Here is a 57,671-nt window from a genome sequence, read left to right as displayed (position 1 = left end):
ACGACATCCAGCCTGAGACAGAGAAATTCGATCGAACGCATGATGAAGCTGATATGACAGCTGACCATATTGAACTGCGACTGGACATCGACCGTGACTATTCGACGGCCTGGCATTTCGTGGTTGACAGTGCGGGCCGGACGTCCGATCGCTGCTGGCAGTTTGATAACTGGAATCCCCGGTGGTACGTGGCAACTCAGCGTGACCGGACCGGCTGGCGCTTCGAGGTTGCCATTCCGGTTCAGGAACTGCAGTCTCATCCACTGGAAGCCGGTGCCGGATGGGCCGTAAGCGTTCGTCGTGTTGTCCCCGGCTATGCCGATCAGCGCGTCGAAGTTTCTGACGAGGCGAAGCAGCTGAAGACTCGATACAGTCTGATCCGTTTTATACGAAACAGACGTCCGAAGTCATGATCATCAATATATGACATTCTTCATCGGAACCGACGAAGCCGGCTACGGTCCGAACCTGGGGCCATTACTGATTACAGCGACGGCCTGGCGATTTCCGCAGGGGACAACCAGTCCTCTGTGCTGGCAGCTGCTGAGTCGCGCCGTGGGTACCGCTGCGCCGGAGCAGCCGGAACAGCTGCAGGTTGCTGATTCGAAAAAAATATACTCGTCTGGTGGTTCCATGGTTCCGCTGGAGAAATCGGTATTGGCGTTTCTGAATCTGTTGAATCAGATGCCGCATGATTTTGATTCGCTGGGGACCGCGGTAGCCGGTGCTGAATTTCAGCGTGCTTTGGATCGTCAAAGATGTCGGCCTTCGGTTCGTGAGGGTGTACCGGTGCAGACAGATGCCGGGTTGATCGAACGGTCGTCACTGCAACTGCGTCAGACGCTCCGTGAGGCAGATGCGGAAATGGTAACCGTGCGATCTCGCATCATTTTCCCTGATGAATTCAACGATCTTGTCGCAGCGGCGGGATCCAAAGGCCGTGTTCTGTCAGTGGAGACGCTGCAACTGGTGTCAGAAATTGTCCGCGAGGAACGACCAAACACCGCTCAGATTATCTGTGACAAACACGGGGGAAGAAATCGCTACGCCGAGCTGATTTCGGCAGCGTTTGATGATGAGTTCGTGTTTGGCCTGGAAGAAGGACGAGAGCTGTCGCGGTATCGCCTGAATAACTTAGAGTTTCGTTTTCAAACGAAAGCCGAAGAACACCTTCCGGTTGCGGTAGCCTCTATGATATCAAAATACGTGCGTGAAGTTGCAATGCTCGAATTCAACGCGTTTTGGAGGCAGATGATTCCTGAGTTGAAGCCCACGCAGGGGTATCCGGTGGACGCGGCGCGATTTGTTAAAGAAATTGAACAGGAGCTGGATCGACAGAACATACCCAGGAATACGGTCTGGCGTTTCCGGTAGCAGTAGTGGATGAGTCGGCAGTTTCGGCTTCGCAGGGACGGTGATTTCAAACAAAACGGAACTTCATCATTTCAGGCAATGTCCGTGTTGATCCGGGGGGACCTGAAGGTCATGTATGGACAGGCTTAAACTGTTCCGCAACGATTGATGCTATGGTAGACAGTCTAAATTTTCCTGATTCTGAGCTGAAAACATTCGCGTTTCGCGTTGTGCGCAAACTGGATGCTGCCGGATTTGAAGCTGTGTGGGCCGGTGGGTGTGTGCGCGATGCCTTACGCGGGTTTGTTCCCAAAGATTACGACGTTGCCACTTCAGCCCGACCGGAGGAGGTGATTCAGCTGTTTGGCCGGGAAAAGACAGTCGGTGTCGGTGCCAGTTTCGGTGTGATAGTTGTTTTGGGAAAGTGTAAATCGGACGGTCAGGTTGAAGTTGCGACATTTCGTTCTGACGGAAAATACACTGACGGACGTCGTCCGAACCACGTTGAATTTTGTTCTGCCGAAAAAGACGCACAGCGACGTGATTTTACCATCAACGGTATGTTTTATGATCCGCTTGCTGAAAAAATGGTCGACTATGTTGGCGGGAGGCAGGACCTTGAACGATCAATCATCCGTGCCATTGGTAATCCGGTAGAACGATTTGAAGAAGACAAACTCAGAATGCTGCGTGCGGTCCGCTTTGCCGCTCGTTTTGAATTTGCACTGGACGATCGCACAGCGGAAGCCGTTAGGCGGCGAGCCGCAGACCTTACTCAGGTCAGCGAGGAACGAATCAGTCAGGAACTGAGGCAAATGCTGGCGCATTCTTCCAGACATTTGGCGCTGGAACTTCTGCGGAATCTGAATTTGTTTTCCGTTGTTTTTCCTGAAGTTTCAGATGAAGCCGAAAATACCGTTCTTCGGCTTGTGCCCTTTCTGCGTCTGCCGGTATTCGAACCGACTTTGGCAATGCTGCTGCAGGAACGACTTGATACGGACTTCGACCGGCATCGGGAGAGGATAAAACGTATTGCGTCAGTGTTGCGTCAACTCAGATTTTCTAACGAGGAAGTGTCTACGATCTGCTGGCTGTGTGACGCCTGCGATCGCTGTCAAAGCCCGACAGACCTGCCGCTGCACCGACTTAAGCCAATTCTGGCTGACCATCGGCACCCGCTGTTGCTGGATCTGATTGAGGCCCAGGTTCGGGCTGGTTTGCGGCCGCAATCTGATGCAGATTTTCTAAACAGGTATCTGAGTCAGACCACATCGGAAAGCCTGGACCCGCCACCGCTGATCTCAGGAGCTGATCTGAAACTGCTGGGAATGAAAGATGGCCCGGAATTCAGTGCCGTTCTTCGGACCATTCGCAATGAGCAACTGGACGAACTGATCTCAACGTGGCAAGAAGCGGTGGATCGGGTGATCTCGCTTCGTGAGAAGTGATCCACCGGGGCAGTATCCTGGCTGGTCCGGACAGTGCTCCGGAAAAAGGGACCGTGACTGAGGGTACCGATGTTACCAGTCAGGCATCCGGCACGAACGACTGATAAAAAATTTGTCTGTTCTCTGTGAAACCTGAATAATTCCGGGTGGAAAGCCAGGAGTGGGATCATCTGCGTGATCACGATAAACTTGTGCCTTTCGTCCCCCCTCTCCTGCAGTATGTATTGCTTCGATTTGTGATTCGATCATCCAGCCTCACCGGCATTATCCTGCTTGTTTCGGTCGCGCACGCCACTGTTCATCTGCTCGAACAGTCGATCGCAAGTGCAGAACTGGCTGTTTCAGCAGACTTCGACCTGACTGTGGCACAGTCAGGATGGCTGGGGTTTGCGTTACGATTGCCGTATGGCATCGGTGCGATTCTGGCCGGCCTGCTGGCGGATCGGTTTGGAGAGAAAAGAATCCTTGTGATTTATCTTTTGGGGGCAGCCGCGGCTTGTTTTGGGTTTTCCGCGGCAACCCATGTCGGAATGGTCTACATCCTGCTTGTTGGTCTGGGAACGAGCGCCAGCATGTATCATCCCGCTGGTTTGTCGATGCTGGCCAACGCCACAACCCCTGCCACACGACCCCGGGCTCTGGGAATACACGGCATCTTTGGGTCGCTTGGCATTGCATTCTCACCTTTCCTTGCGGGTCTGGTTCTGCGAATCGGAGACGGTGGATGGCGGGATTATTATTTACTGCTGGGGGCCGCGAGCGCCGTGCTCGGAGTGGTATTGCTGTACCGCCTCAAACCGACCCAGCGACCGGTCGTCAAATCGACACCGTCTGATCCTGTCGATCATCCTCATCGATTTCAGATAATTCCCTATTTACTGCTGGTGTTTTCCGGAGCCGTTGGCGGGTTGATCTATGGAGGGGTACTGCATTTCCTTCCACGTTATCTTTCAGAATCAGGTGCGCTGCAGATGCTTTCGGAAAGTTCGGCGGCGTCAGCCGGCAATTTTGCGGCCGCTGTTGCTTTGGTGTTTGGAGCGGTTGGACAATGGACGGCTGGCCGTCTGGCTGTTGCCCGCATGCTTCCCTTACAGCTGGCAGTCGTGTTTTTCTCCAACGCTCCGGCACTGATCTGGATGGCCCGGGCGGAAGGAGGCTCTCGACTTGCTGCCGCCGGAGTGTGGGCGTTTTTTCATTTCATGAGTCAACCGCTGTACAATGCGTTGCTGGCAGAGTTTATGTCTGTCGGACGCCGAAGTTTCGCGTACGGATTTAGCAATCTGATGGGATTTGGAATTGGAGCGATCGGACCGATCTTCGTGGCGGCATACGCCGACGCACCGCTGGGTTACACGGAGAGCTATCAGGCGTTGGCAGCTATTGCTGTGATCGCCGGTACGATTCCTCTGACCCTCCTGTCATCACGAATTGCCGTCCGGGAACAGGAAAGGCCGATGTGAAAATCCGTTCTTTGACAGCATTTCAGGTGCCGATTGCGCTGCGCAGGCCTGTGCGTCATGCGTCTCACGAGCGGTTTCACAACGACACGCTCATCGTCCGCTGTGAACTCTCCTGCGGACATGTGGGCTGGGGCGAAGGCCTGCCGCGCACGTATGTCACGGGAGAATCGATCGAATCTGTCTGGCGGCACCTTCAACACTCGTCATTTGAATCTCTGCGGGCCAACTTTCAGGATGTTCGTGAAGCTTCGGATCTCTTCGATCGATTCACTCTGGCGAGTGTCCCGGCTCCCGACGGTGTCATTCCTCGTGAGTGCTTCGGAAATTCTGTCCGATGTGCGCTGGAAATGGCGTTGCTGGACGCTGCCTGCAGGGCTGATGGTCAGAGTCTGGGAGACTTTATTGCCTCGCTACCGGAAGCTGGCGAGGTGACCGGGCAGCAGGACGAAGTTTTTTATAGCGGTGTTGTTACCTCCATGACAGCTCGCAGCCAGTGGCTGTCCGCGTGGAAGATGAAACTATTTGGATTCGGCAGCGTTAAGGTGAAAGTGGGACCAGACCCGAATGCGGATTACGACTGCCTTCGTCGGATCCGCAGCATTCTTGGGACCGAGGTCGACATTCGCCTTGACGCCAATGAGGCCTGGACGATTGAGGACACGGTTTCCCGTGTGGAACGACTGTTGCCGTTTCACCCGACAAGTGTGGAACAGCCAGTCCCTCACGCACTGGTTGCAGACCTTGCAAAGGTCCGGGCCCGGATCCCGGTCCCTGTTATGCTTGATGAGTCGTTGTGTTGTGAGGAAGACGGCCGGCGTGCGATTGAACAGCAAAGCTGCGATTTATTCAACATTCGACTTTCCAAGTGCGGTGGAATTCGCAGCTCGATTCGTCTGGTTGCTATGGCGGTTTCGAACGGTCTGGGATACCAGCTGGGTTGCCAGGTCGGTGAAACCGGAATTCTGTCGGCAGCCGGTCGACACTTCGCGTGCAATGTGAGCGGGATTCGATATCTGGAAGGTAGCTACGACAGGTTCCTGGTTCGAGAGGCTTTGACTCGCGAGAATCTGACATTTTCCCGCAGAGGTCGTGCTCCTCGGCTTCTTGGCTCTGGATTGGGAATCAACGTTAACGAAGAACGGATTCGATTGATCGCAGAACGTAAGATGGAGTTGATTTGCAGTCAGACGGATTGACGTCAAGCTGCATAACACTCACGCATATTTATTAAACACGAAATATCAGTATCCCATGAAAATTTTCTCTCCGTGGGATTCAATTCCCTGGGAGGATAACCTCCCTCGATCCGAGACCCTTCTTTAAACGCTCAAAGCTGCGTCCTATGCCCATTAACTCAAGACTCCCCTCCATCGAACATCTTCGGGACAAGGCCCGGCGTCGTATGCCGGGTTTCGCCTTCGACTATCTTGAGGGTGGCTGTAATTCCAATATCAACCTGCAACGCAACACGGATGAGATCCGCGATATTCGTCTGCAGCCCTACTATATCCGGGATTATGCAGGGTCTGATCTTCGTACCGAGCTCTTTGGTCAGACCTACGATGCACCATTCGGCATCGCTCCTATCGGCCTCCAGGGCCTGATGTGGCCTCGCTCCACCGAAATCCTGGCCAAGGCCGCGACGGAACATAACATTCCATTTATCCTGAGTACCGTTGGAACTGCCAGTATCGAGGAAGTCTCTGAAATCACCGGGGGTAAAGCGTGGTTTCAGCTTTATCACCCGGCCGAAGACGAGCTGAGGGATAAAATCCTTGCCAGGGCCAGTGCCGCGGCCTGTCCCGTTCTGGTTATTCTCGCTGACACTCCGACCTTCGGTTATCGGCCCAAAGAAATCCTCAACGGGCTTTCTATTCCTCCTCGGATGACTCCCCGGAATATTATCCAGATGATTACGCACCCCACCTGGTCTTTCTCACAGCTTGCAGCAGGAGTGCCTCAGTTCAAAACAATGACCCCCTACATTCCAAAGGGCCTCAGCATGAAGCATCTCGGCCTCTTTATGAACAAGACTTTCTCGGGAAGATTGAACGAGGACCGCATCAAGGCCATTCGGGATCGCTGGAAGGCCAAACTCGTCGTTAAGGGAATCGTGAACGAAGAGGACTGTGAAAAAGTCCTCCGCCTCGGGGTAGACGGAATCATTGCCTCGAATCACGGCGGACGACAACTCGACGCAGGACAATCGACGATCAGACCAATCCCTTCGCTGGCCGAATCCTACGGAGATAAACTCACTGTCATGATTGACAGTGGGTTGCGAGGAGGGCCGGATATCGCATGCGCGCTGGCCAGCGGAGCCCGCTTCACTTTTCTTGGACGCTCCTTCATGTATGGTGTCGGCGCTCTCGGTCGCGAAGGTGGCGATCACACTATCTCCATGCTCAAGCGTCAGCTGCAGCAGGTCATGGAGCAGCTGGCATGCGAGCGCGTCACCGATTTCCCCAATCATCTAGTCTGAGAGGACACGCCGGGCGCCCATTCCATCCTCACAAAATAGTGGAGAGATCTAAATCTCCATTCGAGATGCCCGGCCAGAGATTTCCGGTTGTCAAAGCCGGCTTCGAGAGTCAGTTACACATTATCGGAAAACCTGTATGGAAAACTGACCAGGGTGTTCGAGTCCCCTTCGTTCAGTGCTGTGATTTGTTGAGTACCGCCGGCGGACAATGTGTGCGTGTTCGCGTTCGATGAACTGTCATAGAAACCCGGATCGGTATTTACGGAGTCGGGATTGTGACGTTTTAGTTTTCCAGTTCCAGATTCCAGTACGCGTCGCTGATGAATTTTGACCAGCTCTCCAGACGAATCGTGTGGCGGGCATAAGCCGGACTCCAGATCGGTCGGCGGGGATGACGCTGCAGCGGCATTGAGGCCTTTTCCGGAGTTCGGTTTCCTTTGCGATGATTGCAGTTCACACAGGCCAGAACACAGTTGGACCAGGAGGACGTTCCACCCTGGGCACGAGGCAGGACGTGGTCAATCGTGAGTTCTTCACTGCCTGGACGGCAGCCGCAGTACTGACACATATAGGCATCGCGTTTGAAAACATTGCGACGACTGAACGCAACAACATTATGCGGCATTTTGTTGTAATGGGTTAATGTGACCACTTCCGGAACTCTTAGTCGTAGCCACTGAGCCTGGATCACGCGTTCGTCGTTTTCGGGCTTTAACCGGGCCCATTCGTCCCAGCTATGCTGCATGAAATTTTCGGGATCCACAATGCGGGCTGATTCGTTCCACACCTTGACCAGAGTTCGGGCAACCGTGGAAACACCCACCGGCTGCCAGCTCCGGTTGAGAACCAGAGTGGGGCGATTGAGTGACGAAGTGGACACGCACGTCCTTCCTGTTCCCGCGGCCGGCAATCCCGGCAACCTCGGCGAAACGCTGCCACGTTCCCGTCGGCATCGACTACATGCAGTCAAATAGACTCTCAATGCCAAGTGGCCGGAGAGTGCAGCCCAAAGAGTAATACCGTATCGGTTGCCGCGATGAGTTACGAGGCTAAATCAAAATGAATCTGTCAGCCGTGATCAGGAAATTGACTGAGGGGACGGTCCTGTACGAGCGAATGTTCCTCCTCAGATGAATCAGACAACCGGATTCGATCTATCCATGATCAGTGAAATAAAATTGTAACGATGGTTCATCGGGCTGGATTCAGTCGCTACACACACACACACACACACACACACACAACGGAATCAGAGCTTGTTCATCAGGCTGACAGCAGCGACGCCCGTTCAGCGGCACTCGTGCAGTCACACCGGCTCACAGGAGTAAAAATAAATAACCACCGTTCTTTCGCTTACTGCCGGCAGAATCCATTCACTGACACCCGCTGCAACTGAGACTGCACGCACCTGTCGCATAAGTCTGCGAGCGATAAGCCTGCCGCAGCGGCTGATAAGGGAACGAGGCTGTGAGATGTCATGCCGGGAATCGTATTGATCTCAAGAACGTAAGGACGATTGCTGTGATCAATCCGGAAATCAACCCGCAGGATTCCTTTGACGTTACATGCTTCGCAGACCTCAAGGGCGAGTGAAGACAAATTCGGCGGCAGATCGGCCGGCGAAACCTGGAAGTCGGTGGCGCTGCTTTCGTATTTGTTGTAGTAATCGTACCAACCGTTCTGAACATTGATTTCCACCGCCGGAAAGACATCGCCGTCAATCACCGGGATGCTGATTTCCCGTCCCGGTATGTACGACTCCACGACAACCTCGGAACAAAACGAAAATGCTGTATTGAGTGCTTCGTTCCAGTCTCCGGGATCTTTCACGATCGAGATTCCGATGCTCGATCCCTGCCTTGCCGGTTTCACTACCAGTGGAAATTCAAAAGGTGGCAAAGTGTCCGGTGAGTTGAGCGTGGTTCCGCGGGCCATTGGAACGCGGTATTTTTTGAGCCTGGTTCGCGTCCGCGATTTATCGAACGTCAGCGAGCTGCCGTCGATCGAACACCCGACCCAGGACAACCCCACTGCACGCAGCTGACGATGCAAAACGCCGTCTTCCCCACCCGTACCGTGCAGCATCGGAAAGGCAATATCCCACTGGCCCGGTGTGGGTTCCAGGACGGATGTCTGTGCAGGATCCCATTCTCCAACCGTATACCCGGCGGTTCGCAGTGCGTCCACGACTGTCCGACCGCTGTTCAGACTGACCTCTCGTTCAGCCGAACGACCTCCGGAGATGACCAGTACACGACATTTAGGCTGATGCAGCGTTGTTGGTGTCATGTGCAGTCGCGCCTCCTTACGACCAGCGACAAATCTCCAGTTCCAGTTCGACGCCGAATTTCTCTGACACGGCGGAACGGATTCGTGAGATTAACTGATCGACATCATGACAGGTTGCTCCTTTCTCCGTAACAATGAAGTTGGCATGCCGATCGCTGATGCGAGCCTGGCCGGACGTCATTCCCTTCAGTCCGCACTGTTCAATCAATGCTCCGGCACTCAGACCGCGAGGATTACGGAAGATGCACCCTGCGGACTGATCAGCCAGCGGCTGGGTCGCTCGCTTCATGATCCAGTTTTTTCTCATCCGGAGTGTCAGGTCATCTGACGGGTCGGACTTTAGCTGAAGTGTGGCCGACAGGACCAGAACGTCATCCAGACTGCATTGCCGATAAGAAAATACCAGCTCATCTCCCGTTCGTTCAACGACATCTCCCTGGCGGTTCAGTACCGACACTGACCGGATGAGTTTTCCAATATCGCCGTGTCGGCTTCCGGAGTTACCCAGTAATGCGCCACCAATGGTTCCTGGTATTCCTACCAGTGTTTCCAGTCCGGTCAGTTGTGCGCGAACGGCTTCTGAGACCGCGTTGGAAAGCAATGCTCCGCCGCCGGCTGTAACACTCTCACCAGTGACCGACACGTCACTCAACAGCGGTTCCGCAATGCGAATCACAGCTCCCCGTACTCCGTCATCCGATACCAGGACATTGGACCCACCGCCAAGAATCCTGACGGGAATCTCATTTTCGAGGCAGCAGCGAGCTACCTGCAGTAACTGGTCTTCAGTTTCAGGTGTCAGGAGATACTCAGCCCGACCACCCAGTCGCAACCAGGTGTAGGGCGCCAGCGATTCGTCACGCTGCAGAATCTCGCCGAAATCGTCGATGGACTTCGTCATGAATCTGATGCACTGTTCCGGCCCCCATTGTGAGGAAAACGTCCTCTGACCGGCCGGTCTGTTCTATGATTGAAACGACTGAATTCACTCCATCTGCGAACACAGCAGGAGTTCCTAAGTCACAAATTGTAGCAGCAAGGTCCCGGCTGGTTCGATGGCAGTTGGCCACAGAAATCGTTTCCCGTGCCGGAAACACGGGAAGCACCACCACTTGATCTGCCAGCGATAACGCCTGAGTAAACTGTTTCCGGCTGCGCTGCAGACGAACCATCTGGTGAGGCTCAAATACAACTCGAATTCGCCGTTCCGGAAACTGCTGACGAACCGTACTGAGTGTCGTTTTAACAGCAGTGGGGTGATGTGCATAGTCGTCCAGCATGCTCATTCCCCGGCAGGACCCGCGGTTATGCAGACGTCGCTTCACTCCGGGGAATCCGTTCAGTGCTGTTTGGCACTGAACGGCCGTCATTCCCATGTGAACGGCGGCCACGGTTGCCCCCAGCAGATTGCGGGCATTGTGTCGGCCGGACAGAGGGATTTTCAGGCTTCCGAAGCACTGTTGTCCGTGGCGGATCCTGACCGTCATGTGACCCGGTCCGGTGTGTGTGATACGTCCGGACCAGTCACCAGGAACGTCGTCCAGTGTCCAGCTGACGGTGTTCACACCAGCTGCAGCCGACAGGGACATACTTCGAGGACACGCGGCATTCACAAACGCACATCCATCGCCTGGTACTTTCCGGAGGAATTGAAGGTAAGCACTGTCTTCGGCATCCACTGAATCGAAATGATCGCAATCAATCCCGTTAAGAATAATGTGACCCGGTTGAAGCTGAAGGAACGAACAATCAAATTCACAGGCTTCAATGACGGCTACCGGACCGCGTCCGTAATGTCCGCCGTGTTGGGCGAATCCGGCCGGGGCAGAACTGTTCAGCTGAGCACCCACAAAAACACCGGGATCTGCGCCACTGCAGTGAAGCATCCAGGCGAGCAGACTGGATGTTGTACTCTTGCCGTGTGTTCCGGCGATGCAGATCTGAGAGCGTTCGGCGAACGCAGCACTCACAGCCGCATGCAGTGAGATTTCGGGGATCGACCGCTGCTGAATCCACGTTCGCAGCACAGCCGATTCGGGAATTGCCGGGGAACAGACACAGGAATCGATTGTTACGGCCGGATTCGGATCCATCCACGGGAGGAGGTGAACGTTATTTGTCAGCGGTGCCGTTCCCGTCGAGTCTGGACCGGCTACTTTCGGGCCATCGTTGTAAGTGATATCTGCCCCGAAGACGGTATGTCCGGCCTGATACAGAATTTCGGCAAGGGCCCGCATGCCGGATCCGGCCACGCCCAGTAAAAGACAGCGCTGTGGAACCGACCAATCGATTTGTCGATGTTTTAGCACTGACATACCCGCTTCCGGTTCGGTGATCAGGGCAGGAATAACAAGAGATCTGAAGTCGGAACTTAGCCGGAAGGTTAAGTCAGCCTCCGGTATCTGACAAGCACGGTCTCGCTCTTAGCATACGGCAGCTGAGAATTTACCTCGTGAACGGGAACGCAAGCTTTCTGTCCTGCGTTAACTGCCATTTCGGGAGTTCACACTTCCGGTTCCCTTACCCTCACTTCTGATCTTCGAGAGTTCGCGCACTTGGCCGACGAAAGCTCAGTGGTGTGAAACGCCGCTGCGGTGGACCAAAGCGATCGGTCTCCCCGGCAAGTTCCAGCAGAAGGACCTCGCAGGTTTCATTGGTGATCGGCGAGTTATGTGCAACGCGAATCACCAGCCAGCAAACGACAAGCGGGAGCGCGCAAATCGCGCCGAACCCCACGTTTTCGATGGCAGTGGCAATGATGGGGTCTCGATGTCTTTGCGCGGCAATGACTCGCTGGTCCTGAACAACCTCGGCGCGCATATCATCAATCGCACTTCTCTCCTCGCCGACTTGCTGCTGCAGTTCGCCATGCGTGGCGATCATTTGCTGACGGGCCAGGGCATCAGCCGCCACCAGTTCTTTGGAGGCCTGTGTGAGCTCGGCGGACTGGTCGGTGATGGAGCGGGTCAGCTCGGATTGTTGCCGGGCCGTCTGTCGCGCAAACTCGGCCAATTGACGATTGGCGTCATCATTCACAAGCAACGCTCGTTTGCAGACGACGACTAATGCTCGACCCTGATGACCTCATCAGCTACGAACTCTTCTTCCCGGGATCCATCACCGGTTCCACGGAAGTGGTATGCTGCTGATTCGAGTGTTACGATGAACCACGGGGACGATCACGGTTTTTTGAGACTTCTGGCCTGAGAATTGGATGCCCATTCACGTAATTTGTGATTCATGCAGCGCGGAGTACGATCTGAAGGACGAACTTGGTGGAAAGGACGTCAAGTGTCCAAAGTGCCAAGGGATCATTGATGTCCCCCCAGCCAAGGCCAAAGACGATGAAGCGGCGACTCGACGAGACGCTCCATCTGCCGGACATCCGGCATTTCACCGTGACAAATTCCTGTTGCGGCAGAAGCACCTGTCAATCTCCGAAAAGTACTTCGTGTGGGATGAAGCGGGCAATGAACTTCTGTTTGTTAAACGTCCTGCACACCTGATGCGCAATCTTCTGTCATTTTTTGTCGGGATCTTTATCCTAATAGGCGGTCTGATTCTGCTGGGTGGCGGTGCGGTTGCTTTACTGCCGGAGGGCGTAGCACAGGAAATCGGCACAGGCATCGGCGGTCTTGTCGCGGTCGTTGCGTCGATTGCTGCTTTCATCGCGATCCGACCAAAACGGCACATAGATTTTTATGCGGATTCGAATATGTCGGAATTGGTGTTAAAGACATTTCAGGACCAGAAATTGGCTCTATTCAATGCCACGTACACAGTGACGGATGCGGAAAATCAGTTACTGGGGACCTTTCGCAAGAATTATCTGTACAACATCATTCGAAAACGCTGGTATGGCTACGACGCAGACGGTTCGCTGCTTGTTGTCGCCAAAGAGGACTCGCTGATTCTTGCGTTGCTGAGGCGTTTTCTCGGCAACCTGTTCGGAATTCTGCGCCGCAATTACATATTTCTGAGACCCGATCAAGAATCAGCGCTGTACGATCCGACCGACGCTGCGGACTACGATCGTAAGGTAATTGGTGAATTTAATCGCAAATTCACCCTGCTGGATCGGTACGTCCTCGACATGAGCCAGGACCAGGGTCATGTGTTGGACCGTCGTCTGGCTGTAGCCCTTGGCGTACTGTTGGACACCGGCGAGAGACGATAGTGAGCGGCACAGTGGAAGACCCTTTCGACAACTCCATCGATAAGTCCGGTTCGTCTCCGACTTCCCTGTTCGTTGCTTTCTGTTGACGGCCTCGCCAGGCAGTAGACCAGGATCGCCGATTTGTGTTTAAAAGAGAAAAGGCGTTCGGCTTCTACTGTACGCATCGCCATGCCGGGACTGAGCAGATTTATCTAGAATGGCCAGAGCTTGGTTCGTTTATCGTCATCCAACTGAGTAGCGTATTCGCTGACCTCAAAGGCTTCGCAACAGGTGACGGCTCTGCCTTTTTCTTCGCCATAGGTGGCTATCAGAGCTTCCCGAAAGCGGTTGGCTCGCTCGGCGATTTCATCCTCAAACCATGTCCGAAGCCAGGCCAGTCTTTGTTCCGGCTCCTGGGGCACTTGGTCGAGGATGCCTTGTTCATAGGCCAGCCACTCGAAGACCTGCGTACGATGACAAGCCAGCATATCTATGACAGAGTCGAGCTGAGGTTCGACGTCCAGGACTAAATCCGGACGCAGGGGAGCCGGTCGAGTGAAAAGATCCGTCATGTAGAGGATGACGGGATTCTTGAAAAGCGGAGGCACGTCTGGCACCACCTTGGGCACCGTGACCAGATAGGATGCGTCTTGGGTGAGTTGACCGACGGCCCGGTGATCCGGGTGGTAATCACAGGTTCTGTGGGTCAGTACGACGTCGGGACGAAAAGAGCGAATTTCCCTGATCACGCGGTTGCGGTTCTCGATGGTCGGTTCCAAATGAGCGTCGGGCAAGCCCCAGTTCAGGTATTCGGCGCCAATCACCGCGCCTGCATCGGCTGATTCTTTTTGTCGCAATGCTTTTAATTCTTCGGATGATCGTTCGTGGTGTCCAGCTGCTCCATCGGTCAGAGAAATCAGTTTGACTGTGGCGTCGAGTTCCTTGCGGTAGCACGTGAGCAATCCGCCTGCATGGTATTCGGCGTCATCGGGATGAGCCCCGAGGAGAAGGATACGTGGAGGTTCGGACATTGGATTGAAACTGGTTTTGTCTTGCGTTTATCGAACAGGCGAAGTGAATCTCTTTGTTCATCATTATCGTTGCGGTTTGGGATTCAGTCGACGAACCCGGAACTCATTACCTCAGCAATTGATAATAACCAAATACAATATTGGAATCACTGGCATCGATGCCAGGAGGGATGTTCTTTACTCTCTCCGACCTCCGGACAAAGACGAATTCAAACAACGCTGAGGGATTGATATCACGCCTTATCGAGACATCAGGCAGTCTGTTGCGCACCAGTGTTCAGTGTTGTTGTGCCGCCCGTGTCGGGTACATAAAACCGAATCGTTGCTTTCAGTTGTTTTTGTAGTCGCGGTGACAGGCCTGGCAGACGCCTGCCAGACGTGACACACTGAGCTGAAAACTGCTGAAATCTTCTGTTTCCACCGCCTCCCGCATCGCCTGTCCTGAATCGGCGATCTGAGCAGCGTATTCAATAAATTCCGAATCATCAGCGAAGCCGTATGATTCGGTGGTCACGGCCCGAACGAGTCCGGACAGAATGGCGGCTTCGTGTCTGACAAGGTCCTGATGCCCGGCAAACGACGATTCACTGACTTCTGTCCGCAGACGTTGTTCGGCCTGCTCCATTCTCTGCATGACCAGTCGCATCTCAGCGACATCTGACAGTGGCCGTTCCGGATCCGGTTCGGACAGCCCGGACGGTCGGGACCGATCCAGCGTGTCGGCCAGATTCTCGAAGTGTCGTCGCAGTCTGCGCTGGTCCCCGGAACCACGCTTCAAAGGACTGTTGTTCATAGCTGCAGCAAGGTCACGGATGTAGCCGGCGTCCTGCTTCCATGACAGGTTTCCGGAATGTTCGATCGCCATCCCGGCCAGTACGGCCAGTGTGGCTGCCTGGGCGGGAATCATCGTGACGGCTGAATTATAGTTTCCCACTGACTGAAGTTTCTGATTCAGAAAATTGCGAATCGATTTGACCTCGGACTGAAGGTTTTCGGCGGGCAATACCGACGCCCAGTCCTTTGTCAGCGGTGATTCGGAAGGTGATCTCCCGACGGTTGCATCAACTGCAGCGGTCGTTGCTGAGTCGTCAGCCGGATTCCCATCAGACAACGGAGTGTCCGCCGGTTCAGTCGGCCGAGGATCGGAGGCCACCTCCAGAGGGTGATCGAAAAAGACATCGTAGGGAATCTTGCCAAGATACCGACGCCCGTCTGCATCCTCCCAGACTTCGTCCGGTCGCCGCGTTGCCGCAACTGTCGTTTGAGCGGCAGGCTGAGAGATCTGCGATTCAGTGACTTTTGAATTCACCAGCGGAGTTACGGTTGGCGGGGTGGCTGAGTTCGCTGCTTTGGTTTGGTCGGGATTACCTGAATCTCTTGTTCCACAACCCGTAAGGTTGATCAGAACAATCCAGCCCCACACGTAAAGAAGTCGCTTTCGGCAATTCAGATCCACGCCTCCTCCTTTCCTGACGTGGCAAGGCCTACGCAAGAAAATCGTCTGCGAGTGGAGCATCATACGCGTCGTGCAGCGCCTGGGACACTGTGGTGACCAGTTCCTGACGTCGCACCGGCTTCTGCAGCACCGTGTGAGCATTCACTTCTGAGGCATCACGCCGCAATTCGTCGCTGTCGTCAGACGTGATCAGAATACAGGGTCGCAGTTCATTCATATCTTTAAGAACGCGAATTGTGTCGAGTCCCGTCATGTGCTGCATGTGCATGTCAAGCAGTACGATGTCGATCTGGTACTCCTGCACGCAGTCCACTGCTTCTTCACCACAGCTGACTTCACAGATCTCAAAGCGGAAACGTCGCTCCAGTACTTCGCGCATGATTTTGCGGAAGGAGGAGTTGTCATCTGCGATGAGAAGTCGAAATTCTGCGAAAAACTCGGTCATCATGATCTAATGTACCTCACCTTGAGGTATTTGATGGTATCCGTCCCCACAAAGTTCATCCGTAATTCTGCTGAATCTGCAGACCGGATACCAGCCTAATTCGCACGAGAATCCGTTGTGGGGGCAAGTGCCGCCCGGCTCTGCTCAATGAAACCGCTTCATTGCCCCCCCCGCGATGTCAGCAGACTGACGGAAGAAATAAAATTCGACCGTCTGGAGCCTGTTGCGACGTCCGGGCCAGCGGCAGTTGATGAATGGCGCCCATCGTCCATGGTGGGGGTGATGGTGGATGATATGATGTCCTCGAGGCGACAACGTCAGACTACAGTATGAGGGCCGCCCGAAACCATCCGTGAATGACTTCGATGCTGGTCACTGGCGCAGTTGCTGTCACCAGACGCAGGTCATTCAGCTGTCCGTTGTCGCTGTAACGATTGGATCAGGGTTGCGGCCTAAGTCGCCCGCAGGGACACATGACAGGACTATTCGTGTCGCGTAGAATTACGATTGTCCGTGCCCCTGCTGTGGATTGATCCAGCACGAGTCGGTTGTCGCGTTGGAAAACAGAAGAATTCAACGCATGATCTGTAAGTCCGCATCCCAGTGGCCGCACAGATCGTACTTCGACAGGTCATCGTCCCAATGAACAGCCGGCTCCGAAATTTGAATCTGCGTCCCAGCACGGCCGGTGGGATTGTCTTCCTGGCCACCATTGTCATCCTGCTAAGCCATTATGCGATTAAATACGGCCTTAACGATCCACCTTCGCTACGTGGCGACGAACTGTCGTATGACATGGTCAGCTGGAATTTGGCTAAAGGAAACGGCTTCTCTGAACAGGTCAACGAACCGGTATTCTGGGAGCCATATGTTGTTGAGGGCAAGATAACTCCAGCACAGGCACGCCGGGAACAGCTCAAGCCAGTGCTGGTGACACATGAGAGGCCTCCTTTGTTTCCGTACCTGCTGTCGCTGTTCAATCGACAATTTGGCCGTCAGTTCTGGAGCGTCCGTATCATCAACGTCCTGGCAACTTCCGGCACCGCCGGGGTGCTGGTCTGGTATCTGCTGAGGACGGGCAATTTCGCATCAGCATTAACCGGATTTGTGTGTTTTCTGATCGTCGATACCCGTACACGGGTTTACGGGCGCGCTGTCCTGACTGAGGCTACGGCCACCTTTCTGCTGACAATTGTGACGATACTGCTGTTGCTGCTGCTGCGACACTGGCGACCTCGGACACTGATCCAGCTCGGAATTACGGCGGGTCTGCTTGTTCTGGACCGCACAATTTTTGCATTGTGGCTACCCGGCCTGGCGTTAATTGTGGGTCGACTAAGCTACCACACACCGACGAAAAATACGGATGTACATCTGCCACCTTCCTGGAAACGAGCTCTGGCGTCAGCTTCCTTTTTTCTGGCGATTTCCGGACTGGTAGTGCTGCCGTGGGGCGTCCGCAACATTCTGCAGTTGAAGGCTCCGATGCCATTCGGAACACAGGGAATGTCCCAGTTGCCGGCTGGCTTCAGCGATCTTGCACTGGAACGGAGGGGACTCTGGAGCGCCGAACCCACACATCGTCTGAAACGCGAGGTGGCACACTTTCCCACTCGTCAGGAACGCGACGTCGCACGGGCGCGGCTGGGACGTCAGGAAGCGATCGACTGGATTTGGTCCCACCCAACGGATTCTGTGCGGTTGGCCGGGATGAAAATCTGGCAGGAATATCGGCCTCGCCTGCCAGGAGAATGGCTCATCTGTGTGATGGCGGTCGTCGGGTTTCTTTTGACTGTGCGCAGACCGGACACGTGCGTCTTTATTGGGCTGCACTTGATCAGCTGTCTTGTGATCGCCGTGACCTGGTCCGTCGAAGGACGATTCGTTATGCCCCTGATGTTCACGACGCACGTCTTCGTTGCCCGATCGGTTGCGATCCTGTTTGACGGCGGTCGTGGACCAGCCAACTGAATTGCGACCAGTTGTGACGACAACTGCAGACTCAAAACTCCAGTTCTCTCCGCTCCATGATCACGTCCATCACGGCACCCATCGACAATCCACTACTTCAAATTGCGCGCGGCTTCCAGAATGCCGTCTGCATCAATGCCCTGATAGCCCATTTGCTGCCACAGTCCCCCCGAGCCCTCTTTGTTGGTCCCGATGTTGTTGTAGCTCCCTTTGAAGCCCCGACGCAGCAGTTCTGTCCCAAATCTGGAACCCAATCCTGTGTTTACGTTAAACGACTCAGCCACAAGGACTGCCGGTGAATTCACCAGACGTTCCATCACAGACTCGTCATACACATTCAGTGTCGCTTTGCAGACAAGTCCCACATCCACCCCCTCGTTTTTGAGCCGTGTTACCGCATCCAGTGCACGGTAAGTCGTTTCACCGAATGTAACGATATAACCGGCGGTACCTTCACGGATGATTTCATCCTGCCCCGGTACGAATTCGTAATCGTCACCAAAGAAGCGGGTGCCGTCTTCGTTCAACAGATCGGGAACACCCGAACGTGTGGAAAAGATAAAGCGAAGTCCGGGATGAGGAAAAATCGTCTTCAGACAGGCGCGAAACTGATGCTGATCGGCGGGAAAATACAATCGGGTATTGTCTTTGCCGCCATCCGGTAATCCGTTGGCCGCAAACATGTTGTTGAGTCCAAAGTGACAGGTGTTGTCCGCCATGTCGTCACAGCCGGCGTGGCTGAAGTGGGCCAGCACACTGGCTTGGTTTAATCTTGCCATGGTGATCTCTGAAACCACCATTTCCAAAAAAGCACTGAATGTTCCGTAGATTCCCTGACAGCCCTCCTGATAGCCGAAGCCGGCCGCTGCCGAAAAATTACCGCGTTCCATGATTCCGCCCCGAACAAAGACTTCCGGGTGAGTGGCCCGCACATGATTCAGCCCACAGCTGCCTTCGAGATCACAGTCGAACACGCGAACGGAGGCGACGCGACGTTTTTCCGGAATCTCATCCAGAATCTCATTGAGGATGCGCCCAAACAAATCCCTGTTTTTCCCTGTGCTGGCACCATCTGAGCCTGCATGGCTCGGTCCTCCCGGACCTTTCTCAACGGAATCCAGATAGTCAGCGGCATCTTTCCGACCACGGGAAACAAGATAGGTTTTGGCGACATCAGCCTTGATGACATCGTGCCCGTGGGCGCTCCCTTCCAGTCCCTCTATTCCGACACACATCCTGCGACGGTTCATCAGTGCAATAGGTCCCGGCGTTGTCACCGCCGCACACATTCTCGAATACAGGTCGTCCAGGTCCTCACCATCGCCAACACTCACGTTCAGGCCATGACCCTCAAGTGTCTGCGAAACATCGAAGCCCGGCAGATACTCGGACGGATGTCCTGCGATTGTGACATCGTTGTCGTCGATGAGCAATTTAATGTTCAAATTCTGAGCGACTGCCAGACGAGCGGCCTCTGCGTCATTGCCTTCCATCTGTGAACCGTCTGAGCCCAGCATGAATACCGTTTTTTGAGGGTTGGCCAGTGCGACCCCGTTCACAAACGGCCACATGTGCCCGAGTCGGCCCGAAGAAAATTTTACGCCGGGGGTGAATCCACGCTCGGGGTGACCTGGCAGTTGGGACAGATATTCGCGATAGTGCAGCAGGCGTTCAATTTCCAGATCCCCTTCCAGCGCGGCCATAAGATATTGAGTTGCCACGCGATGACCGGCCTCATCAAAGAAGATCGGCAGGACATCGTAAGTTCCGCCGGCTTCAGCGTGCTTCATGAAGCCGTGCATAATCAGTGTTTCGGGGACAGTATCGTATGCCCCGCCGGTGTGCCCGCCAAGCCCCCTGGCTCCGGCAACAGCTGTGAAGAAAACGATCGCGTCCCGACAAAGCTGAATATTGGTTCGCAGCGTCTTGTTTTGCTCAGCTGTCAGCGTCGGGTTCGCAGGATCCAGGGCAACAGGCTTGTATTCGCGCAAAGGAACAGGAAACTGGGGGGCGACAGACATTCATTATTTTCCAATTTATCCGGTGCCGATGCGGCGACCGAAATATTGTGAGCACCGCTTACCGGGGCGAATTTGTTTTCTTTTATTTAGGGCCAGATTACTGACGTTGACTCAGGCTGTCGCAGAGACCGACGGAGTCCCGGAAAATCGGGAAGCGTCAGCTGGTATGATGCCAGGGACTGCGTCATCAGAGTCTGTATTTTCAGTTCAGACACCAGCCGGACACTATGTCATTACGGCCTTGTTTTCAACGGCGGCCGGATGAATACTCCGATTAGGAGAGTCAACCGGTATGGAATGAAGAATCAGCCCGGCCGGTTGACTGAAGCCGGTGAATAGGCTTTCACGACCCGCTTAACTCCTCTTACAATGTATCAATGTCCGATTCTCAGCTCAGCGTTGTCATTTGTCAGGCTCAGGGACGTCATCCGGTTCGCCGGGCGCTTGAACACGAGATCACAGAGACGCTGATTCGTGAACCGGGTGTCCATGTGACCATGGTGCCGCACCTGTATGATATGGCACAAAATCACTCAGGACTGGAGTTTCTACGTTCCGTACCTGGAACACTGATCGTTCTTGGCTGGCTGTATGAACGTGCATCACGCTGGACACTGGACAGAGCGGGAATCAGAGGCGTCGTTGGTGAAACTCTGCTGAAGGCAGATGAGGATCAGGAAGACGAATCGTCTGAATCACCGGAGTTCAGCGGTATCGGCAGCGTGGATGTTCCTGATCGTCAGTTGTTCTGCATTGATCTGCGGGCATCTGAAGACTGTCAGGATTTTGTTGAGGAAATCCGTCGGATTAAATCCGAGTGCGATCGGCAGCCGTTCGATTTGATGCGGTGGATTGAAGGAACGCCCAAGCCTGATCAGTTGCAGCGATATCTGCAGCCCGTTGAAATGCTGGCCGCCGTGCAGTCCCAGGATGCCGGTGACACCACTGTTAATCGGGATCTCCTGCCGGAAGACACGCGGCGTCGCTGGTATCCTGTTATTGACTACAGTCGTTGTACGAACTGCATGGAATGCATTGACTTCTGTTTGTTCGGCGTTTACGGCATCGATGCGCTTGATCGAATACTTGTTGAGGAACAGGACAACTGTAAAAAGGGATGTCCGGCCTGCAGTCGCGTTTGTCCGGAGCACGCCATTGTGTTTCCTCAGCACAAAACACCGGCAATTGCCGGTGCCGACGGAGATGTTGCCGGCGTGAAAATCGATCTATCCAGACTGTTCGGTGGAGAAACCGGTCTGTCTGCGGTCGATCAGGCAGTCCGCGAACGCGATGCAGAACTGATTCTGGACGGTCGTCAGGCGGTTGGAACGTCCGTGGGTTTGAAAAACCGCGAGCACGATGAATTCGACGATCTAATGAACGAATTCGATGCACTGGAATTCTAGGTGCGTTTTATCGGGCAGCCGCAGGAATATGCCGCGGACTGTTTCAGTTCTGACTGCTGTATCTGTTGCCACCGTACGAACCAACCACTGTTAACGGTCGTGCTCGCTGAATGGGGATCAACTGTCTTTATGTGGTTATGGTCGACAAAACCGCTGCCGCGATCAGGATGATTACCGGATGTGATTCGGTTTCAGGCGGGAAATTTGTGGGTTTGATCATTGATGACCGGCGAGCGACAATACGTCATCGGGTTTGGCTCTGTGTAAAACAACGCCATGTTTTACCTTGGGCTGTATCACAAACTGTTCTATGACCTATGGAAGAATGTTCGATCTGATGTCTCGCTTCGCCTTCTGTTCATTTCGATTTGTACTGCTGCCGGTCCTGTTCGTCTGGTCAGGAGATCCGTACCAGACGTCTCGAGTCGCAGCCGAAGACAGTCCGTCGGAAGTCACCGTTGCCGAAAATGACGGAGCCCCATTGCCCGAAGGACATTCAGGTCACGGGGAAGTCTTCAACGAAGGACCACGTCAGGCGGCTTATCTGATGGACGGTGTCGGCAGAATCAGATTTGACGTCACGTCGGATATCCCGGAAGCGGTCGCGTTTGTCCATCAGGGCATTGGTCAGCTTCACGGGTTTTGGTTTTTCGAATCGGAACGATCGTTTCGACAGGCGGCTATGATTGATCCCCGGTGCGCTATTACCTACTGGGGCATGGCCATGTCAAATCGGGAAAATCCTGATCGAGCCAGAGGTTTTATCAAAGAGGCCATGGAACGCCGCGACAATGCGTCGCCACGGGAACAGCTATACATTGAAGCACTTGACCGATATTTCCATGCGCCAGATACCGACGAATCAGAGAAGGAAGCACGATCCGTAAAATACATCGAGGATCTTGAATCGCTGCTGTTTGAATTTCCTGATGACATCGAGGCAAAAGCTTTCCTGTGTGAGTTTCAGTGGTCGTCACGCAATTCCGGAGTGATGCTGAACAGCTATCTGGCCGTCGACGCCCTTATCCAGCAAATACATGATTTGGAGCCTCTCCATCAGGCGCACCATTATCGCATTCATTTGTGGGACAAAAAGAAGGCTGACAAAGCACTGGCATCTGCCGCGCTTTGCGGACCCGCTGCACCGTCAATTGCCCATATGTGGCATATGCCGGGACATATTTATTCGAAACTGAATCGATACCACGATGCGGTCTATCACCAGGAAGCATCTGCCCGGGTGGATCATGCCCACATGATCAAAGACCGGGTCCTTCCTGATCAGATTCATAATTTCGCTCATAATAATGAATGGTGTATTCGTAACCTGATTCACATTGGGCGGGTCCACGATGCCGTAAAACTGGCGATGAACATGATCGAGCTGCCTCGACATCCGGAATACAATCAGATTGATAAATCGGGAAGCTACAAATACGGTCGTGAACGTCTGCTTGATGTCCTGCAAACTTTTCAGCTGTATGATCAACTCATCGAAGTTGCCGATTCAGTGTGGCTTCAGAAAACCGATGATGAAGCTGCGGACGTGTCCGTCCGTCGCGCTCTGGCCTGTGCTTACGCTGTGTGTGGTCGGGTGTCCGACGCCGAAACAATCCGGCAGCAGCTGAATTCAGATCTGACACAGGTCAAAATCGACCAGGAACAGTCAGTGTCGGACGTGGAAACTGAGGTCTGCGGTGAGGAGGAAGACGATGTGGCAGTCTCTGAGGCCGCACAGGACCTGGAAACAGAATATGAAACCCGTGTGACAGCACTTCGGTCTGCGATTGACGAGATCGACGGGCGTCTGGCGGCTCAGCGGGGCGACTACGACGCGGCCGTGCGCCTGCTGGAAAATGCAGAAAATGTTTTACCGGAAGATGTGGTCGATGTGTTGCTGGCGGCAGGCAGAACCGAACAAGCACTCACGAAGATCATTGAGCATGTGGAAAAGAGTTCCGGTGAGGTTCGCCCCCTCGCAGCTCTGTTGAAGACTCACCGGGCAGCCGGTAACAAAGACGAAGTCCGTCAGACATTTGAGTCGCTTCGTGAGATTTCTTCGGTGATCGATCTCGACGTTCCGCTGTTTGCTGAGCTGGCTTCAGTGGCTGCTGAGTTCGGATATCCCGGAGACTGGAGAGTTGCTCGCGAGTTGCCGGCCGATTTGGGAGTTCGACCAAGTCTGGATTCGCTCGGTCCTTTCCGCTGGCAGCCGACCGCCGCTCCGGAATGGACACTGCAGGATGTCGACGGCAAATCGGTTTCATCTGTCGAACTGGGGCAGTCTCCAAAGATTATGATTTTTTATCTGGGATCAGGATGTCTGCATTGTGCGGAACAGCTTCAGAAGTTTCATCCCCATGCTGATGAGTTTCGTGACGCCGGGTTCGATCTGTTGGCCATCAGCACCGATCCGCAGGAATCCTTAAGTACCGCCCGCGAGAGATATGATGATGACTTCGCCTTTTCACTGTTCGCCGATCCCGAGATGGACGTGTTCCGCCAATACCGCTGTTATGACGATTTCGAACAGCAGCCGCTTCACGGAACGTTTGTGATTGATGCCGACGGATTGATTCGGTGGCAGGACATCAGCTTCGAACCCTTCATGGACCCGGAGTTTGTACTACATGAGGCACAAAGGCTCATTCGGCTTTCTGAAAACCAGGTTGGTTCAGGCAAAGAGCCGGCCTGTGCCGTTGACTGATCAATGCATGCCGTCACAGGTGCCGGACACCGCGGGTATGACACATATATATTATTCGGTTGTGATGTGCTGACATCAGTTATGTGGCCAACAATGACCAGCCGGACAGAACGCGAAAGATTCTCGTGAGCAGCATCACCGAAATCCTGACTGATGATCGTCGTTTCGACCTCAAAGACGGAGCCGGCAGCGACGCGGTGCATACCAATCCGCAGTACGGTTACGCGGTGACCTGTTTGAACAGTGACCGACCGGGGCTCACCGGAACAGGTCTTGCGTATACTCTCGGGGGAGGAACAAATCTTGTTTGTGATGCCATTGAATTGCTGGCAGCTCCGCTGCTGGGACGCGACATCGAAGAGTTGATGTCGGAATTCGGGGTGGTCCAGCGAAGCATCGCAGAACATCAGCTGATTCGCTGGCTAGGCCCTCACAAAGGTGTCATTCATCTGGCATTGGCCTCGATCACCAATGCCTGCTTTGATCTGTGGGCCCGATCCCGTGATGTACCGCTCTGGCAACTGCTTCTGGATCTGTCTCCCGAGGAGATCACTCGGCTGATCGATTTTAGTTATCTGGACGAGGTGCTCACGGCGGAACAGGCGACGAATATCCTGCGTGATCGTCAGTCAACTCGACCCGATCGCGAAAGTGTTCTGCAGATCGGCTATCCAGGCTACGACACATCGGTTGGCTGGTTCGCTTACAGCGACGAGCAAATCAGGGATAATGCTCGCCGCGCAGCGGACTGTGGGTTTACGGCCATGAAACTGAAGGTTGGTTCTCAGAATCCTGCAGATGACATTCGACGCGTGAATCTGGTTCGGCGAACTGTCGGTGATGACGTGCGGCTGATGGTGGATGCCAATCAGGCCTGGTCACTGCCGGCCGCGCTGAATGTTTGTGCTGAATTGGCAGCGAATGACTTGTACTGGGTGGAGGAACCCACTCAGGCGGATGATGTTCTTGCCCACCGCAAAATTGCCAGGGCCATTGCTCCGATGCACGTTGCTGTCGGGGAAACGATTTCCAACCGTGTGATTTGGAAGAATTTCCTGGAGGCGGAAGCGGTGGGCGTGGTGCAGGCGGACTGTACGCGTCTGGCCGGAATCAGCGAATATCTGGCCGTATCCATCATGGCGACGCAATATCCTGTCAAAGTCATTCCCCATGTTGGTGACATGGGGCAGATTCATCAGCACCTGGTGCTCTTCAACCATATTGCACTCGGCCACCAGCGGCTGTTCTTGGAATATATACCGCATCTGCAGGAATATTTTCGATATCCGGCGGTCGTTGAGGACGGAGTCTATCAGGTACCCCGGACACCAGGCTGTTCTACCGAACTTCTTGATTCCGCCGACTGACGTACTGGTTCGGAATGCGGACCCGGGGTGTGACGAATGTCCGGATTGCCGGAGGGAAACGGTAGAATAGGTTTGTCCGGGTAGTAAAAGTTCTGATTTCATTCACCGCTTCCGACCTCAGTTCATGTTCCGGTTGATTCGCCGAGTTCTCCCTGCCTAGGATGGCGTTAACGAGCGAACTTTCGATGGCCATCCGAACAGAGCCACAGGACGTGACATGAATCCGTTCCCTGAAACAGCCTGGATTCTGGGACTGTCGTTTTTGTTGATGACTCCCTGTGCATCGGCCGGACCGCGAGGTCGGGCTGAGGTTCCTCCGGCCCGGCAGCCTTATGAAGGACTTCCGACCGGACGCACAGATCACGCGGCCGAACGAGTCGATGCTTATCTGGATGAATTCTGGGAACGCACCGGTGTGGCTCCATCGCAGCTGATCGACGATGCGACATTTCTTCGTCGTGCCAGCCTCGTGTTGAACGGCATTGCGCCCGCCGCAGACGAAGTGTCCTGTTTTCTTGCAGATGATTCAGCTGATAAGCGGGAGGTCAAAGTTGAGCAACTGCTGACTCGCAGTCGTTACGCGGATTACTGGGCGTTCCTGTTTCGTGACTGGATTACTCAGATTCGGGATGTAAAAGGTCAGAGCACAAATCTGGTGACTCTGTATTACTATGGTCGCCAGGCAATGGCGGAAAATCGCAGCTGGGCACACATTGCCCGTGATCTGCTGGCCACTGATGGTGATGTCAGTCAGCATGGATGGGCGAACTTTCCTTTGTATTTTGACACGGAACCAAACGAGGTTGCCGAGGCTGCTTCACGTATGTTCCTTGGGACCAACCTTGCATGTGCACAGTGTCACGATGACCCGTATGTTGACGAATGGACTCATGAAACGTACTGGGGAATGGCGGCGTTCTTCGCCCGAGCAAAAATTCGGATGCCGTCGAGCACCAAAGACGAGTACTACGATCGTTTTGCCCTGCAATCGCGACCGCCGTCAAGTGTCAGCACACTTCCGGGTGGTGATGCGTCTGTGGACGGAGCATGGGGCGACGTTAGAGCCTATGTGGAATCCGACGAGGGAGAAGTTCGAATCCCTGGTTCGTCGCCAGAAGACGTTATCATGCCCAAGCCGCTCAACGGCGAAACCATGAATGACGTTGATTCCCGGGAGGAAACACGACGCGTTCAGTTTGTCAGCTGGACTGTGAATGCGGATAATCGTCTGTTCGCTCGAGCGGCGGTGAACCGGATGTGGCTGTCGCTCACCGGACTCGGATTTGTCGATTCATATGACGGGTTTTCGCCGCGCGTCCGTACGCGTCACGAGGAACTACTTGACGAACTCGCACGGGAGTTTGCGGACCATGGTCACGATCTGAAGTGGCTGATGCGAACCATTGTACTGAGCCGTCTTTTTCAGCTGGAGCATGGTTCGGCGACAGAGGTCGGCGAAACCTGGCATGCCATGCCGCCACGTTTGCTGAATGGAGACCAGTGGCTCGATTCGGTCGTGAGAGCCACTGGCGAAGAAGAAAGAGTCTACCTACTTGCAAGCGAGATCACTCCGCTGCTCGAACAGGAACACCACGACCGCGTAGACGGAATCGTTCCCTGGGATCCACGATCAGAACAGACGGACAAGTCAAAGGTGCCACGTCCGTCGAAGCCGTCAGCTGTGAAGAGCGTAGAACAAATGCGTTTGCAGGGTCTGCGCCGGGAGTATGCAGAATTTGGCAAACGTGTGGCCACGCTTCGTGCCCGGGCTAGGATTCCAATGAGTCCTACGTCTGAGGCTCTGATGTCGATGAACGGTGAAGTTGTGGCGGCGTCGATTGAGCGAGGGACAACAGTCGATCGAATTGCTGCCCTGTCCACACCGTCAGAGCAGATTGAGGCTATCTATTTTGGGGTTCTGGGGCGCCGTCCGAGACAGGATGAACTGCACCTGTTGTCTGATTCGGTTGCGGCAGACTCCGTCACAACAGCGACTGATTTGCTGTGGACTCTGCTGCAGACCACAGAATTCCGGACCTATTAAGAGGACTTTCAGTCATGATGTGTCAGAACGACTCCCATAGACTGGGCCGTGCCCCCTTGACGATGAGGACACGTCGAGGGATGTTAAATGTCTCGCTGTCCACTGCCGTGGGGACAATCATCGGGCCGACGCTGTCCCGCGCTTTTGCCGGGGATACGATCGGTGGACATGATTCCGGTAAATCGGTCATTCTTCTCTGGCTGGAAGGAGGGCCGTTTCAGACGGATACTTTTGATCCCAAAAAATCATCGGACCAAAAACTGGGTTACCGATACCGGCCGATCTCGACGTCATCACCGGATCTGGAGATCGCCGGGAGTCTGCCTCTTTTGGCATCTCAGGGGGCAGAGTTAACCGTGATCCGGTCTATGGTCAGCCTCGAGTTTGATCATAGTCCGGCGCAGTACTACATGCAGACCGGTTGGCGCGGTACGGGCGCGATTCAGGCTCCCTCCATTGGATCAATTGTGTCTCATGAACTGGGGGCGCAACCAGGTGCCGATCTGCCGGCATTTGTGTCAATCGGCACCGGCGGTTTTCCCGCCGGCTACTTCGGACCGACATACCAGCCCACCGTTGTCTGGGATCCGGAACAACCACCGGAGAATCTGGGGTTGCCTTCGGGAGTCACGCCGGAAACATTTTCCCGACGATTGCGATATCTCAAGGCATTGGAGAATGGAGACGCGTCTCGTACCTTTTCCGATCGTTTTCGTATCGGACGTGAGGAGGCCGTGCGGTTCATGAGGTCCAGACATCGCAGTGCCTTCGATCTGACGCGTGAACCTCCAGGAATACGTGACGGTTACGGTCGCACGACGTTCGGAAACGGATGTCTGCTCGCCCGGCGTCTGGTCGAAGCAGGCGTGCGTTTTGTCCAGGTACGTCAGACCGGTGACGATCCGATCGGCTATGACACTCACGAAAATCACTACAAAATCCATGATCCGCTGATCCGGGTTCTGGATCGTGGCATGTCCAGCCTGATCCGTGACCTCAAGCTCCGGGGGATGCTGGACAGCACGGTCGTGATTGCAGCAGGTGAGTTTGGTCGAACACCCACCATCAACTCAAATCAGGGACGTGATCACTGGACCAAAGGATTCAGTATTGCTGTTGCCGGTGGAGGGTTCCGCGGCGGATGTTCCTGGGGAAGCATGAATGACACCGGACAGGAACTCGATTCCGATCCGGTGAGTGTGCCCGATTTTCTGGCAACTCTGTGCCACGCGATCGGTATTGATCACACCAAAGAATATGTGGACGATTTCAAACGTCCGATCAGGCTTGTTGACGAAGGGCATGTGATTCACGACATCCTGACGTGAGGGAATGATCAGCGGCTTGCCGCGAATCCACGGACACCCGAACCAGCCCGACTTCGGGACAGGTACGAAATTCCCTCGCACCTCATTTTGTCAGCGTATCTGATCCGTCTGGGCGCCCACTCATTCGGCATTCGGGGCATCGGCAAAATCTGCGATGGCTGTGACCGGTCCGGACTGGAACCAGAGATTCACGGACAATGATCTCCTGAACAACCAGGCACCTGACGTCGCAGCAGACTGGACCTTTGGAGTGTCTGCAGACGATTCACACCCTGGGAACAACCGGCCAAAATATCCACAGGTGAGCAGAGTGTGGCGTTGATTCAGATCTGGTTTAACAACACTTCTGCAGTGCCTTAACTTCGTGGAGAACCGCAGCAGCGACTGTAACATCACCGTCGGTTTTTGCGAGCAGTTCACGTGCGCAGCGAAGGGCCGCCAGAGATATGGTCTGAGTTGACAGTATGCTTGACTTTGCGCCCCGTTCGTATCTGCTTTCAGTGCCGATCTTCTTTTTGCTCCTGCGTGTCAGACCCATCTTTTTCCGGGCGTTGGCAAAAGCAACTCCACAGCTGTTTTTGTTGATCGTCTGATTAGGGGCCTTTCGACACAGTGCTGCGTAAACCTGGGGGCCAGTAATGTTGTTGTCCGCTTTCAGCAGCGTTCGCACTTCAGCCGACATATTAAAACGCGACTTCTTTGCCATTGGGATTCCTTGTCTTGATGGACATTTGGTCGCAGACGATAACCCAGTGACCCGCAAGGCGATCACGACCAGTGCAGCCAGTTATATCGTTCGCACATTCGAGCGATACATTCAAAAGCCATTAAGCTCCAACAGTCTTTAACCAGCACTATAGTCTTTGGTTAAACGCGTTCAAGAAATGTTTGAAGTGTCTCAGGGAACATGGTGATTTGATTCATAAAAAAAAACGGACACGGAGCGTCCGTTGCAACGCCAGTCTCCCATGCAGGATTTAAAAATTTCACATCGGTCTGACGCAGGATCGAACAGTTGGTCCGTTAGGCTGACGCAGGATCGAACAGTTGGGCCGATGTACTGACGCAGGATGGATCAATTCGAATGTTGCACTGATATGGTTGCGGACAGAGGAAGTCGATTGCAGCCGGCATATGCTATTCTCATTCCTGATCTGCCGGATCTTTGCCGGCAGGAATATCGTGGCGCCGTTTTCTGCAGAATTTCGGGACGGCATCAGATTCGGGAAGTTTAAAATGTCGACTCAAGTCGCTCTGTTGCTATCGGCGATAGCTAGGCTGTTTTGCGTGGGGAGGAAAATCGGTCCCTGGCTTGTCTGAAATGACTGTCCTTGGCATACTTCCGGGTCTGGTGGTTTGTTCGAACAGGTGTTTATTGATTCCATTAATACGTGGAATCAGGATCGGGTGATCCGAACGTTGTGATCAGAGAAGATCTGTTGAATGCTCATGCACCCGTAGCTCAATTGGATAGAGCATCGGTCTACGGAACCGAAGGTTAGAGGTTCGAATCCTCTCGGGTGTATTTTTTGTCTGGTACGGATGACCTCGAATCCTGCCACATCCCATCAGCCCCTGATTTTTTCAGGATTTTGGGACGAGCAGAAATTTGATCTGATGCGATTCGAGCGGAAACGTGCTCCATTGGATCTCTGGCTCCACTCCTGCTCCATTTTTGTGAGACCCAGAACGGCTATTCTGAAGTGCCCTCGGGCGGTCTTCGCGGTCAGTCTGAAAGTAATACTTGTCGCCAGTGTCTTCGCTGTGTCCCATCCACGCACAGAGGAGGTCATTGGTTACTTCAGGAAGCTTCCGTAACTCACTTCCATCTGAACTTGCGAATTGCCTTGTATGGTGCTCCTGCGGGAATTTTCAGACCGTTCCGCTTGAGAATTTCCTTGTATGTCTTTTGAAGGTTTGTCTCAAACCGACCCTGTTTTAGTTTCACACCGTCCTCTGCTCGACAGATATCGAATTCTGGTTTCTTCTCCAGATTACCAATGTTTTTGGGGACGTCGTCAGACTCGTATCCGGTTTGCTCGTGGTACTGTTTAAGTCGGAGAAGCACAGGCCGTAGCTCGTGCCATAACGGCATTACTGTTTCACACCGCTCGTCGCCTGTACCGCACATCACGCCAACTGTTTTGCCACGCTTTGTCAGATCTTCGTTCGCCAAGTCTATGTCTGACCATCGGAGAATTGTGACCGCAGAAATGTGACATCCAGTGAATCGGATCAGGTTAACAACTATATTCCACTCCAGATTTTCGAACTCTGAACGAAGTGATTTTCGACAGGAAAGTAAATTGTCAAGATATTCCTCACTCACAATCTCGTGATTTCCTTTCGAGTGTATGTGATCCTCCTTAACGGAATACTTATTTGCCTCTGGAATATGGAAGGGGTTTTCGCCAGTGAAATACTTCTGCCGTTTCGCCTAATCAAATGCCTGACCGCACCGTTTGAATTAGTTTTTGATCGTACTTGATTTGTGATGTCGTACAGATTTCATGAATTGACGAACATCATCTTCAGCTACATCGCATAATTCTGTGTCACCGCCGATGTGCTCCTCGAATTTCTGTTGAGTGCTGCGGTAATTTCCGACGGTGCGTGCTTTGACTTCGGCAAGTTTGTCCTTCATATACTCGTCGAAAAACTGAGTGACCGTTAGCTTTGTCTCGTCCTCTGCGATTACACCCTTCTCCACCATGTCACCCGTAGATTTTGGGTTCAGCCTGTTTGAGTTTGAGTGTCTTAGTCCGCAGATCTTTGTTGGGATTTTCGAGTAATGCGTGAAGAGTTTCATATTCCTCTACGACAGCAAAAACCTTGTCCGCGCGTTTCTTACCAATTGCTCCAAGCGAGACTCTGTCTGGTTGTTCCGCCAGCTTATACGACAGCCGTATAGTACGGTTTACCATTCCAGATTTTCTGGTAGTAGTGTTGCCATCGACTACGCCTCCTCCGTGACCGCCGCTTTTTGTTGCTTTCTCTGCAACGCAGCATTGACCATTTTCTGCGAGCCGTCAGAGAAGCGGGTAGGCCAGTGTCTTTTCTATTTATGATTGGCCCTTGGTTTCCATTCACTTGGGTGGTGTCCACGATGTACATGAAACTGTATATCGAACCGCGAAACGACTGCCGGAAGACCATCGTTACTACAGGAATGAGTTATTGGGTTCACAGACTGCTCCCGTGAATCCACCACTCCCAAGCGAAACCCCCGCAATACCTGTCCCTGTGACCACGCCTGTTGTTAACACTCCGCCACCTCTGCCAAGGCAGACTGTCCAGTACTGGCTCTATCGATACGGGAAGGTCAAAGGTCGTGCGCTGAAGGCGATCAAGGCTGGCAAAATTCTACAGAGTGACCAAATAGCAAAGTTACCTGATGGTCCGTGGAAACCAGTAAGCCGAGTGTTCAAGAAGTGAAGGCGACGCGAAGCGGTTCAGTTCAACGACACCTTTAAACGGCGTTGTTAGCGTAGATCTTGCAGAGCTGATCGAACGAAACCAACATCAGAACCTGTTCACTTACAAGTGGATGTCATCTGTTGCGTTGCCACCAGGTTCTCAGCCACAAATCAAAGGAAGATGATCAGCTGTTATGGGTTTAAGCCGCAGTATTTATCGGCTGGTATATTAAATATACATATCTACATCTATGTTTTGATCCATGTTTACCATTTGTATATGAGTTATACACAACGTCACTTTGACTGTCTCAATTATCCACAGTCGAAACCGCATCATTTTTTCCTGAAATATCCAGCACCACGCCCCTTTTTTCCATCTGTATCACACCCAGCCAAAACACCATCCCAGCTGTCTTTAGATCTCAAGCCATCGATCCCATTGGCCTTTAACAAAGCATCTTTTGTCATGGCCTTGGATTTGCCAATGCAGTTCTTGTTAATAAATTTATTCAGTTTGTTGATTTCTGCTGATGTCAAATTTGGTTTGACAGATACTGTTGCCGTTTTAGCTGTTTTAATTGATGCCCAGCTTGAAATGGCTCGGACGTTTCCTGTGATATCAACACGTACATCATCAACCAAAGAATCAAAATCCAATTGACCTATAGCAGAAACCGCATCATCCAATTTCTTCTTGATGTTGTTGCTCGTTTCTCGATTCAATTCGGCTGAAGCCTTACTGGCGATCTGATTAAGATCTTCCTGAGAAAAGTTCGCCAGTAATTTGACCGCCTTATCAATGTCTGAAGCTTTATTGGTCATGGTATCTTTTTCAGTAGTACCCAATAAACGGTGAGGATCCAGGGGCAGATGTTATTGAATAAACACAATATCTGCAATAATAAATGGAAATATTTCGCCAGATGTGTGTAAAGGCGCGCCAAGATTAATTATGGAAACTGAAGTGAAACAAATGGCATTATATAAAACGTCGGTCGTGTTAATTGTCGTCGTTTTGTTGAGGTGTAATGTTTGGCGGGATTGTTGTTTTTGGGTCCGGTTGGGTTGGATTTGAAAATGTTTTTACATAAATACGAAAATGCTAATGTGTCGATGAACGAAGGGGTAAAACGTGCTGGTTGTTTAACAAGAAACGACAAAATAAAAGTTCTCGTCGAGCGATAACGGGTTAGACAACCAACGGAGTTTCGTAGTCCGGGTAGAATCAATAAAAATCCAGGGGCATTCATTAGTACCTGAGTGCCGGGTCGTACGGAAAAGAGAATTCTGTTATCGCCTCGGTAATGTCAGAACGTTACTTCAACAAAGACACTTTGACATCAGGAGTCAATCATGCCTCGTCTTTTCGATCGCAGCTACACACGTCAGCAGTTGCAGGATCTGACCGGCGATATGAGCCAGCTGGCGTATGCACGTCGATCGGAACTCGTTGAGGGAAATGAGCGGGGTGCCGGCCTGATTGACGTGTTCAACGCGTCAGGGCTTTGTTTTTCTGTTTTACCGGGTCGTGCTCTGGATATTGCCTCTGCCAGCTACAAGGGGATGTCGCTGGGGTTCCGAAGCAATACTGGCGATGTCGGGCCGGCCTTTTACGAGCCTCAGAGCTTTGGGTGGCTGCGCGGGTTCTTTGGTGGATTGCTGACCACCTGCGGGATGACTTTTGTCGGGCATCCTGAAGTCGACAAAGAGGTAGAGAATGAAGAGCTGGGGCTGCACGGTCGACTGTCCTATATTCCTGCAAAGCAGGTGCGTGCCCGGAGTGTCTGGGACGAAGGTGACTACGTTATCGAGGTCAGCGGCACCATGCGTGAAGCTGTGGTCTTTGGCACCGATCTGTTGATGTCTCGCCGGATCCGAACGGTACTCGGGCAGCGGTCGATTCAGATCCGTGACCGGGTGGAGAACCTGGGGGCCGGCCCGTCTCCACTAATGATTCTGTATCACATGAATCCAGGTTTCCCTGTTCTGGATACAGGCAGTCGGTTTCTGATCAGCAGCAAAAAGTCGACGGCCTGGAACGACGATCGGGAAGTCGGACCGCAGGCTTATGAAAAGGTGGGGAAACTGCAGGATCAGCCGCATGATGAGGTCTACGTTCACCGTCCCGTTCCTGATGACTCGGGCATGGTCGAGGCGGCTCTGGTCAATGACACGCTCGGTGTTGGCATTGACTTTCGTTTTCCCGCCAAAGAGTTGCCACTCCTGACACAGTGGCAGCACTTTACCAGAGGCACGTTTGTGACCGGAATCGAACCGGGAAACTGCAGTCCCCTTGGACGAGCATGGACTCGCGAAAATGGCTACCTCGAAAAAATAGATCCCGGCCAGGTGCGGGATTTTCACATGCAGATCAGCGTGCTGGACGGTGAAGCGGAGATTGCCGCTGCCGAAGCACGCATACGAGGCTAATCAGGTTGATCACTGTAGATCATTGTACGGTGGATCTTCTGTGTGAATTCGCTCAAACGATTGGCCAATGTTCGGACCAGGAACACTCTGACAGAAAGCTGACGGAGATGAAATCCATTACCGCACCACGAGCGCCGGCCCTTCTTCGAAGAATTCTGGACGGTGGTGTTTCGGTTAGCCGACAAACCCTGCCGTAGCTTCAACAAACAATTTATCCACGTGTGCGGGGACAGCGTTAATGGTCTGTCATGCATCCCGCGACGCACGATGGTTCTGACTGATTCTTTTGAAGGCAGACCGAATTCACACCGTCACCGATTTTGTGTTCAGATCAACTCCTGAATCACACTGCCGTGGTCGATTGCGGCGATGGGTCGGCCTGAGGAATCATTGAAGGCAATGTTGGGGTCGACACCGAGGACATTGAAGATGGTGTGGTGGATGTCGCCAGGACGCAGCGGGTTATCCTGTGGAACTTCGCCCAGTCGATTAGTCGAGCCGACAACCTGGCCACCACGGATTCCTCCACCGCCCATCAGTACGGAAATTGCGTTGCCCCAGTGATCGCGTCCGGGCGTGCCCTTGCTCAGTGGTGGTCCCCCGTTTCCACCGTCGTTTATGCGTGGTGTACGGCTGAACTCGCCCATCACCACCACAAGGACCTGGTCCAGCAGGCCTCTGTCGTCCAGGTCTGTAAACAAGGCGTGAACCGCCATGTCGACTTTAGGCAGGTAACTCTCCATCGTTCCCTGATGATTCCAGTGGCTGTCCCAGCCTCCGAAATGACATGTCACGAATGTGGATCCGGCTTCAACGAGTCGTCGCGCCAGCAAGGTGCTTTGGCCCCAGTTGTTACGACCGTATCTCTCACGCACGGCATCCTGTTCCTGACTGATGTCGAAGGCAGCACGTGCTTTTGAACCGGCCACCAGTCCGAATGCCTGCGAGTCAAACCGATCCATGGCTGCCAGAGTGCCGCTGTTTTCCGAGCTGCGCAATAACTGGTCAAAGTGTGTTTGTAGAAAACGACGATCTTCCAGTCGTTTGACAGTGAGACCGTCGGTGAGATTAAGATTCTGGACCGTGAAACCCGCTGCATTGGGATCTCCGCCGGTTTGAAACGGATCGTGTTCAATTCCCAGATAGTTGCCGCCAAAATAACCCGGACGCTTGCCAATACTCATCGCCAGCGGGACAGCCACATTCGCCGGCATTCCGGGCCGGCGTGATCCGGTGACTTTTGTGGCTACGCTGCCAAAAAACGGATACTTACCCGGAGTCTTCGATCCGCTCACACCGGCACCACGGCCGGTCAGCATCCAGTGGCCTCCCGAAAAGTGGTCACCGTTATCGTGATGGACAGACCGCACAATCGAAAATTTGTCTGCGATCCTTGAGTGCAGCGGCAGCAATTCGCAGAAGTTGATGTCCGGGACATTCGTGCAAATCGGGTTCCAGAATCCTGCGTACTCCCGCGGCGCATCCGGTTTGGGATCGTACGTGTCATGATGACTCGGACCACCGTCCAGCCACAACAGGATGACAGACGTGTCTTTCTTTGGACCGCCTGAGGATTCCTGAGCGCGGAGCAATGACGGGAGACTAAGACTACTCATTCCGGCCATGCCGACCTGAAGAAAACTCCGACGTGAGTTCCCGTCACAATACTGCGACGTCCGTCCGGCTTCGATTCGGATCATGCACGTGGCTCCATCACGTTTATTTGGTCTGAACCGGCATCCCCGGCGAATTGTCCCGGACTTCAGTAAAATTTCAATACCGATGCTGGTGGGTTTGCGGAGGAGTCATGGTTGCCGAGGAACGATACGCCACCGTATTCTGCAGATCTTTCAAAGCTGCGACGTTTCACTGCTGAACTTTACTGACACTCGGGGGCAGGAACATGAAGGCATTTGTGGCTGGAAAGTACCTTCCGAACGGGTTTCGGGTCAGATTATCAGACGTACTCCACCCAGTTCGCCGAGGTCATAGGGCAGTCGACCGCCAGGAGAGCCGATGAACATGAGATTCTTCGGAATATTCCATCTGTGAGAGAGTTCCTGAATCAGCTCCGGACCGAACTGACCTTCGATCTGCACAAAATCGATATCGATTTCCGGATAAGCCTGATCGAGAAATTCCAGTTCCTTCGCCAGACCGGCCGGTGTCTGCACGTTTTCGTCGTTCACGGTTACGATTTTCAGTCGGTTGGTGTGTTCATTCTGACGAACATACAGCATGGCGTTGTTCAGATTTGCGATGTTGTCTCCTCGCGTGAAAAACACGATCTGCTGAGCGTTAATTTCATCGATCTTTTCACGAACAGCTTTGGTGAGTCGAGTCATCGGACCGACGATACTGGCGGTAAGGGTCTTCACTACTGACAGGGACATTTTTAATAATGCGATTCGACCGAGCATCACGGCGATCACCAGCATCGTTGGAATAAAATACTGCAGGAATGTCCAGACATACGCGCTGTCAATCAAAGCATTTCCGATTAGTCCGGCGACAACCGCTGAGATAGCAAACAGCACTGAAATCCAGCCGGCCTGAGCAGGACGAGGCAGATTGGCACGGCGTAGCTTCAGAAGAACATTGCCCAGTCCAAATAACGCCATCACTGACAGAAACGAGATAGTGTAGATACCCGCCAATTTTTTGATTTGACTGTTCTCTCCTGCAACGTGCAGTTTCTCGGTTATTTCGTCATCCGACATTTGCGGAAGATGAGCCCGATCCTCCTTTGAAAGACTTTTGAAAATGTCTTTTGCGGAATCAGGAAGCTGCACCGGTTTCAGTGACAGGACTTCCCGATTGACCTGGCGACGAACGACTTCGATTGATGCATCCTCCGGAACATCCAGATTTTCAACCGCTGAGGAAATCGCCTTTGCGGTGCCGTCCGGAACGGTCTGGTGAGTGATCACCAGTACGGATGCACAAAGCAGGAAGAATGCGATGATGATACGATGCGTCGTCCCTCGCGAGTTCGTTTTTAGCAGAAATTGAGGCAGGCAGCGGTCCAGTGTCATTCGATGGACCAAGCCGGTAACTCCAACGAAGCTTGTCAGTACGGCTCCGCTAAGAACCAACGCGGCGTCAATCGACACAAGGGTGCTTAACCATTTTCCGTTACCCCCAATGACGCTGCCTACTTCCTGTCCCATGTGCGCCAGCAGTGCTGTTTGGTGACGATCAACCTCCACCATACTGAGTACAGAGAGAGCCAGCAGGGCCATCAGCGGATTAAAGACACTGACGGCATACCACATGTTTCGCAGAGTTTTTGGAAACACACCTGTTTGCTGTTCTTCCACGAAATTGGAAGAACTTTCGAATCCCGAAATCCCCAGCATCGACACAGAAAATCCGAAGAACAGAGCCAGCCAGATGGAGCTGGATCCTTCGGAGTCTTGGTCACTTCGTAAATCAGCGAATTCGTTATTCGTGCCCGGTGCCGGCGGCAGGGGTTCTGTGAAATTCTGTTTGGCCATTGTCAGTCCGCGCGCCTCATGGTCACCGACACTGACAAATACAAAGATCACTCCAACCAGTACCAGCAATGTTAACGTGATCATATGTGTTATAAAGATTGCGATTGCGACAACGGCGGATTCCGTGATTCCGACTATGGTCAGAACCATAAAAAATCCCAGTAGCGCGACGGTTGCGTACGACACGTTGAGACCACTCCAGAGGTGTTGCACGTAGTGCATCCCCTCGAGTGCCGAAATAACTGCTGTGGCCATATAAGACAGCACCGTCAGACATGCAGCTACAGAAGCCGCTCGTTTGCTGGTCGTGTTCAGCAGCGCGTTGTAAGCTCCTCCGTTCAGCGGCAGGGCGCCCACCACTTCGGTATAGATTCTACGGAACAGAAAAAGCACGGCCGCCACCATCAGCAGTGATATGGGGGCCAATTTACCGGCGTAAACGATCGCCAGAGCTGAGACGTACAGGCAGGAGGATGTAATGTCGTTGCCGCAAATCGCTGTGGAAGCCAGTTCGCCCAGCTGACCATCATGTTCCTTCATGGAATGTGGTTTGGAAGGGGATTCCGGCACGTGCGCTACCTGCTGTTTTCGAGTCTGAGTTGAAGCAGGGAACCGTATCGACATCACTGGATTCTGACAACTGCCGCTTGAAATCCGCGCGGCAGGTTCGTCGTTAGCTGCATCGGAGAGGTAAACAATCGGTTTCGCGGCGATTGGGCTGGTTGTGCTGCCGGACACGTGTGCGTCACGCGGACCACGAACCGGTCGATATCAAATGAGTTATCCAGGAGCCTGTTTGAAAATTGAAACACAGTGTCTGAATGGAATGGACGGCTCGATGGTCGTATACGGAATTAATGGAGTTCCTGGTGCCGGATCAAAATTCATTGAAACTATCAAGTTGTTTTCTTCCCTGGCCAATATTGGTGAGGCCAAAAATTCGGCCATGCATCCGGCGAGCACCAAACCTTCTCAGCTAAATGAACAACAGCAGATGGCCTGCGGGATCCGACCGGAAATGATTCGATTATCCGTGGCATCGAGTACTCCGACGACATCATTGAGGATATTCATCGGGCATTGATGGTCGCCGGTTAATCGTTGTGACGCGAACCTGTCAATTCCTGTGTGACAATGCCGGCGCAACGCTGCCGGAGACTGCCGCAGAAATTGTTGTCGAACCGGATGATTCCGATTGTCGTTGATCAGTTTGAATCCGGAACGATCAATCACCTGATGCTTCGCAGGGCCGTCTGCGCTGATCTGCGGGGTGCAGTTCCGGCTGGCATGTTGTTCTTAACTTTGCGGAAACGAGAATATCTGCGGCACATGCAAAAATGTGGTTTCGGTCACCGCTGGTCTTTTGGAATGACCGGCATCCGACGATTGAACGGTCAGCAGCAGAGCGATAGAGTCCGGTGCTGCAGTTGCCGCCATCTGAGTCTGACGGCGCGATTGCTGAGGCTGGAACGGGCTGATGATGTGATCAGGTCAGGTGGCGTGGCCGAATAGACGATCGGTACACTCGCCAGCCGTCAGGGCGAGTGGGAAACTCGATCGCCCTGGATCTTTGTCATGAGTTCCAACCAGGATAACGGAGGCGGTCACCGGACCGACTCACTTCGCAGCACACAGAAGCAACATCGTCGTCACTTCTTTCAGATTGCCCTTAGGGCTCTCACTACAATCACAACTCAGGACCGATCAGATGTCGAGTCAGACAACCATCGAAACACCAAAACCGGCGGCAGGTCAGGTGCAGCTCATTGCCAGTGGCGATCTGAGACTTTCCGCCAATCAGGTGTGCTGGCAGGTGCAGTCAGAAATGGAATCACAGCTGACTCGAGCCATTGAAAAACTTGGTTTCCGGACCGTCCGCGCCCATGAGTTCGACGAGTCGCAGCAGCACGGATTTATTGCTTCGCAACGACAGGGACTGGAGGTCTTTCGTACGATTGATCCGGAAGCACCGCTGATCGTGGCCGAAGCGGTCTGGCAGTATTCTCACCATGTGCTGGCCGGCCTGACGACACATCGAGGTCCCATTCTGACCGTTGCAAACTGGTCGGGGACATGGCCGGGACTCGTGGGAATGCTGAATCTCAATGGCTCGCTCACGAAAGCCGGCGTGAGTTATTCAACATTGTGGAGCAGTGATTTCGAAGATGAGTATTTTTTAAGCCGGCTGGAGACATGGCTGAAGACCGGTAAGTGTGATCACGAACAGAATCATGTGGTGCCGTTTGATACAGACAAACTGAACGACAGTGAAACCACGATCGCGTCTGAGTTGGCCGGTGAGTTGAAATGCGGCAAGGCCATTATGGGCGTGTTCGACGAAGGGTGTATGGGGATGTTCAATGCCATCCTGCCTGATCATCTGCTGAATCTAACGGGTGTGTTCAAGGAACGACTGAGTCAGTCGGCGCTGTATCACGAGTCGACTCAGGTGTCGGATGCGGAAGCGGAAGCTGTTTACAACTGGTTCATCGAACAGGGCATGACGTTCGAAATGGGAGACGATCACGACACGGAACTGACACGGGCTCAGATTTTGCGGCAATGCCGAATGTATATTGCGGCCGTCCGCATTGCAGACGATTTTGGGTGTGATCTGATCGGTATTCAGTATCAGCAGGGACTCAAGGATCTGATGCCGGCCAGTGATCTGGCAGAAGGAACATTGAATAATACCATTCGTCCGGAGGTGAAGTCCCGCTGTGGATCCAGAGTGCTTTACGAGGGTCAGCCGGTCATTCACTTTAATGAAGTGGACGAAGGCGCGGGACTGGACGCATTGATCACCAATCGAGTGCATGCGGCTCTGGGGCAGCCCGTGGAAACAACGCTGCACGATATTCGCTGGGGCGGCCCCGATTTGTCCGGAACGGTGTCGGACTATGTCTGGGTGTTTTTGATCAGCGGAGCCGCTCCCCCTGAGCACTTTGTTGACGGCTGGGCCGGAGCCAAAGGCTATCGACAGCCCGCCATGTATTTTCCGAACGGCGGCAGCAGTCTGTGCGGTGTTTCGAAGCCCGGTGAAATTGTCTGGTCACGGATCTTTGTGGAGGATGGTCGGCTAAAAATGGATATTGGTCGCGGGCACGTGGTCGAACTTCCGGATGAGGAGACTCAGCGGCGCTGGCAGGCCACAACGTATCAGTGGCCAATTATGCATGCCGTGCTGCACGATGTTGATCAGAACCAGCTGATGGCAAAGCACAAGAGTAATCACATTCAGGTGGCCTATGCCAAATCTGCAGCCGATGCCGATGCTGTTGTCAGAGTGAAGAGCGGAATGGCGGCAGAACTTGGTCTGGATGTTCAGATCTGCGGCGCGAAATCAGTGCTGTCCTGACATCAGTTCTTTTGACGTGAGAAAGCCGGAAACATGACCCAGGGATTTCTTGGTATTGATGTTGGAACACAGGGACTGTCCGTCATCTTCGCAGATCGACAGCTTGCGGTCCTCGCGGTGGGTGAAGCCGACTATCAAATGGTTTCCGGACTGCCGGATGGCTGTTATGAACAGACTCCCGACGACTGGGTCGATGCTCTGCAGCAGGCAATGCAGCGGCTCCGACAGGCTCTGCCGGAGCAACATCAGCAGATTGATGTTCTGTGCATCGGGATCTCAGGACAGATGCATGGAGAAGTTCTGGTTGACGGCGATTCGTCTCCTTTGGGGCCGGCGCGACTTTGGTGTGATGGCCGCAATGACGCTGAGGGGCATGAGCTCACCGAACGGTTTGGCGTCAAAATGCCAAGACGAATGACGACGACCCGCTGGTTATGGACGATTCGAAATCAGCTGGATCGGGCCAAGTTGACGCAGCATATGACCACACCGGCAGGCTGGATTGCCCATCGATTAACAGGAGACTGGATTCTGGGCGTCGGCGAAGCGTCCGGTATGTTTCCCATCGATCAGTCGACGTTGACTTACGACGAGGGCCTGATCGCATCGTGGGAAGAACTCATTGATGATGCTGACGTTGCGGAACTGAAAGCACTGCTTCCGACTGTACGACTGGCGGGGGAATCCGGAGGTGAACTGAACGCAGCCGGTGCGCAACTGCTCGGGATTCCGGAAGGAATCCCGGTTGCTCCGGCAGAAGGAGATCAGCCCGCATCAATGGCCGGTTCGCTGATTGGCGAAGCCGGCATGGTGTCGGTGAGTTTCGGGACGTCGCTTTGTGCAAACTCCGTCGGTGATCGGGCGTTTCAGGGCGTTAATCCCGGGGTGGATCATTTCTGCGCCGCGGATGGCAAGCCGATCAATATGGTGTGGCTGCAGAACGGAACGACATTCATGAACTGTGCCGTGGAGATGTACTGTTCGGATACAGACGGTCAGTCTGGTTTTGCGAACGTGATGCAGCAGCTGTTACAGGCCGATCCCGACTGTGGAGGAATCCTGGCACTTCCGTTTATTGATGACGAACCAGGCATCGGCATTCAGCAGGGCGGCACCGGGGCGATCATTGGACTCAACGCAGAGAACGCGAGTCCCGGCAACGTTGCTCGTGCGGCATTGCTGTCTGCCATGTTCAATCTGCGACTGGGCAGCGAAGAACTTGATCGGCAGGGGTACCCTCGTACAGAACTTGTACTGGCCGGCGGGCTGGCCAAAACTCCCGAAACGGCTCAGATTCTGGCTGATGTTTTTCGCACCTCCGTCACACTTCTGGAAAGTGCCGAAGAAGGAACGGCCTGGGGAGCAGCGGTACTGGCCGCTTTCCGACATCAGTCGCTGGAGGGAAACAGTACGGACTGGCCGTCGTATCTGGCAGGTCTGACATCTGATAGCAGACTCCGCTTCACACCGAATTCCGGCGTCGCAGATATCTATGACACTTTGTATTCACGTTACCGGAAACTACTGGAAGCACAGTCCGGGATCAGTGTGGCTACTGCAATCGCCGGTGCTGACTGACAGGTCGGGTGAGTCTGCAGCAGCTGGCCGGGAATCGGGGCGGCAATTCATGTCCAGCCGGACTCCACTGACGTTTAACCTGTTGAATGCTGGATTTCAGCCAGCCGGTGCGTTGTACGGCAGCCTCCCACAGAGGTCATTGCGTCATCGCCACAGAACGCGTATCGTGCCGAAGCCGAATACGGTGCTTCAGCGGTCGACTCATGTTGAACTGAGGAGAATAACGAATGCGAATCGGCCTTCTGACTGGGTTCCTCCTGTTGGCAGGAGAAGACATAGCGCTAGCTGATTGGCCGCAGTTTCGCGGCCCCGACGGTCAGGGACACGCCACAGAATCAAATGTGCCTCTGCGCTGGAGTGAGACTGAAAATGTTCAATGGAAAACTTTGGTCCCGGGAGAGGGGTATTCGTCTCCTGTGATCAAAGGCAATCAGATCTGGATGACAGCGGCCACAGAAGACGGCAAATCGCTGCACGCCGTGTGCGTTGATCTGGTCTCGGGCGAAGTCATTCACAACACGGAAGTATTGACTCCCGCCAGTGCCGGTTCCAAACACGGGCTCAACGGCTACGCCTCTCCGACTCCCGTTGTGGATGATCAGTATGTGTTCACTCACTTTGGCGGTCATGGAACAGTGTGTCTGGACCGTGACGGACAGATCGTCTGGAAGAACACGGAACTGCCGTTTTCCGCGGTTCAGGGATCGGCCAGTTCACCGGTTCTGCATGACGGCCTGCTGATTCTTACCTGTGACGGAAACGATACTCAGTTCCTGGCAGCCCTCGACAGGAACACGGGGGAAGTTCAGTGGAAGGAATACCGGACACATTACGAAGGTATGGGAAAGACAAAAGATTTTTTTAAGATGGCCTATTCAACGCCGCTGATCGGCAGAGTCAACGGAGTTGATCAGCTTGTCAGTACGGCGGCAGACCATGTTGCTGCCTATGACGTAAAGACCGGAAAAGAAATCTGGTGGATGCCGTACATTGGATGCTCCCAGGTTGCCCGGCCGTCTTTTGGGCATGGTTTGTTTTATGTGGTGGGGACACTCCAGCTGGACGAACACTGCATCTATGCGATTCGTCCTGGCCAGGGCAGGACCGGGTCCGATCGTGTGGTCTGGCAACGGTCGCAGGGCGTAGGGCATGTGCCGTCACCACTGCTTGTCGGTAGTGAACTGTACTTTGTGAACGATGACGGAATCGCGACGTGTGTGGATGCACTGACCGGTGAAGAGCACTGGCGGGAAAGACTGGGTGGTAATTTTCGGGCGTCACCGGTTGAAGTTCAGGGACGAATTTACTTCAGCAGCGAGCAGGGAAAGACCACCGTACTGGCCGCAGCCACGGACTATCAGGTTCTGGCGACAAATGAACTGGATGCGGAATTGCTGGCTTCGCCGGCTGTTTCGGGTAACGCAATCGTTCTGCGAAGCAGTACGCACCTGTACCGCATCGAATAAATGACCGCATTGAATAAATGCTGAACCCACCTGTGGTGATGCCGGCATTCGTCTGTCAGCTGGCAGCAGGTCGTTCCTGTGATACGTGTCGTGGCCGACGAACTGAGTTGGGGATGCGACCAAACACATGCGAATCGACAAGGTTTCGATATCCTGCCGGATGTTATTGCTCCCTTTTTGATTTTCCACAGCTCCGGATTCGGCAAACGATGTTCCTCGAACAACACGATCATTCGCGGGACAATCATGGTTAGGACTCCTGGCCTGCTTTGTGCAAAACAGGGGTGTCATTATTCCAGGTGATCGGTCGTTTCAGGTTATTCCCGGCTGTTATCAGTAACACTGCTGCCGTTTTTATCCTTAAAGTTTTTCGAGGTGTGTCCTGTGACTCTTCGACCGAATCGAGTTAAGAAGAAGCTGGCCCGCGGTGACACGGTTTGCTGTGTGTCCGGACTGACCGATCCCGAGGATATCGACCGCTTCGGCCCGGCCGGTTTCGACGCGGTGTGGCTGGAAGGCGAACACGGACCGGTGGATTTTGGCGCTATCGGTGATTTGACCCGGGCCTGCGATCTGTGGGGAATGACGTCGGTCATGCGGGTCAACCGGAACGAACAGGCAATCATCTACCGGGCTATGGACCGCGGTGTCCAGGGAATTGTAGTGCCGCACGTGAATACCAGGGCCGAGGCTCAAAACGTTGTCGATGGAGGAAAGTTTTCACCTGTCGGAAAGCGTGGCCTGTTCACCAGCCGCCAGGGATTCGGTGTCGAGAACTATTTCGACACTGCAAATGATCACACAGTGTTGATCGTACTGATCGAGGACATCGTGGCAGTTAACAATCTCGATGAGATTCTTACCGTCGATCACATCGACGTGTTTTTCGTGGCCCCTTCCGACCTGGCCTCCTCGATGGGCCTGATTGGACAGCTCGATCACCCTGATGTTGTATCGGCCTGGGATGGAGCGTTGCAGAAGATCAGCCGGAGCGGCCGAGTGGCAGGCACACTGACCAACAACGGTAACGTCACGCGTTTTGTGAATCTGGGTGTTCGGTTTCTGATGGTCAGTGCCGGCAGCTGGATCGACGCCGGGGCCGCTGCCTACAGGAAGGCAGCCGAAATCCACTGATGTCTGTCCGGTTCATCCCCGGCCTGTGCCATACCTGACAGCCGCTTCCACCAGTGCGAGCTTCAGAGGCACCGCCAGATTTTCGGGGTGTTTGAGCAGACGAACTTCCAGCAGGTTGGTTCCTTGTACAAGGGGAGCAGAATCGAAGACGACGGTGCCGTTCAGAAAACGTCCTCCGTCCTTACGCTGCCCCTTGTTCCAGAATGAAATGAGGTCGACCTGATTGCGCTGTCCATCCTTCAGCCTTTGGCCGTTCAGATGAACTTCAATCTCGTCGCCCGACGTGAGGTTGTCAAAGTAAAGTCCCAGTTCTGTGCCGACAAGCGTTCCGTTTTCCCGGGCTGACTGCAGATCGTCGGCAACATGCAGATGCAGCGCCGGGCCTTTGTCGGTCGATGTCTGCAGCAGAGTCACGGGGAGCTGAACGGCCGGAATGGCGGTTGAAAATGCTGCACCGTGTCCGTTCCAGGGGGGATTAAAACGCCTCGTATCCATCTGGAAGCGTTTATCAAGAGTTGCCAGTTGATCGGGATGACCGATTTCGTTGAGCAGATTCTTCTTCCAGGCAGTCGGCTGGGCAAAATAGTTGAAGAGCTGCAGGCCGTCTGCTCCCGCGTTCCAGAAACGCGAGGCGATCCCTCGTTCGATTTCCACATCAGACGTAGGAGCATTTCTGAATCGAAGAAACTCCATCCCTCCGTAGATCTGACAGTTGGTTCCCCGGGCAGTGGCCACAAAGTCCTCAAAAGGCATGTCAAACGGAATAAACCCACCCCCGGCGATGAGGATGTCGACCAGTCCTTCTTTGATCCATGTTCGAACGTCCAGCCCCACATGCATTGCATCGGCAAAGGTCGGCGGAACACGTGCCACCAGTTCGATGCTCCTTCCTGTTACTCGACGAACCTCGTCGCGTTTGCTTTTGATTTCACGCAGCATGTTGGTCATGTGGTAGCTGTTCTCGACAGCCTCATGAAGCTTGAAGAAAGAAGGATGGCGCATGAAATCCATTTCCACACCATCCGTTTCGAAGCTCGTGAAGAGTTCGGTGATGGTTGCCGCCATACGTTGCCGGACTTCCGGCACGGCATAGTTAAGTCCCATGCGGATGCCGTATTCCCTGCTTCCCTTTGAGTACCCGCCGGGGGCTCCGATCAGAAATTCCGGGTGTTTCCGGCGGAACTCGCTGTGGTGAGGCGAATCGGGATCTGTGACGTAATGACTGTTCATCCGCACGGATGCGAAGATGTCCATGCTTTCCTGTCGACAGACATCCACCATTGTTGCCAGAGCACACCTGCCGGACGCGATGAGTCGCCGGGTGTTTTTGTAAACACGCCAGTCTCCTTCGTTTTCAAAGGTGGCTCGTCCGCGACCGAAGACCTCTCCGACTTTTGTATCGTAGTTGTAGACTTCACGATCTCCGACACACCACGAGATTGCGTCAACCGGGGTTCCGGCGTAGGACCGCACAGATTCGCGAAAATGGTCGGCGGTTATTGGTGGTTCTACCGACAGAATGCCGCCGTCGTGATTGGAGATCAGTCGGCGTTTCCTGGCAGCCGCCGGGGCCGATGCTGCTCCTGTCAGCGGGACACTCAAAAGGCCGGTAACGCATCCGATGATAAACTGTCGTCGTTTCATAAAAGAGTCCGCCTTTGTTTCAACAGATCGGTACGCAATCAAACGGGACCCAGGTCCGACTTGATGGACAGAGCCGTCCTGAGGTGGCCATGTTTTGAACCCGTTATCTTTTCTTTGGTAGTATCGCCATGAGGTGTCCTCAGTTTTTCTGAAACAGGCGGAGTTTACTTCCGGTTTTCAGCGACGCTGCGGCGCATCTGCTGTTCTGCCGGTGTTGTCCCGCGGTTGAACAGAGGCACCAGGGATCATGATTAACACAGGCAGTTTACTGCCATCCATCGATGCCGACCGGATGAGTGTCTGGTCAGTACAGAGTCCACAGGTTCCGGATAAACGTCGTCCGGCTCCCGGAGGCTGTCGTTCGGGGACCGGAAGTCGAAATTCTGACGCTGCTTTCCTGCCGTTCCTCTGTGCATCCGGACGTCAGGTCAGAAGAGGGGTGAGACGACTGCAGCTGGTGACTGCCTGTCGGATTCGTTTTGAGCAGGAACATTCGGCCATCACTTGATTGCCGAATAGTCCGTAGGCTTTGCGTAGGTGGATTCGGGACTTTCCCGCACAATGCGGCCGTCCAGCCGTGACTCTTTTTTAACCTTTTGCCATTCCGGATCGTTGCCGAATGCATCCCATGATGCTTTCGCTGCATCACGACTGTTGTGTCGAAGGATATAAATCAGGGTGTCCTTTGAATCCGGTTCGTCAACCGGATGCCAGTAGGCCACTGACTTCATCCCGTGTTTGCTGAACAATTCGATGGTGTGGTTGCGGAATCTCGCGTCCAGGTTGCGGAGTTTGTTTTTGTGGGTGCGATACACCCGCAGTTCAAACACCGCATGGTCGTCTGCTTTTCCGGTCAGGAAGTCCGGCGAGTAGTCTGCGGAATTCATGAACACGGAGTCAGGGGATTTGGACAGAATCGCTCCGTCCACCTGTGACTCTTTGGCGACTTTCTTCCATTCCGGATCGCTGCCGAATGCTTTCCATGATGCGGCCGCCGCCTCACGGCTTTCATGTTTCAGAACATAGATCAGGGTGTTTTGTGACAGTGGTTCATCGGTCGGGACCCAGTATCCCACAGACTCCATACCATGTCGGTTGAACAAACGGATGGTGTGGTCACGGAATCGGGCATTGAGGTTATCCAGTTTCCCCTCGTTGGTTGTGTACGTCCGCAACTCATAGATTTCAGCAGAAACAGTTGTTGGCATCAGAAACACGGCCATTGTTAAAAGAAGGACGGAATAGGTGGTGAATGGTCGGATGAACATTGATGTTTCCAGTATGCTGAACGTTTTATTGGAGTGTGTCTGAAGTAAGTTGCGTAGGGCTATCATAGCTGCCACCAGGCCTGCAGCAACGGTCCCTCGGAGGGAAGTCCCGGATGGAAACTGCTGAAAGGACGGATTTCTGGCTGAAGCGCAGGCCGGCGTTGTGATCACCTGTGGTCTCAACTCAGGTATTGATTGCCGCAAGGACCTGTCCCGTGGTGACCTGTTCGCCGACTGCTACATTCACAGCCGCGATTGTCCCCGTGACGGTTGCCGGAATTTCCATTTCCATCTTCATGGCCTCCAGAATCAGCACCGGCTGTCCTTCTGTGACACGATCTCCGCTACTGACCAGAATCTTGAAGACCACGCCCGGCATCTGTGAAGTCACAGATGTGACCTGAGTGGCGGCACTGCCCTCTTCCGGTGCCGACGTTTCGGATTCCACATTTTTGATATCAACACGGAACGCCTTACCGTTAACGGTCGCCATGTTGCCTTCGAAGGCCATGAAATATTCTTTTCCATCAACAGTGACGGTGTATTCCGCCGGTTTGCGGGCAGCAGTCGGAGCGGGAGTTGCTGCGGCCGCCTGAGCCGCCGGATCAATCTTGCGCACACCGACCTCCGCTTCCCCTTTCAGAAAACGAATTCCTTTTTCTTTGCAGGCGGCGGCAATGAAGATGTTTTCATCCGTGATTTCCAGGCCTTCTTGGGTGAGGACCCTGGTGGCAGCCTCGATCCCTTTGGATGGATCTGCGTCGTTCCTTTCCAGAGGGGGCTGGGTTGTGGGCTGTTTGCCGAGCTGTTTGGCCGCCAGTTCGACGATTTCAGGATCCGGGGCGACGGGTGTCTTTCCGAAATAGCCGAGCACCATCTGGCCGTAGGGTTCGGCGATCTTTTTCCAGGGCCCAAACATCACGTTGTTGAAGGCCTGCTGGAAATAAAACTGTGAAACCGGTGTAACTGACGTGCCGTATCCGCCTTTACGAACCACATCACTCATTGCCCGGATGATTTCCGGGTATTTCTCCATGATGTTGTTGTCGCGGAGCATCTGCGTATTAGCAGTCAGAGCGCCGCCCGGCATCGGACTCCACGGAATCAACGGCTCCACGGCGGTTGATTCCGGCGGGAGAAAGTAGTCTTTCATGCAGTCCTTAAACACCTCTTCTGCTTCGCGAACTTTTTCGATGTCGATGTCCAGGTCGTATTCCGTGCCGCGCAGAGCGTGCCACATCACCAGGATATCCGGCTGACACGTTCCTCCGGAACAGGGGGCCATCGACAGATCGATGGCGTCAGCGCCGGCGTCCAATGCCGCTTTGTTGGCCAGAACACTCACACCGGCTGTTTCGTGGGTGTGGAAATGAATGAATGCGTCCGCCGGAAGCAGTTTTCGGGCGCGAGCAATAGTGTCATAGACTTTGGATGGAATTGCCGTGCCCGATGCATCTTTGAAACAGACGGCGTCGAACGGGATATCGGCATCCAGAATCTGCTTCAGCGTGGCTTCATAAAAATCGGCATCGTGGGCTCCGCTGCAGCCCGGAGGAAGTTCCATCAAAGTGACGCACACCTGGTGCTTCAGTCCGGCTTCGACAATACATTTGCCGCTGTGGATCAGATTATTGACGTCATTCAAAGCATCGAAATTACGAATGGTGCTGATTCCGTGCTTTTTGAACAGCTCCGCATGCAGTCGCACGATGTCACTGGACTGTGATTCCAGTCCGACCACGTTGACACCGCGTGCAAGTGTCTGCAGGTCAGCGTCAGGTCCCGCGGTTTCCCGGAAGGCGTCCATCATGGCGAACGCATCTTCATTGCAGTAGAAGTACAACGACTGGAAACGTGCACCACCGCCGGCTTCGAACCAGGAGATTCCTGCATCACGAGTTGCTTCCACGGCCGGCAGAAAATCCTGGGTGAATACTCTGGCTCCGTAGACGGACTGGAAGCCGTCGCGGAACGCGGTGCACATGAACTTGACCTTCTTAGCCACGGTGTTTTCTTTCGTCTGTGGTCAGTGACTGTTCTGTCATTACATTTGAGTTCGGACGGTGTGATGCACAACCGGAACCGAAGCGTTTTTTCAACGGTCATGCATCTAAGAAAGTACACCCCACAAAACGCCGGCGGCAACCGCTGAACCGATCACACCTGCGACATTGGGGGCCATGGCATGCATCAGTAAGAAATTATGAGGATCTTCCTGCTGCCCGACCATCTGAACCACTCGCGCTGAATCCGGCACAGCCGAAACTCCTGCGGCGCCAACCAGTGGATTGATTTTTTCTGTGAGGAACAGATTCATAAGTTTAGCAAACAGAACGCCGCCGGCAGTTGCGATTGAAAATGCCAGTGCTCCCAGACCAAAAATCTGCAGTGACTCTTTGGTGATAAATGTTTCTGCCTCAGTACTGGCACCCACACAGAATCCCAGCAAAACGGTAACGATATCAATCATTGCCGTGCGGGCTGTATTCGCCAGCCGTTCGGTAACCAGACTTTCTTTCATCAGGTTACCAAAGAACAGCATTCCCAGCAGGACGATTGCCCCCGGGGCAATCATGGTACAGATTAAAAAGGCGGCAATCGGAAAGATCATCTTCTCGCGGGTGGAAACTTTGCGAGGAGGCTTCATGCGAATCAGGCGTTCTTCGCGGGTGGTCAGCAGTTTCATGATCGGCGGCTGAATCACAGGCACCAGTGCCATATACGAATAGGCAGCAATCGCAATGGGCCCCAGCAGCTTGGGAGCCAGTTGAGACGAAAGAAAGATCGATGTGGGGCCATCAGCCCCTCCGATAATCCCAATGGCACCGGCTTCCTGAAGACTGAACCCCAGGGCAATAGCGCCCAGAAATGTTAAAAACACACCAATCTGGGCTGCAGCGCCCAGCAGCACGAGTCGCGGACTGGACAACATTGTTGAAAAATCGGTCATTGCCCCGATGCCAAGAAAGATCAGCGGCGGATAGATGCCCCAACTGACCCCAAAATACAGATAGCTCAGCACACTGCCGGGCAAATACTCAATTTCTGTTTCTCCCGTGTCGCTGTCGACCGCTACTTCATGCCACTGATGGTCGTCATACACACTCAGCGACATCCCTTCACCGACAGGAATGTTTCCCACAATCGCTCCCATACCGATGGGGACCAGCAGCAGGGGTTCGTAGTCCTTCTTGATGGCAAGGAAAATGAATACGATCCCGATCAGGATCATGATCACATTTCCCGCTGTTAAAGATGCGAATCCGGTTGTGGCCAGAAAATCGAACAGGTAATTCATTGCGGTTCTTTTCGTATCGCGGTACTCGCCGGTGTGTACAGTCCCTGGAGAAACAGAGGTCGGTTACCTGCCGGTCCTTTCATCTGTAGTGACCTGTCGCTGTATTTCGGTGTGCAGCACGAATCCAATCGCCGCAAGAATCCCTTCATCCGGCAACATACTCTCCGATGTATCGACCGGTGTGTGACGGGCACTGGCTTCCGGCAGAACCTGAGCAAGCAGTTTTAAAATTCCAGGTAGCGCTGAAATAAACACGGTGATCAAAATAATTGCCACAAAAACGATGCCCATGCCCGTCGCAGCGATCGGGAAACCATCATTGATGACGGTTTGCGCCAGACTAATCATGAATGCCGGAAGCATAATGTCAGGTTTCCCCTCTTCAGACAGCCGGAGCCTGTTCAGCCATGATATGTCAGATCATCGACGACGACAGCTGTCCATCAATGACGTTGCGACTGTTTTGTAATTGTCGCGGGCTGATTGCTGACGTCGTACCCTGAGCAGATCTCAGACGACAACACAGGATTACAGGTTTTTGTATAACGATTCATTAACAGGATTTCATCCCGGAAACACGACTGAACCTGAAAGCCTCAGGAACCATCCGGGCGATTCCCATTCTGGCAGCCTTACCAGCAAAAATGGGCACACCGATACAGTCACGCTGAGTGTTATCCGTCTGGAAATCGCAGGAACGGGGGCACCCGCATGAAGCTCTTCCAAAGCGACTGAATCGCTCGTGAATGTCCCGGCAACGGCTCTGAGGGCTTGGCTGTTATAAGGTTCCTGCAGGTTGTGATCCGTGAAAGTTTATTGGTTGTGTGTGTGTTTGAGCATCCTGTGGAGGTTCGGTGTCTCCGGAATCGCTGGCTTTCCGGGGAACTGGTGCTGGTTTCTGTGAATCTGGTCGAATCCATTCAGCACAACCGGTCGCAGGCTGCCGTAGACCGGCTTTGAGTTCGACCTTACGATATCGGCCCGACCCTGCAGTCTGCTTTGGAGAGAATGATGCGTCTGTCCCATGGACTTCTGTGTTTTATTTTGTGTTTTATTTTGTGTTTTGCCGGTTTGTTTTCGGTCCAGGCGGACGACTGGCCCCGGTTTCTGGGACCACAGTACAAAGGAGTTTCCGACGAAACGAATCTCGTCAGTTCGATTCCGGCCGCCGGGCCTGACGTGCTGTGGCGAGTGGATCTCGGGATCGGGTCGTCGGGTGTCGTTGTGAGTGAAGGAACGGTCTACACTCTGTTCCAGGATGATGCTCGGCAGTATGTGGTTGCTTTGGACGAATCCTCGGGGGACCTCAAGTGGAAGTCCGGGATTGCAGACGCTTATCTGAATCCGCAGGCAAACGGGCCCCGGAGTACTCCGACTGTTGCTGATGATGCTGTTTATGTGATGACAGGTGAAGGTATCCTCGTGTCACTGGAGTCTGATTCGGGAAAGATCAGATGGAGCGTGAATACGGTCTCTGATCCCGGGGTGGAACCTGCACAATTTGGAATGTCTTCGTCCCCGCTGGTGTACAACGACGTGGTTGTTGTTCAAACGGTTTCAGAAGACGGCAGCATCGCCGGTTTCAGTGCTGAGTCCGGAGTCAGGAAATGGGTGGCCGGAAGCCCGGAATGCGGTTACGCCTCGCCGGCACTGCTTTCTCTGTGTGGAGTTCGTCAGATTGTGGCCGTGACCGGCGCATCCGTTGCGGGGATCGTTCCGCAAAGCGGTGAGTTACTTTGGGAACACCCGTTCGTTACCGACTTCAATTGCAATACGGCGAATCCCGTTCTGGTTGACGAGTCCTCAGTCTTGATTTCTGCCGGAGAGAATCATGGTTCTGTTCTGCTTGATGTGACGGAATCCGATGACGGCTGGACGGCAGAAGAAAGGTGGTCTTCACTCGGAAAACGCAGCGTGTTGCGGGCTGAGTGGCAGACTCCGGTTCTGCTGGATGGACATCTGTTCGGTCTGGACAATGTCGGAGCTGCCGGGCCCATCACCAATCTTGTTTGTGTCAACGCTGCCACCGGCGAATCTGTGTGGTCGAAGAGGCGATTCGGCAAGTCAAATCTGACACTGGCTGACGGCAAACTGTTCATGGCGACGATCGACGGAGAACTGGTCATCGTCAACGCCACGATGGAAGGCTTTCGCGAGATGGCGCGTACCGAAGTGTTACGAATGACGCGGCAGGCACCGGTCATAGCCAATGGTCGTTTGTATCTTCGCGACGACAAAGAGGTGGTGTGCATCGACGTTCGCGTGAAGAGTTGATCCGGCTGCTAATGATCGGGCATCCTGACGCGGAACGACCAGTCAGATCGTCAACGGGTCGATGCGTCTCAATTCGGAGACGGTCATCATGTCATGACGACGGTACCTGCGAAGCTCCACGCAGTGGTGGATGAGAGAGATCTCACGGTGGCGGACTCATTGCACGACCACGCCACCCATTGGTATTCCGCAGTCCACGTTGATGGGTGTCTTCAACTGTTTTGAGACGCAGTTCGCGACGGATCTCGTTGGTCATGCGGATCAGACGTCGAGCAATTTCCGTGGGGCCATTGCTGGCAAAATGCAGATGGGTGATGGTCTGCGGTTCGGTCAGATCAGGCAAATCAGGGTCGCACCAGCACTTTGCCGTTTCGTTTTTGTAGTCGTTGAAGCGTTTCGGACTTCACAATCCGCCGGGCTGCGATTCCGCAATTAACGTAAACAGGGGCTCCCCACCAACAATAATCCTGTACTTCCGTACATTGTCCAGAGCCACACAGGCGTTTCGTAATTGTGATTTCTATTTGTAAAGTCCGCTTTTTTTGGCCTTAACTTCATGGCGATTTGGGTGGTTGTTTATTAAAGGGAAAGATCGGAAGTTTGCGAAGGGGAGGCATGGATGGGTCTTTAGCGTCCTTATTGGCGATTGAGACGCGTGAGTCGTGAGTGAGGCTTGCGGCATAACGGGGTTCAGGGTTGTTTGTGATTGAGTGACGATTTTCGAGTGCCATTCGGGACCAGATACAGACGGCATCAACGCGTGGGTACCTGAAAGACCGGAAGCAGATGTTCATCGTCATCCTAGTTATGGCTCACACGAGTCATCGAGGTGAAGCAGAATGTTCAGCGATTTTCGAGAGTCTTTGTTAGCCGTTTTGAACAGTTACGGTCGGCGATTTCGCGGAACCGGTCAGCCGGTGACGTTTGCCGGTACGGCACAGAACTCCAGGCGGAAAAAAATTCGGCATGGCTCTGTCGGTCAATCCGTGCGTAACTATTTCGCTCGTCTGCAGACGGAAATTCACAACCGACACTGGCGTTGTGCTGCGCGGGTCAAGGAACTGATGGCGCAGCCTGGACGTCGCCCGACCGGCAGCCTGACGAGTATTGAGGCCGTAGAACAGCGTCTGCTGCTCAGTGCGGTCACCGTTGATACCGCTCTGGATGTCGTTGATGCGGGGGACGGGCTGACCTCACTGCGGGAAGCACTCGCCCAGACAAACACGAATCCGCCAGGCGAAGTCGACACGATCACCTTTCACGCGTCGCTGACATCCGCTGGTCCGGCCACGATCACGCTGACCGACGGAGAACTGGCGATCACTGGTGACGTGACGATCACCGGTCCCGGTGCGGACCTGCTGACGATTGATGCCGACAATGAATCACGCATCTTCAACATCAATGACGGCGATAATTCCTCTCAAAGCGACGTCTCGATCTCCGGCCTCAAGCTCACCGGCGGCGATGTGAGTGACGAAGGAGGAGCAATTTTCACACGTGAAAACCTGTCGGTCACTAACAGCACGATCAGCGGGAACTCGGCTTACCGCGGCGGCGGGATCGACAACAACGGCACCTTATCGGTCAGCAACAGCACGATCAGCGGAAATACGGCGGCCGGCGGCTACTACAGCTCTGGCGGCGGGATCGACAACAACGGCACCTTATCGATCAGCAACAGCACGATCAGCGGAAATACGGCGGCCGGCTACTACGACAACGCTGGCGGCGGAGCAATTTTCACACGTAAAAACGTGTCGGTCACTAACAGCACGATCAGCGGAAATACGACCGACGGCAGCGGCGGCGGGATCTACAGTTCCAGCTCCGCTGAAGTAACCGTCAGCAACAGCACCATCAGTGGTAATACGGCCAGCCGCGGCGGCGGGATCGAGAACAACGGCAACATAACCGTCAGCAACAGCACGATCAGCGAAAACTCGGCCGTTAGGGACGGCGGCGGGATCGACAACAACGGCAACATAACCGTCAGCAACAGCACGGTCAGCGGAAACTCGGCCCGTTACGGCGGCGGGATCTACAGTTCCAGCTCCGCTGAAGTAACCGTCAGCAACAGCACCATCAGTGGAAACAATGCTGGTTTTGTCGGCGGCGGCCTCAAGCTCACCTACGGCAACATAACGATCAGCAACACCACGATCAGCGGAAACAAGGCCGATTTCCGCGCTGGTGGGATCTACAACACGTTCGGCACCTTAGTGATCAACAACAGCATTGTGGCCGGCAACACACGGAGTGGCGGTGCCTATGACTTCAGGGGCGATGGACCCACCACCACTGGTAGTTTTAACCTGTTCGGAACGGGGGGGATTTTTGGGCTTATTGACGGTACCGACGGCAACATCGTGGGCGTCAACTGGAAGACCGTGTTGGAAAATGACGGTACGAACCCCACACTTGCCGACAACGGCGGCCCCACGCAGACCATTGCCCTGCTGGCCGGCAGCCCGGCCATCAACGAGGGCAGCAATGATCTTGCCACAGACGATGGAACCGTATCCGGTACGCCGCTGGTGAATGACCAACGTGGCGCACCGTTCGCCCGAATTGTCGGTGACCGCGTCGATATCGGAGCCTTCGAAAGCGAAAATACAGCGCCTGAGGCGGATGACCTTTCTGTCAGTGGCGATGAAGACACCGACATCAGCGGTCAGCTGACCGCCAGCGATGCGGAATTAAATCCAGTCACCTTTGTTGGCGCGACGTCGCCCACAAACGGCTCGGTCGTCGTCAACAGCAACGGCACGTTCACCTACACTCCGAACGCCAACTTCAACGGGGCAGACAGTTTTACATTCACTGTTTCTGACGGCTCACTCGAGGATGTCGGCAACGTCAACATCACCGTGAATGCGGTCAATGATCGACCGCTGGCCAATGACGTTGCCATTTCCGCCATCGAAGACGGACCAGCGGTGGATGGCAACTTCTCCGTCACCGACGTGGACACCAGCGACACGCATACTTTCGCCATTACGACCACACCGACCGAAGGCACGGTCACCGACAACGGCAACGGCACGTTTACCTTCGATCCTGGAACAGCTTTTCAGGATTTGGGAGCGGGACAAACACGGAATGTCACCTTCGATTACACGGCCACCGATAGCAGCGGTGCGGCCAACGCCACCAGTGAACCGGGGACCGTTACGGTGACTGTTACGGGTACCAGTGATCTTCAACACCTGGTGGTCGACACGGACAGCGACGTGGTGGACGGTGACTATTCGTTGGGCAACCTGAGTCTGCGTGAAGCCGTGGAACTGACCAACACCAACCCCGGGTTCAGTCACACGATTACCTTTGGCAACGGATCA

42 protein-coding genes and 1 tRNA gene (1 of these 43 running past the window's edge) are annotated in these 57,671 nt (G+C 53.8%); 22 read left to right on the top strand and 21 right to left on the bottom strand.

The window, feature by feature from the left end:
- From MK110_04910 to MK110_04885, 6 genes are all read left to right on the top strand, one after another.
- Positions 1-413 carry the 3' end of a YCF48-related protein gene (locus MK110_04910; protein ID MCH2210617.1) on the top strand. It extends 2,704 nt beyond the left edge of the window, so 413 of the gene's 3,117 nt are visible here — the last part of the coding sequence; its start codon lies beyond the left edge, outside the window; it ends in the stop codon at positions 411-413.
- 10 nt (positions 414-423) lie between these two features.
- A complete protein-coding gene (locus MK110_04905; GenBank protein MCH2210616.1) occupies positions 424-1,374 on the top strand; it encodes a hypothetical protein in 951 nt (316 codons plus the stop codon).
- A 152-nt stretch (positions 1,375-1,526) separates the two neighbouring features.
- A complete protein-coding gene (locus MK110_04900) occupies positions 1,527-2,801 on the top strand; it encodes a CCA tRNA nucleotidyltransferase (protein MCH2210615.1) in 1,275 nt (424 codons plus the stop codon).
- Positions 2,802-2,947: 146 nt separating this feature from the next.
- Entirely contained in the window at positions 2,948-4,261 is a 1,314-nt protein-coding gene (locus tag MK110_04895; protein ID MCH2210614.1) for an MFS transporter, read from the top strand.
- On the top strand, positions 4,258-5,457 hold the full coding sequence (locus MK110_04890) for a hypothetical protein (GenBank protein MCH2210613.1): 1,200 nt from the start codon (positions 4,258-4,260) through the stop codon (positions 5,455-5,457). The genes MK110_04895 and MK110_04890 overlap by 4 nt, the downstream gene beginning before the upstream one ends.
- A gap of 146 nt (positions 5,458-5,603) precedes the next feature.
- Positions 5,604-6,743, top strand: a complete 1,140-nt coding sequence (locus MK110_04885) for an alpha-hydroxy-acid oxidizing protein (GenBank protein ID MCH2210612.1) — start codon at positions 5,604-5,606, stop codon at positions 6,741-6,743.
- Between the two features lie 283 nt (positions 6,744-7,026).
- Here MK110_04885 and MK110_04880 read toward each other — a convergent pair whose 3' ends face one another.
- The 5 genes from MK110_04880 to MK110_04860 form a co-directional block, all read right to left on the bottom strand.
- Positions 7,027-7,623: an HNH endonuclease gene (locus tag MK110_04880; protein ID MCH2210611.1), complete on the bottom strand. Its 597-nt coding sequence runs from the start codon at positions 7,621-7,623 to the stop codon at positions 7,027-7,029.
- Between the two features lie 473 nt (positions 7,624-8,096).
- Positions 8,097-9,032: a D-alanine--D-alanine ligase gene (locus MK110_04875; GenBank protein MCH2210610.1), complete on the bottom strand. Its 936-nt coding sequence runs from the start codon at positions 9,030-9,032 to the stop codon at positions 8,097-8,099.
- Positions 9,033-9,048: 16 nt separating this feature from the next.
- Positions 9,049-9,933 carry a UDP-N-acetylmuramate dehydrogenase gene (murB, locus tag MK110_04870; protein ID MCH2210609.1) on the bottom strand — a complete coding sequence of 295 codons (885 nt, stop codon included), beginning with the start codon at positions 9,931-9,933 and terminating at the stop codon, positions 9,049-9,051.
- Positions 9,890-11,347 carry a hypothetical protein gene (locus MK110_04865; GenBank protein ID MCH2210608.1) on the bottom strand — a complete coding sequence of 486 codons (1,458 nt, stop codon included), beginning with the start codon at positions 11,345-11,347 and terminating at the stop codon, positions 9,890-9,892. The genes murB and MK110_04865 overlap by 44 nt, the downstream gene beginning before the upstream one ends.
- Positions 11,348-11,558: 211 nt before the next feature.
- A complete protein-coding gene (locus tag MK110_04860) occupies positions 11,559-12,068 on the bottom strand; it encodes a hypothetical protein (GenBank protein MCH2210607.1) in 510 nt (169 codons plus the stop codon).
- Between the two features lie 178 nt (positions 12,069-12,246).
- On the opposite strand from MK110_04860, the gene MK110_04855 reads away from it, so the two are divergent.
- On the top strand, positions 12,247-13,209 hold the full coding sequence (locus MK110_04855; GenBank protein MCH2210606.1) for a hypothetical protein: 963 nt from the start codon (positions 12,247-12,249) through the stop codon (positions 13,207-13,209).
- 191 nt (positions 13,210-13,400) lie between these two features.
- Here the strand turns inward: MK110_04855 and MK110_04850 are convergent, their stop codons facing one another.
- The 3 genes from MK110_04850 to MK110_04840 form a co-directional block, all read right to left on the bottom strand.
- Complete coding sequence (locus MK110_04850) at positions 13,401-14,219, bottom strand: PIG-L family deacetylase (GenBank protein ID MCH2210605.1); 819 nt, start codon at positions 14,217-14,219, stop codon at positions 13,401-13,403.
- 328 nt (positions 14,220-14,547) lie between these two features.
- Positions 14,548-15,675, bottom strand: a complete 1,128-nt coding sequence (locus MK110_04845; protein ID MCH2210604.1) for a hypothetical protein — start codon at positions 15,673-15,675, stop codon at positions 14,548-14,550.
- Between the two features lie 28 nt (positions 15,676-15,703).
- Positions 15,704-16,123: a response regulator gene (locus MK110_04840; protein MCH2210603.1), complete on the bottom strand. Its 420-nt coding sequence runs from the start codon at positions 16,121-16,123 to the stop codon at positions 15,704-15,706.
- Positions 16,124-16,762: 639 nt separating this feature from the next.
- Between MK110_04840 and MK110_04835 the strand changes: the two genes are divergently transcribed.
- Positions 16,763-18,091 (top strand): glycosyltransferase family 39 protein, encoded by a 1,329-nt coding sequence (locus MK110_04835; protein ID MCH2210602.1) that lies wholly within the window; start codon positions 16,763-16,765, stop codon positions 18,089-18,091.
- Between the two features lie 92 nt (positions 18,092-18,183).
- On the opposite strand, the gene MK110_04830 is transcribed toward MK110_04835, so the two are convergent.
- Positions 18,184-20,112 (bottom strand): transketolase, encoded by a 1,929-nt coding sequence (locus MK110_04830; GenBank protein ID MCH2210601.1) that lies wholly within the window; start codon positions 20,110-20,112, stop codon positions 18,184-18,186.
- Between the two features lie 377 nt (positions 20,113-20,489).
- Here MK110_04830 and MK110_04825 point away from each other — a divergent pair, with 377 nt between their 5' ends.
- The 5 genes from MK110_04825 (at position 20,490) to MK110_04805 (ending at position 28,964) form a co-directional block, all read left to right on the top strand.
- Positions 20,490-21,518 (top strand): ferredoxin family protein, encoded by a 1,029-nt coding sequence (locus MK110_04825; GenBank protein ID MCH2210600.1) that lies wholly within the window; start codon positions 20,490-20,492, stop codon positions 21,516-21,518.
- Positions 21,519-21,828: 310 nt separating this feature from the next.
- The gene (locus MK110_04820) at positions 21,829-24,225 is read left to right on the top strand and encodes a redoxin domain-containing protein (protein MCH2210599.1); all 2,397 of its coding nucleotides are present in this window, start codon (positions 21,829-21,831) and stop codon (positions 24,223-24,225) included.
- Positions 24,226-24,350: 125 nt separating this feature from the next.
- Positions 24,351-25,592 (top strand): fuconate dehydratase, encoded by a 1,242-nt coding sequence (locus MK110_04815; GenBank protein ID MCH2210598.1) that lies wholly within the window; start codon positions 24,351-24,353, stop codon positions 25,590-25,592.
- Positions 25,593-25,809: 217 nt separating this feature from the next.
- A complete protein-coding gene (locus tag MK110_04810) occupies positions 25,810-27,636 on the top strand; it encodes a DUF1553 domain-containing protein (protein ID MCH2210597.1) in 1,827 nt (608 codons plus the stop codon).
- A 62-nt stretch (positions 27,637-27,698) separates the two neighbouring features.
- Positions 27,699-28,964 carry a DUF1501 domain-containing protein gene (locus MK110_04805; protein ID MCH2210596.1) on the top strand — a complete coding sequence of 422 codons (1,266 nt, stop codon included), beginning with the start codon at positions 27,699-27,701 and terminating at the stop codon, positions 28,962-28,964.
- 334 nt (positions 28,965-29,298) lie between these two features.
- Here MK110_04805 and MK110_04800 read toward each other — a convergent pair whose 3' ends face one another.
- On the bottom strand, positions 29,299-29,670 hold the full coding sequence (locus tag MK110_04800; protein ID MCH2210595.1) for a hypothetical protein: 372 nt from the start codon (positions 29,668-29,670) through the stop codon (positions 29,299-29,301).
- Positions 29,671-30,415: 745 nt separating this feature from the next.
- Here MK110_04800 and MK110_04795 point away from each other — a divergent pair.
- Positions 30,416-30,489, top strand: a tRNA-Arg gene (locus MK110_04795).
- A 942-nt stretch (positions 30,490-31,431) separates the two neighbouring features.
- On the opposite strand, the gene MK110_04790 is transcribed toward MK110_04795, so the two are convergent.
- From MK110_04790 to MK110_04780, 3 genes are all read right to left on the bottom strand, one after another.
- Entirely contained in the window at positions 31,432-31,674 is a 243-nt protein-coding gene (locus MK110_04790; protein MCH2210594.1) for a phage integrase SAM-like domain-containing protein, read from the bottom strand.
- Positions 31,675-31,678: 4 nt separating this feature from the next.
- Positions 31,679-31,888: a hypothetical protein gene (locus MK110_04785; GenBank protein ID MCH2210593.1), complete on the bottom strand. Its 210-nt coding sequence runs from the start codon at positions 31,886-31,888 to the stop codon at positions 31,679-31,681.
- An 828-nt stretch (positions 31,889-32,716) separates the two neighbouring features.
- A complete protein-coding gene (locus MK110_04780) occupies positions 32,717-33,205 on the bottom strand; it encodes a hypothetical protein (protein ID MCH2210592.1) in 489 nt (162 codons plus the stop codon).
- Positions 33,206-33,736: 531 nt separating this feature from the next.
- Here MK110_04780 and MK110_04775 point away from each other — a divergent pair.
- A complete protein-coding gene (locus MK110_04775) occupies positions 33,737-34,813 on the top strand; it encodes an aldose 1-epimerase family protein (GenBank protein ID MCH2210591.1) in 1,077 nt (358 codons plus the stop codon).
- Positions 34,814-35,139: 326 nt separating this feature from the next.
- Here the strand turns inward: MK110_04775 and MK110_04770 are convergent, their stop codons facing one another.
- Positions 35,140-36,513: a DUF1501 domain-containing protein gene (locus MK110_04770; protein MCH2210590.1), complete on the bottom strand. Its 1,374-nt coding sequence runs from the start codon at positions 36,511-36,513 to the stop codon at positions 35,140-35,142.
- 249 nt (positions 36,514-36,762) lie between these two features.
- Positions 36,763-38,934, bottom strand: coding sequence for an APC family permease (locus tag MK110_04765; protein ID MCH2210589.1), 2,172 nt, complete (start codon positions 38,932-38,934; stop codon positions 36,763-36,765).
- A 172-nt stretch (positions 38,935-39,106) separates the two neighbouring features.
- On the opposite strand from MK110_04765, the gene MK110_04760 reads away from it, so the two are divergent.
- The 5 genes from MK110_04760 to MK110_04740 all read left to right on the top strand — a co-directional run bounded on the left by MK110_04760 (position 39,107) and on the right by MK110_04740 (position 45,846).
- Positions 39,107-39,394 carry a PLP-dependent transferase gene (locus MK110_04760; protein MCH2210588.1) on the top strand — a complete coding sequence of 96 codons (288 nt, stop codon included), beginning with the start codon at positions 39,107-39,109 and terminating at the stop codon, positions 39,392-39,394.
- 624 nt (positions 39,395-40,018) lie between these two features.
- The gene (locus MK110_04755; protein ID MCH2210587.1) at positions 40,019-41,668 is read left to right on the top strand and encodes an L-fucose/L-arabinose isomerase family protein; all 1,650 of its coding nucleotides are present in this window, start codon (positions 40,019-40,021) and stop codon (positions 41,666-41,668) included.
- Between the two features lie 33 nt (positions 41,669-41,701).
- Positions 41,702-43,246 carry a hypothetical protein gene (locus MK110_04750; protein MCH2210586.1) on the top strand — a complete coding sequence of 515 codons (1,545 nt, stop codon included), beginning with the start codon at positions 41,702-41,704 and terminating at the stop codon, positions 43,244-43,246.
- A 227-nt stretch (positions 43,247-43,473) separates the two neighbouring features.
- Entirely contained in the window at positions 43,474-44,712 is a 1,239-nt protein-coding gene (locus tag MK110_04745; protein ID MCH2210585.1) for a PQQ-binding-like beta-propeller repeat protein, read from the top strand.
- A 384-nt stretch (positions 44,713-45,096) separates the two neighbouring features.
- Positions 45,097-45,846 carry an aldolase/citrate lyase family protein gene (locus MK110_04740; protein ID MCH2210584.1) on the top strand — a complete coding sequence of 250 codons (750 nt, stop codon included), beginning with the start codon at positions 45,097-45,099 and terminating at the stop codon, positions 45,844-45,846.
- Between the two features lie 12 nt (positions 45,847-45,858).
- Here MK110_04740 and MK110_04735 read toward each other — a convergent pair whose 3' ends face one another.
- The 5 genes from MK110_04735 to MK110_04715 all read right to left on the bottom strand — a co-directional run bounded on the left by MK110_04735 (position 45,859) and on the right by MK110_04715 (position 52,419).
- Positions 45,859-47,490 carry a hypothetical protein gene (locus tag MK110_04735; GenBank protein MCH2210583.1) on the bottom strand — a complete coding sequence of 544 codons (1,632 nt, stop codon included), beginning with the start codon at positions 47,488-47,490 and terminating at the stop codon, positions 45,859-45,861.
- Between the two features lie 500 nt (positions 47,491-47,990).
- Positions 47,991-48,758 (bottom strand): NIPSNAP family protein, encoded by a 768-nt coding sequence (locus MK110_04730; GenBank protein MCH2210582.1) that lies wholly within the window; start codon positions 48,756-48,758, stop codon positions 47,991-47,993.
- 184 nt (positions 48,759-48,942) lie between these two features.
- Complete coding sequence (locus tag MK110_04725; protein MCH2210581.1) at positions 48,943-50,763, bottom strand: hypothetical protein; 1,821 nt, start codon at positions 50,761-50,763, stop codon at positions 48,943-48,945.
- Positions 50,764-50,868: 105 nt separating this feature from the next.
- Positions 50,869-52,056 carry a sodium ion-translocating decarboxylase subunit beta gene (locus MK110_04720; GenBank protein ID MCH2210580.1) on the bottom strand — a complete coding sequence of 396 codons (1,188 nt, stop codon included), beginning with the start codon at positions 52,054-52,056 and terminating at the stop codon, positions 50,869-50,871.
- Positions 52,057-52,119: 63 nt separating this feature from the next.
- Positions 52,120-52,419, bottom strand: a complete 300-nt coding sequence (locus tag MK110_04715) for an OadG family protein (protein MCH2210579.1) — start codon at positions 52,417-52,419, stop codon at positions 52,120-52,122.
- A 648-nt stretch (positions 52,420-53,067) separates the two neighbouring features.
- Here MK110_04715 and MK110_04710 point away from each other — a divergent pair.
- Positions 53,068-54,330, top strand: a complete 1,263-nt coding sequence (locus MK110_04710) for a PQQ-like beta-propeller repeat protein (protein ID MCH2210578.1) — start codon at positions 53,068-53,070, stop codon at positions 54,328-54,330.
- A gap of 142 nt (positions 54,331-54,472) precedes the next feature.
- Here MK110_04710 and MK110_04705 read toward each other — a convergent pair whose 3' ends face one another.
- Positions 54,473-54,673, bottom strand: a complete 201-nt coding sequence (locus tag MK110_04705; GenBank protein MCH2210577.1) for a hypothetical protein — start codon at positions 54,671-54,673, stop codon at positions 54,473-54,475.
- A gap of 988 nt (positions 54,674-55,661) precedes the next feature.
- On the opposite strand from MK110_04705, the gene MK110_04700 reads away from it, so the two are divergent.
- On the top strand, positions 55,662-57,671 hold a 2,010-nt coding region (locus tag MK110_04700), incomplete at its 3' end, for an Ig-like domain-containing protein (protein ID MCH2210576.1).

It is taken from the genome of Fuerstiella sp., assembly GCA_022447225.1.
In the GTDB taxonomy this organism is placed as follows: domain Bacteria; phylum Planctomycetota; class Planctomycetia; order Planctomycetales; family Planctomycetaceae; genus S139-18.
This window is presented reverse-complemented; position numbering and strand designations above follow the sequence as displayed.

Coding starts and splice junctions, on each gene's coding strand:
- MK110_04840 (MCH2210603.1), bottom strand. CDS start 16,123: ATGATGACCGAGTTTTTCGCAGAATTTCGACTTCTCATCGCAGATGAC.
- MK110_04865 (MCH2210608.1), bottom strand. CDS start 11,347: ATGTCAGTGCTAAAACATCGACAAATCGATTGGTCGGTTCCACAGCGC.
- MK110_04855 (MCH2210606.1), top strand. CDS start 12,247: ATGCCCATTCACGTAATTTGTGATTCATGCAGCGCGGAGTACGATCTG.
- MK110_04820 (MCH2210599.1), top strand. CDS start 21,829: ATGACCTATGGAAGAATGTTCGATCTGATGTCTCGCTTCGCCTTCTGT.
- MK110_04875 (MCH2210610.1), bottom strand. CDS start 9,032: ATGACACCAACAACGCTGCATCAGCCTAAATGTCGTGTACTGGTCATC.
- MK110_04805 (MCH2210596.1), top strand. CDS start 27,699: ATGAGGACACGTCGAGGGATGTTAAATGTCTCGCTGTCCACTGCCGTG.
- MK110_04735 (MCH2210583.1), bottom strand. CDS start 47,490: ATGAAACGACGACAGTTTATCATCGGATGCGTTACCGGCCTTTTGAGT.
- MK110_04750 (MCH2210586.1), top strand. CDS start 41,702: ATGACCCAGGGATTTCTTGGTATTGATGTTGGAACACAGGGACTGTCC.
- MK110_04745 (MCH2210585.1), top strand. CDS start 43,474: ATGCGAATCGGCCTTCTGACTGGGTTCCTCCTGTTGGCAGGAGAAGAC.
- MK110_04835 (MCH2210602.1), top strand. CDS start 16,763: ATGAACAGCCGGCTCCGAAATTTGAATCTGCGTCCCAGCACGGCCGGT.
- MK110_04905 (MCH2210616.1), top strand. CDS start 424: ATGACATTCTTCATCGGAACCGACGAAGCCGGCTACGGTCCGAACCTG.
- MK110_04755 (MCH2210587.1), top strand. CDS start 40,019: ATGTCGAGTCAGACAACCATCGAAACACCAAAACCGGCGGCAGGTCAG.
- MK110_04765 (MCH2210589.1), bottom strand. CDS start 38,934: ATGTCGATACGGTTCCCTGCTTCAACTCAGACTCGAAAACAGCAGGTA.
- MK110_04885 (MCH2210612.1), top strand. CDS start 5,604: ATGCCCATTAACTCAAGACTCCCCTCCATCGAACATCTTCGGGACAAG.
- MK110_04720 (MCH2210580.1), bottom strand. CDS start 52,056: ATGAATTACCTGTTCGATTTTCTGGCCACAACCGGATTCGCATCTTTA.
- MK110_04850 (MCH2210605.1), bottom strand. CDS start 14,219: ATGTCCGAACCTCCACGTATCCTTCTCCTCGGGGCTCATCCCGATGAC.
- murB (MCH2210609.1), bottom strand. CDS start 9,933: ATGACGAAGTCCATCGACGATTTCGGCGAGATTCTGCAGCGTGACGAA.
- MK110_04710 (MCH2210578.1), top strand. CDS start 53,068: ATGCGTCTGTCCCATGGACTTCTGTGTTTTATTTTGTGTTTTATTTTG.
- MK110_04900 (MCH2210615.1), top strand. CDS start 1,527: ATGGTAGACAGTCTAAATTTTCCTGATTCTGAGCTGAAAACATTCGCG.
- MK110_04825 (MCH2210600.1), top strand. CDS start 20,490: ATGTCCGATTCTCAGCTCAGCGTTGTCATTTGTCAGGCTCAGGGACGT.
- MK110_04730 (MCH2210582.1), bottom strand. CDS start 48,758: ATGTTCATCCGACCATTCACCACCTATTCCGTCCTTCTTTTAACAATG.
- MK110_04830 (MCH2210601.1), bottom strand. CDS start 20,112: ATGTCTGTCGCCCCCCAGTTTCCTGTTCCTTTGCGCGAATACAAGCCT.
- MK110_04785 (MCH2210593.1), bottom strand. CDS start 31,888: ATGGTAAACCGTACTATACGGCTGTCGTATAAGCTGGCGGAACAACCA.
- MK110_04780 (MCH2210592.1), bottom strand. CDS start 33,205: ATGACCAATAAAGCTTCAGACATTGATAAGGCGGTCAAATTACTGGCG.
- MK110_04800 (MCH2210595.1), bottom strand. CDS start 29,670: ATGGCAAAGAAGTCGCGTTTTAATATGTCGGCTGAAGTGCGAACGCTG.
- MK110_04770 (MCH2210590.1), bottom strand. CDS start 36,513: ATGATCCGAATCGAAGCCGGACGGACGTCGCAGTATTGTGACGGGAAC.
- MK110_04775 (MCH2210591.1), top strand. CDS start 33,737: ATGCCTCGTCTTTTCGATCGCAGCTACACACGTCAGCAGTTGCAGGAT.
- MK110_04810 (MCH2210597.1), top strand. CDS start 25,810: ATGAATCCGTTCCCTGAAACAGCCTGGATTCTGGGACTGTCGTTTTTG.
- MK110_04715 (MCH2210579.1), bottom strand. CDS start 52,419: ATGCTTCCGGCATTCATGATTAGTCTGGCGCAAACCGTCATCAATGAT.